53 protein-coding genes (2 of these 53 cut by a window edge) are annotated in these 55,761 nt (G+C 72.9%); 29 read left to right on the top strand and 24 right to left on the bottom strand.

All coding sequences use genetic code 11. The features are described 5' to 3' along the window. Together ACZ56V_RS17320 and ACZ56V_RS17315 are read right to left on the bottom strand one after the other, a co-directional pair. Positions 1-478: the 5' portion of a M56 family metallopeptidase gene (locus ACZ56V_RS17320; RefSeq protein ID WP_468943128.1), read on the bottom strand. Its footprint begins 458 nt before the window's first position; only the first 478 of its 936 coding nucleotides appear in the window; it begins with the start codon at positions 476-478; its stop codon lies beyond the left edge, outside the window. A 112-nt stretch (positions 479-590) separates the two neighbouring features. Beyond that, the gene (locus ACZ56V_RS17315) at positions 591-1,142 is read right to left on the bottom strand and encodes a DUF5134 domain-containing protein (RefSeq protein WP_398911891.1); all 552 of its coding nucleotides are present in this window, start codon (positions 1,140-1,142) and stop codon (positions 591-593) included. Positions 1,143-1,399: 257 nt separating this feature from the next. Here ACZ56V_RS17315 and ACZ56V_RS17310 point away from each other — a divergent pair, with 257 nt between their 5' ends. Both ACZ56V_RS17310 and ACZ56V_RS17305 read left to right on the top strand, forming a co-directional pair. Continuing rightward, complete coding sequence (locus ACZ56V_RS17310) at positions 1,400-3,088, top strand: FUSC family protein (protein WP_468943125.1); 1,689 nt, start codon at positions 1,400-1,402, stop codon at positions 3,086-3,088. Next, the gene (locus ACZ56V_RS17305) at positions 3,085-3,648 is read left to right on the top strand and encodes a MarR family winged helix-turn-helix transcriptional regulator (protein ID WP_398911889.1); all 564 of its coding nucleotides are present in this window, start codon (positions 3,085-3,087) and stop codon (positions 3,646-3,648) included. Before ACZ56V_RS17310 ends, ACZ56V_RS17305 begins: the two co-directional genes overlap by 4 nt. 57 nt (positions 3,649-3,705) lie before the next feature. Here ACZ56V_RS17305 and ACZ56V_RS17300 read toward each other — a convergent pair whose 3' ends face one another. Both ACZ56V_RS17300 and ACZ56V_RS17295 read right to left on the bottom strand, forming a co-directional pair. Continuing rightward, on the bottom strand, positions 3,706-4,470 hold the full coding sequence (locus ACZ56V_RS17300; RefSeq protein WP_467381304.1) for a VOC family protein: 765 nt from the start codon (positions 4,468-4,470) through the stop codon (positions 3,706-3,708). A gap of 121 nt (positions 4,471-4,591) precedes the next feature. After that, positions 4,592-4,984 carry a VOC family protein gene (locus ACZ56V_RS17295; protein ID WP_356371776.1) on the bottom strand — a complete coding sequence of 131 codons (393 nt, stop codon included), beginning with the start codon at positions 4,982-4,984 and terminating at the stop codon, positions 4,592-4,594. Between the two features lie 82 nt (positions 4,985-5,066). Between ACZ56V_RS17295 and ACZ56V_RS17290 the strand changes: the two genes are divergently transcribed. Then, positions 5,067-5,606, top strand: coding sequence for a GNAT family N-acetyltransferase (locus tag ACZ56V_RS17290; RefSeq protein ID WP_398911886.1), 540 nt, complete (start codon positions 5,067-5,069; stop codon positions 5,604-5,606). 52 nt (positions 5,607-5,658) lie between these two features. On the opposite strand, the gene ACZ56V_RS17285 is transcribed toward ACZ56V_RS17290, so the two are convergent. Beyond that, positions 5,659-6,342, bottom strand: coding sequence for a glycerophosphodiester phosphodiesterase (locus ACZ56V_RS17285; RefSeq protein WP_030182086.1), 684 nt, complete (start codon positions 6,340-6,342; stop codon positions 5,659-5,661). A gap of 227 nt (positions 6,343-6,569) precedes the next feature. On the opposite strand from ACZ56V_RS17285, the gene ACZ56V_RS17280 reads away from it, so the two are divergent. The 4 genes from ACZ56V_RS17280 to ACZ56V_RS17265 all read left to right on the top strand — a co-directional run bounded on the left by ACZ56V_RS17280 (position 6,570) and on the right by ACZ56V_RS17265 (position 10,515). Continuing rightward, positions 6,570-7,973: a DUF6421 family protein gene (locus ACZ56V_RS17280; RefSeq protein WP_104634737.1), complete on the top strand. Its 1,404-nt coding sequence runs from the start codon at positions 6,570-6,572 to the stop codon at positions 7,971-7,973. Between the two features lie 68 nt (positions 7,974-8,041). Next, entirely contained in the window at positions 8,042-8,788 is a 747-nt protein-coding gene (locus ACZ56V_RS17275; protein WP_398911885.1) for an SDR family NAD(P)-dependent oxidoreductase, read from the top strand. Further along, on the top strand, positions 8,785-9,855 hold the full coding sequence (locus tag ACZ56V_RS17270; protein ID WP_030182096.1) for a threonine aldolase family protein: 1,071 nt from the start codon (positions 8,785-8,787) through the stop codon (positions 9,853-9,855). Before ACZ56V_RS17275 ends, ACZ56V_RS17270 begins: the two co-directional genes overlap by 4 nt. 87 nt (positions 9,856-9,942) lie before the next feature. Further along, positions 9,943-10,515 carry a transglutaminase domain-containing protein gene (locus ACZ56V_RS17265; protein WP_467381298.1) on the top strand — a complete coding sequence of 191 codons (573 nt, stop codon included), beginning with the start codon at positions 9,943-9,945 and terminating at the stop codon, positions 10,513-10,515. 10 nt (positions 10,516-10,525) lie between these two features. Here the strand turns inward: ACZ56V_RS17265 and ACZ56V_RS17260 are convergent, their stop codons facing one another. Continuing rightward, on the bottom strand, positions 10,526-11,254 hold the full coding sequence (locus tag ACZ56V_RS17260; RefSeq protein ID WP_356371770.1) for a lysophospholipid acyltransferase family protein: 729 nt from the start codon (positions 11,252-11,254) through the stop codon (positions 10,526-10,528). 296 nt (positions 11,255-11,550) lie between these two features. Between ACZ56V_RS17260 and ACZ56V_RS17255 the strand changes: the two genes are divergently transcribed. From ACZ56V_RS17255 to ACZ56V_RS17235, 5 genes are all read left to right on the top strand, one after another. Beyond that, a complete protein-coding gene (locus ACZ56V_RS17255) occupies positions 11,551-11,895 on the top strand; it encodes a TlpA family protein disulfide reductase (protein ID WP_468943116.1) in 345 nt (114 codons plus the stop codon). Positions 11,896-12,041: 146 nt separating this feature from the next. Continuing rightward, a complete protein-coding gene (locus ACZ56V_RS17250) occupies positions 12,042-12,551 on the top strand; it encodes a flavin reductase family protein (protein ID WP_398911882.1) in 510 nt (169 codons plus the stop codon). Between the two features lie 220 nt (positions 12,552-12,771). Beyond that, complete coding sequence (locus ACZ56V_RS17245; protein ID WP_356371767.1) at positions 12,772-13,560, top strand: electron transfer flavoprotein subunit beta/FixA family protein; 789 nt, start codon at positions 12,772-12,774, stop codon at positions 13,558-13,560. A 54-nt stretch (positions 13,561-13,614) separates the two neighbouring features. Further along, on the top strand, positions 13,615-14,577 hold the full coding sequence (locus ACZ56V_RS17240; RefSeq protein WP_468943113.1) for an electron transfer flavoprotein subunit alpha/FixB family protein: 963 nt from the start codon (positions 13,615-13,617) through the stop codon (positions 14,575-14,577). Positions 14,578-14,745: 168 nt separating this feature from the next. After that, complete coding sequence (locus ACZ56V_RS17235) at positions 14,746-16,044, top strand: DUF6986 family protein (RefSeq protein WP_468943110.1); 1,299 nt, start codon at positions 14,746-14,748, stop codon at positions 16,042-16,044. Here the strand turns inward: ACZ56V_RS17235 and ACZ56V_RS17230 are convergent. Then, positions 16,025-16,888, bottom strand: a complete 864-nt coding sequence (locus ACZ56V_RS17230) for a hypothetical protein (RefSeq protein WP_467381292.1) — start codon at positions 16,886-16,888, stop codon at positions 16,025-16,027. The genes ACZ56V_RS17235 and ACZ56V_RS17230 overlap by 20 nt on opposite strands. Positions 16,889-17,009: 121 nt before the next feature. Next, a complete protein-coding gene (locus ACZ56V_RS17225) occupies positions 17,010-18,086 on the bottom strand; it encodes a LacI family DNA-binding transcriptional regulator (protein WP_398911878.1) in 1,077 nt (358 codons plus the stop codon). A gap of 214 nt (positions 18,087-18,300) precedes the next feature. On the opposite strand from ACZ56V_RS17225, the gene ACZ56V_RS17220 reads away from it, so the two are divergent. The 3 genes from ACZ56V_RS17220 (at position 18,301) to ACZ56V_RS17210 (ending at position 20,794) form a co-directional block, all read left to right on the top strand. Then, positions 18,301-19,254, top strand: coding sequence for an ROK family protein (locus ACZ56V_RS17220; protein WP_356371762.1), 954 nt, complete (start codon positions 18,301-18,303; stop codon positions 19,252-19,254). A gap of 138 nt (positions 19,255-19,392) precedes the next feature. Beyond that, on the top strand, positions 19,393-19,587 hold the full coding sequence (locus ACZ56V_RS17215; RefSeq protein WP_398911877.1) for a hypothetical protein: 195 nt from the start codon (positions 19,393-19,395) through the stop codon (positions 19,585-19,587). A 163-nt stretch (positions 19,588-19,750) separates the two neighbouring features. Further along, positions 19,751-20,794: an NUDIX hydrolase gene (locus tag ACZ56V_RS17210; RefSeq protein WP_398911876.1), complete on the top strand. Its 1,044-nt coding sequence runs from the start codon at positions 19,751-19,753 to the stop codon at positions 20,792-20,794. A 2-nt stretch (positions 20,795-20,796) separates the two neighbouring features. Here ACZ56V_RS17210 and ACZ56V_RS17205 read toward each other — a convergent pair whose 3' ends face one another. After that, on the bottom strand, positions 20,797-21,501 hold the full coding sequence (locus ACZ56V_RS17205) for an MBL fold metallo-hydrolase (protein ID WP_467381285.1): 705 nt from the start codon (positions 21,499-21,501) through the stop codon (positions 20,797-20,799). A 75-nt stretch (positions 21,502-21,576) separates the two neighbouring features. Next, positions 21,577-22,932, bottom strand: coding sequence for a M20/M25/M40 family metallo-hydrolase (locus tag ACZ56V_RS17200; protein ID WP_467381283.1), 1,356 nt, complete (start codon positions 22,930-22,932; stop codon positions 21,577-21,579). A 144-nt stretch (positions 22,933-23,076) separates the two neighbouring features. Here ACZ56V_RS17200 and ACZ56V_RS17195 point away from each other — a divergent pair, with 144 nt between their 5' ends. The 3 genes from ACZ56V_RS17195 (at position 23,077) to ACZ56V_RS17185 (ending at position 26,352) form a co-directional block, all read left to right on the top strand. Next, a complete protein-coding gene (locus ACZ56V_RS17195) occupies positions 23,077-24,336 on the top strand; it encodes a geranylgeranyl reductase family protein (RefSeq protein ID WP_467381281.1) in 1,260 nt (419 codons plus the stop codon). Positions 24,337-24,425: 89 nt separating this feature from the next. Then, positions 24,426-25,655, top strand: coding sequence for a sensor histidine kinase (locus tag ACZ56V_RS17190; RefSeq protein WP_468943104.1), 1,230 nt, complete (start codon positions 24,426-24,428; stop codon positions 25,653-25,655). Between the two features lie 31 nt (positions 25,656-25,686). Further along, on the top strand, positions 25,687-26,352 hold the full coding sequence (locus ACZ56V_RS17185) for a response regulator transcription factor (protein WP_356372603.1): 666 nt from the start codon (positions 25,687-25,689) through the stop codon (positions 26,350-26,352). On the opposite strand, the gene ACZ56V_RS17180 is transcribed toward ACZ56V_RS17185, so the two are convergent. Further along, complete coding sequence (locus ACZ56V_RS17180; RefSeq protein WP_398911871.1) at positions 26,313-26,597, bottom strand: DUF6332 family protein; 285 nt, start codon at positions 26,595-26,597, stop codon at positions 26,313-26,315. The genes ACZ56V_RS17185 and ACZ56V_RS17180 overlap by 40 nt on opposite strands. A gap of 76 nt (positions 26,598-26,673) precedes the next feature. On the opposite strand from ACZ56V_RS17180, the gene ACZ56V_RS17175 reads away from it, so the two are divergent. Then, on the top strand, positions 26,674-27,105 hold the full coding sequence (locus tag ACZ56V_RS17175) for a MarR family winged helix-turn-helix transcriptional regulator (protein ID WP_468943100.1): 432 nt from the start codon (positions 26,674-26,676) through the stop codon (positions 27,103-27,105). Here the strand turns inward: ACZ56V_RS17175 and ACZ56V_RS17170 are convergent. The 3 genes from ACZ56V_RS17170 to ACZ56V_RS17160 form a co-directional block, all read right to left on the bottom strand. Next, complete coding sequence (locus tag ACZ56V_RS17170; protein WP_468943097.1) at positions 27,092-27,832, bottom strand: maleylpyruvate isomerase family mycothiol-dependent enzyme; 741 nt, start codon at positions 27,830-27,832, stop codon at positions 27,092-27,094. The two genes, ACZ56V_RS17175 and ACZ56V_RS17170, sit on opposite strands and share 14 nt — an antisense overlap. Before the next feature lie 75 nt (positions 27,833-27,907). Continuing rightward, complete coding sequence (locus ACZ56V_RS17165; protein ID WP_398911868.1) at positions 27,908-29,080, bottom strand: MFS transporter; 1,173 nt, start codon at positions 29,078-29,080, stop codon at positions 27,908-27,910. Positions 29,081-29,211: 131 nt separating this feature from the next. Beyond that, positions 29,212-30,234: a LacI family DNA-binding transcriptional regulator gene (locus ACZ56V_RS17160; protein WP_398911867.1), complete on the bottom strand. Its 1,023-nt coding sequence runs from the start codon at positions 30,232-30,234 to the stop codon at positions 29,212-29,214. 277 nt (positions 30,235-30,511) lie between these two features. Between ACZ56V_RS17160 and ACZ56V_RS17155 the strand changes: the two genes are divergently transcribed. The 6 genes from ACZ56V_RS17155 to ACZ56V_RS17130 all read left to right on the top strand — a co-directional run bounded on the left by ACZ56V_RS17155 (position 30,512) and on the right by ACZ56V_RS17130 (position 38,860). After that, a complete protein-coding gene (locus tag ACZ56V_RS17155) occupies positions 30,512-31,873 on the top strand; it encodes an ABC transporter substrate-binding protein (protein WP_467381275.1) in 1,362 nt (453 codons plus the stop codon). Then, complete coding sequence (locus ACZ56V_RS17150) at positions 31,870-32,802, top strand: carbohydrate ABC transporter permease (protein ID WP_467381273.1); 933 nt, start codon at positions 31,870-31,872, stop codon at positions 32,800-32,802. Before ACZ56V_RS17155 ends, ACZ56V_RS17150 begins: the two co-directional genes overlap by 4 nt. A gap of 2 nt (positions 32,803-32,804) precedes the next feature. Then, a complete protein-coding gene (locus tag ACZ56V_RS17145; RefSeq protein WP_468943092.1) occupies positions 32,805-33,686 on the top strand; it encodes a carbohydrate ABC transporter permease in 882 nt (293 codons plus the stop codon). 60 nt (positions 33,687-33,746) lie between these two features. Further along, the gene (locus ACZ56V_RS17140) at positions 33,747-35,828 is read left to right on the top strand and encodes a glycoside hydrolase family 2 protein (RefSeq protein WP_468943089.1); all 2,082 of its coding nucleotides are present in this window, start codon (positions 33,747-33,749) and stop codon (positions 35,826-35,828) included. A gap of 64 nt (positions 35,829-35,892) precedes the next feature. Beyond that, positions 35,893-37,560, top strand: coding sequence for a ricin-type beta-trefoil lectin domain protein (locus tag ACZ56V_RS17135; protein ID WP_468943086.1), 1,668 nt, complete (start codon positions 35,893-35,895; stop codon positions 37,558-37,560). Between the two features lie 55 nt (positions 37,561-37,615). Continuing rightward, entirely contained in the window at positions 37,616-38,860 is a 1,245-nt protein-coding gene (locus ACZ56V_RS17130) for an ROK family protein (RefSeq protein WP_398911861.1), read from the top strand. A gap of 46 nt (positions 38,861-38,906) precedes the next feature. Here ACZ56V_RS17130 and ACZ56V_RS17125 read toward each other — a convergent pair whose 3' ends face one another. Genes ACZ56V_RS17125 through ACZ56V_RS17110 form a run of 4 tightly spaced genes read right to left on the bottom strand, consistent with a single transcriptional unit; the run spans position 38,907 to position 43,424 of the window. Continuing rightward, a complete protein-coding gene (locus ACZ56V_RS17125) occupies positions 38,907-40,286 on the bottom strand; it encodes a GH1 family beta-glucosidase (protein ID WP_467381264.1) in 1,380 nt (459 codons plus the stop codon). Positions 40,287-40,327: 41 nt separating this feature from the next. Further along, positions 40,328-41,155 carry a carbohydrate ABC transporter permease gene (locus tag ACZ56V_RS17120; RefSeq protein ID WP_356364343.1) on the bottom strand — a complete coding sequence of 276 codons (828 nt, stop codon included), beginning with the start codon at positions 41,153-41,155 and terminating at the stop codon, positions 40,328-40,330. A gap of 5 nt (positions 41,156-41,160) precedes the next feature. Then, positions 41,161-42,114 carry a carbohydrate ABC transporter permease gene (locus tag ACZ56V_RS17115; protein WP_468943497.1) on the bottom strand — a complete coding sequence of 318 codons (954 nt, stop codon included), beginning with the start codon at positions 42,112-42,114 and terminating at the stop codon, positions 41,161-41,163. A 23-nt stretch (positions 42,115-42,137) separates the two neighbouring features. Next, complete coding sequence (locus tag ACZ56V_RS17110; protein ID WP_468943081.1) at positions 42,138-43,424, bottom strand: ABC transporter substrate-binding protein; 1,287 nt, start codon at positions 43,422-43,424, stop codon at positions 42,138-42,140. A 283-nt stretch (positions 43,425-43,707) separates the two neighbouring features. Here ACZ56V_RS17110 and yicI point away from each other — a divergent pair, with 283 nt between their 5' ends. Continuing rightward, entirely contained in the window at positions 43,708-45,978 is a 2,271-nt protein-coding gene (yicI, locus tag ACZ56V_RS17105) for an alpha-xylosidase (RefSeq protein WP_468943078.1), read from the top strand. Between the two features lie 88 nt (positions 45,979-46,066). Here yicI and ACZ56V_RS17100 read toward each other — a convergent pair whose 3' ends face one another. The 3 genes from ACZ56V_RS17100 to ACZ56V_RS17090 form a co-directional block, all read right to left on the bottom strand. Next, a complete protein-coding gene (locus tag ACZ56V_RS17100) occupies positions 46,067-47,269 on the bottom strand; it encodes a cysteine desulfurase-like protein (protein WP_467381257.1) in 1,203 nt (400 codons plus the stop codon). Between the two features lie 409 nt (positions 47,270-47,678). Next, positions 47,679-48,752 (bottom strand): ABC transporter permease, encoded by a 1,074-nt coding sequence (locus ACZ56V_RS17095; RefSeq protein WP_398911856.1) that lies wholly within the window; start codon positions 48,750-48,752, stop codon positions 47,679-47,681. Between the two features lie 11 nt (positions 48,753-48,763). After that, entirely contained in the window at positions 48,764-49,366 is a 603-nt protein-coding gene (locus ACZ56V_RS17090; RefSeq protein WP_030182166.1) for a Dps family protein, read from the bottom strand. Between the two features lie 209 nt (positions 49,367-49,575). Here ACZ56V_RS17090 and ACZ56V_RS17085 point away from each other — a divergent pair, with 209 nt between their 5' ends. Both ACZ56V_RS17085 and ACZ56V_RS17080 read left to right on the top strand, forming a co-directional pair. Next, entirely contained in the window at positions 49,576-50,691 is a 1,116-nt protein-coding gene (locus ACZ56V_RS17085) for a Gfo/Idh/MocA family protein (protein ID WP_398911855.1), read from the top strand. Positions 50,692-50,821: 130 nt separating this feature from the next. Further along, on the top strand, positions 50,822-51,274 hold the full coding sequence (locus ACZ56V_RS17080; protein ID WP_398911854.1) for a phospholipase: 453 nt from the start codon (positions 50,822-50,824) through the stop codon (positions 51,272-51,274). On the opposite strand, the gene ACZ56V_RS17075 is transcribed toward ACZ56V_RS17080, so the two are convergent. Both ACZ56V_RS17075 and ACZ56V_RS17070 read right to left on the bottom strand, forming a co-directional pair. Next, the gene (locus ACZ56V_RS17075; protein WP_468943073.1) at positions 51,247-51,915 is read right to left on the bottom strand and encodes a phosphatase PAP2 family protein; all 669 of its coding nucleotides are present in this window, start codon (positions 51,913-51,915) and stop codon (positions 51,247-51,249) included. The two genes, ACZ56V_RS17080 and ACZ56V_RS17075, sit on opposite strands and share 28 nt — an antisense overlap. A 204-nt stretch (positions 51,916-52,119) precedes the next feature. Beyond that, a complete protein-coding gene (locus ACZ56V_RS17070) occupies positions 52,120-54,381 on the bottom strand; it encodes a heavy metal translocating P-type ATPase (protein WP_468943070.1) in 2,262 nt (753 codons plus the stop codon). Positions 54,382-54,576: 195 nt separating this feature from the next. Here ACZ56V_RS17070 and ACZ56V_RS17065 point away from each other — a divergent pair, with 195 nt between their 5' ends. Then, positions 54,577-55,563 (top strand): hypothetical protein, encoded by a 987-nt coding sequence (locus tag ACZ56V_RS17065; protein WP_398911851.1) that lies wholly within the window; start codon positions 54,577-54,579, stop codon positions 55,561-55,563. 22 nt (positions 55,564-55,585) lie between these two features. Here ACZ56V_RS17065 and ACZ56V_RS17060 read toward each other — a convergent pair whose 3' ends face one another. Continuing rightward, on the bottom strand, positions 55,586-55,761 hold the 3' portion of the coding sequence (locus ACZ56V_RS17060; protein ID WP_104633691.1) for a DeoR/GlpR family DNA-binding transcription regulator. Its footprint extends 604 nt past the window's final position; the window shows 176 of its 780 coding nt (coding positions 605-780); its start codon lies beyond the right edge, outside the window; its stop codon occupies positions 55,586-55,588.

The following is a 55,761-nucleotide window of genomic DNA, read 5'->3' as shown; positions in this document are numbered from 1 at the left end:
GAGTGCCGGGCAGCCACCAGGCGTCCGGCCGCTCGCCCTCCAGCACGACGAGCCGCCCCGGGCCGGGCTCCTCGCCGGGCAGCAGCGGAGCGCGCTGCCGCAGCTCCGCCCGGCGCAGCCGGCGCCGGGAGCGGGCCCGTGCGACCTCCCGGGCCAGCATCACGGCGCTCCACAGTCCGCCGCAGGCCAGCGTGACGGCGGTGGTGTCCGCCCAGAGGCCGGAGGTGCCCAGGGCGTAGGCCTCGACCACCGGGCCGGGAGCGGTCGCGAAGACCGGGCCGCCCACCGCGTGCCAGGCCGCCGCCGCGCTCAACGTCATCGACAGCGCGCAGCACACGATCACCGCCGCCACCACGCACTGCCAGACCCACAGGGCGACCACCGGTTCGCGATCCGGCCAGTCGGCCCGGGCGAGCAGCCTGGGGGCGAGCACGGCGGCCAGCGCGCCGAGCAGCAGCAGTGCCGCGGGGAGAATCATGGCGGAAGCCTATGAGTGCCGCGCCGCCGGCAGTACGGTCCCGGGCGCAAAGTGACGCAGCCAACGACGGCGCACGGCGCACCCCGGGCAGGCCGGGTCCCGACCGCCGGTGTCACAGGGGCAGCAGCATGGCCACCATCCCGATCGCCATGGACAGCCGGCAGGCCAGCGCCAGCTCCGGCCGGTCGCCCCACCCGGCCGTCGCCGTACGGCCGTCGGCCACCGCCACGACGGGTATCAAGCGTACGCCGGTCAGCAGCACGTATCCCGTGAAGTAGAGCAGCAGCACCCCCGTCAGCACCGGTGTGCCGGACGTGCCGTGCCCGTGCGCGTGGGCGGGGGAGGCGGCCATCACCACGGCCATGTAGACCATGGCCGCGGCTCCCACGAGATGGTGCAGGTGGTGGCGCCCCGACCGCGCCGCCCACAACGCCCGCAGGCCGGCGGCGCCGAACACCACCGCGTAGGCGGGCCAGACCCAGGCCGGCGGGGTGAACACCGCGGCGGGCACGGCCATGGCGGCCATGCCGAAGCCCATGAGGGCCTCGCCGCCCGCGGCGCGCCGCTGCTCCTCGACGCTGCTGCGCATCCGCAGCAGGCAGTAGACGCCGGTCGCCGCGCACAGCGCGACCAGCAGCCATCCGGGCGACGCCGGTCCGTGCACACGCACCTCCCCGTTAGGCGGTCCACGGTCTGTCAAGGACTGCCCGGGCCACGCGGCGCGCACGCGAGCGCAAGGGTGTACGCGGGGGCACCCGGGGAGCGCGCGCCCTCGCCGCGGCGGAACGTCGCTGGTCGGTGACGGGGGCGGCTTCACATCCGCGCTCACATCCGCGCTCACCTGCGCGCCCACGTCCACCTGCACGTCCGCGTTCACGCCTCATTTGATTTACGGGTAAATTACTTGTTAATCTCCGTCCCATGAGCAGTGCGACCCCCACCTCCGGCACCTCACCGGTCCGACGTCTGTCCCTGGCAGGCGTGCTGCGCCTGCGCCGGCCCTCCGAGATCTGGTTCAAGCCCGCCCTCAGTTCGGTCGCCGCCGTCGCCCCTCCCAACCTGCTCCTGCTGGCGCTCGGCCGGCTCGACCTGGCGATGTACACGATGGCCGGGTCCCTGTGCGCGCTCTACGCCCACAACCGCCCCTACGCCGCCCGCGCCCGCACCCTGGCGTGGGTGGTGCTCGGCATGATCGGCGGCCTTGCCGTCGCCCTGCTCACCGCCTCGCTCACCCGGAACGCCGTCGTCCTCGTCACCGTCGGCGCGCTGCTGGCCGCCGTGCAGAAGACCCTGTGCGACGCCACCCGCGTCGGCCCGCCGGGCAACGTGGTCCTGACCTTCATCAGCTCCGCCGCCCTGTTCGTCCCGCAGACCCTCGGCCAGGTCCCCGGCCACCTGGCGCTGGCCGCCGCCGCCGGCGTCTGGGCCTGGCTCGTCGGCATGGCACCCGCCCCGGTCCGCCCGCACGGCCCGGAGCGCCGGGCCACCGCCCAGGCCCTGAACGCCGCCGCCGCGTACGCCGCATCCCACGCCACGGGCGAGGACCACGCCCCCGCCCGCGCCGCCGGGTACGCCGCCGTACAGGCCGCCTGGCAGACGCTGATGGCCCTGCCGTCCACGGGCACCCGCGCCACCACCCGGCACGCCCTGGAACGCCTCGTCGTCCGGGCGGAGGTCGCGCTGGCCGCCCCCGCCGACACCGACCCGGAGCGGCTGCGTACCTGGGCCCACGCCCTGCGCGGCGGCGGCCGCATCCCCCGCACCGGCGACGCCCCGGGGGACCGGGACGAACTCCTCGGCGTGGACGCCGAACTCGCCGCCCGCCCCGCGCCCCTGTGGCAGCGGCTGGGCCCGCTGGCCCCGATCGCCGCGCGCACCGCCCTCGGCTGCGCGCTGGCCGGGTACGCCTCCCTCGCCCTCGGCATCGGCCGCCCCTACTGGGCCCTGGTCACCGCCGCCGCGCTCTACCAGGCGAACCTGACCCTGACCTGGAGCCGGGCCGTGCAGCGCGTCGTCGGCAACCTCGCGGGGGTGCTGGTGTTCGCCGCCATAGCCCCGCTCGCGCACCTCGGGCAGGCGCTGCTCGTCCTGTGCTGCCTCGCCCTCAACTTCGGCGCCGAGGCCCTCATCACCCGCAACTACTGGCTCGGCAGCGTCTGCGTCACCCCGATGGCCCTGCTCGTCACCGAGTTCGCCGGCTACCAGGCCCCCGGCGACCTGATGACCGAGCGGGCCGTGGACACCCTCGTCGGGGCCCTGGTCGGCTTCCTCGCCGCCGTCGTCGTCACCAACCGGCGCGCCGGGAACCGCGTCGAACAGGCGGTGGCCGCGGCCGACCGCGCCCGGGAGCGCGCCGCGCGCCTCCTCGCCGAACCCGCCCCCGCCCCCGGCGCCCTGGAGGCCGCCCGCCGGGGCCTGGCCGCCGCGCTGACCGACCTGCGGGCCACCGCCGACGGGGCGGCCGGTGAATGGTGGGGACGCGCACTGCCCCAGGAGAGGGTCGTGCTCGCCGAGCGGTCCGGACACCGTACGCTCGCCGAGGCGGTGCGACGCCAGGCAGCGCGTCCTGACCGGGACGCGGGCACCAGAACGGAGGACGTACGGCCATGACCGCAACCGACGGGGGAGCGAACGGCGGGGGAGCCGGTGACGGCGGGACGGGGCCCGGCGGCGACACCGTGGCCGCGGTCGTACGTCAGTGGCGCGCCGTCCGCCCGGACCTCGACACCGGGCCGATGGAGATCATCGGGCGCATCAACCGCTGCGCCGCCCTCCTCCAGCAGGCCGAGGACGCCCCGCTGCGCCGGGCGGGCCTCAGCCGCGCCGAGTTCGACCTGCTCGGCGCGCTGCGTCGCACCGGGCACGAGCTGACCCCCGGGGAGCTGGCCCGGGAGACCTTCTCCTCCGGCGCCGCCGTCACCAAGCGCCTCAAGCAGCTCACCGAGCGCGGCCTCGTCGAGCGGCGCGGTGACACCCGCGACCGCCGGGTCGCCCACGTCCGCCTCACGGACGCCGGACGCGACCTCGTCGACGGCATCCTTCCCGAACAGCTCGCCTACGAGTCGGCCGTCCTGTCCGGCGTGGACGGCCCCCGCCAGGACGAGCTGGCGGCGCTCCTCGGCGGGCTGCTGGGCCAGCTGGAGGGCCGTCTGGACGCGCTGCGGGCCTGAGCGCCCCCGCTCATGTGCCCGCCGAAGGGGGGCGGCCTCGCGTCGCGCCGGGCGTGTTCAGCGCTCGTCGCCCGCCCGGTACACGCCGAACATCGCGCCCTGCGGGTCCCGCAGCACCGCGATGCGCGGCCCGTCGGGCACGGAGGTCGGCTCCATGAGCACGGTGCCGCCGCCGTCGGTCGTGTCGACCGCGACGGTGTTCACGTCCGCCACCGCGAAGTACGGCAGCCAGTGCGCCGGTACCTCGTGCGGGAACTTGTCGTCCATCGTCACCATGCCGCCGAAGTCCGCCCCGTCGATCCCCCACTGCGGATAGCGGTCGGAGGGCCCGACGCTCCAGCCGAACACCGTCGTGTAGAAGTCGGCCGCCCGGTCGGGCTCCCGGGTCAGCAGCTCCACCCACCCCAACGAGCCGGGCGCGTTGAACAGCCCGGCACCGGGGAACGAGCGCCCCTGCCACACCTGGAACACCGCCCCGGTCGGATCGGCGGCCACCGCGAACCGGCCCGCGTCGAAGACGTCGGCGGGCCCCTGGAGCACCGCCCCGCCGGCCGCCGTCACCTGCCGCACGGCCGCGTCCGCGTCGCGCACGGCGAACGACACGTTCCACGCGACCGGCTGCCCCTGCTGGTACAGCGGCGTCAGGGCGGCGACCGCCGCCTCGTCGATCCGGGCGATCGTGTAGCCGCCCGCCCGCTGCCGCGGGTCCGGCTCCGGGTACCAGCCGAACAACTTGGTGTAGAACCGCTTGGCCGCTTCCAGGTCGGTGGTTCCCAGCTCCGCCCAGCAGGGCCCGCCGGTCACCGGTTCGTGGAGCTTCATCGTGCTGGCGTCCTTCCGCCGGGGCCGCAGACCGTCCGTCCCCCTCCAGCACGCTAAGGCCGGGCCGTGGCCGCGGCCATCCGGCACGTACGCGCCCCGGCCGCGGGACCTCCCCGGCGGCTCAGATCCCCGGCCGGTAGCGCAGCGGATGCTCCGCGGGCACCTCCACCAGCACGATCCGGGTGCCGTCCGGGTCCGCGATCCACATCTCCACCAGCCCCCACGGCTCCTGGACCGGCGGTCGTACGATCTCGACGCCCTTGGCGCGCAGTTCCTCGTGGGCCGCCGCCGCGTCCTCGACCTGGAGCCACAGGACGAGCCCTGGGGCGAGGGGAACCTCGGAGCGTCCGGAGACCTCCAGGAAGCCGCCGCCGAGGAAGTAGACGGTGCCCCGCTCCGGACCGGTGCCGAACTCCCGGTGGACGGCGAGGCCGAGCTGCTCGCCGTAGAAGGCGCGCGAGCGGTCGGGGTCGGTGGGGCGGAGCAGGGTCCGGCTGCTGAGTACGTGCACCATGCCTCCCGACCCTAGGGGACCGGCGACGGCGTTACGCTCATCGGTGCCCGCGCCGTGCCCGAGACCGAACCGGAGACGCCCCATGGACACCGCCGCCAGCCCGCTGACCTACCGCGACGCCACCGACGCCGACGTGGACGCGCTCGTGGCGCTCATCGAGTCCGCGTACCGGGGCGACGCGAGCCGGGCCGGGTGGACCACCGAGGCGGACATCCTCCAGGGTCGGCGCACCGACCCGCAGGGCGTGCTGGAGGTCGTCAAGGCGCCGGACAGCCGCCTGCTGACGGTGGAGCGGGACGGCCGGATCGTGGCCTGCTGCCAGCTGGAGCACCGGGGGACGCACGCCTACTTCGGGATGTTCGCCGTCAGCCCGGCGCTCCAGGGCGGGGGCCTGGGCAAGACGATCATCGCGGAGGCGGAACGGCGGGCCCGCGCGACGTGGGGCGTCACGGAGATGCACATGACGGTGATCTCCGTGCGCGAGGATCTCATCGCCTGGTACGAGCGCCGCGGCTACCGCCGTACGGGAGAGATGACTCCCTTCCCGTATGGCGACGAGCGCTTCGGCGTCCCGCAGCGCGACGACCTCCAGTTCGAGCTGCTGGTCAAGCCGCTGGTGTGAGGCGGGACCGCCGGATCCGGCCGCTGAGGCCGCTCCGGGCCGCTCAAGCCGCTCAGGCGGTGAAGCGGCCGGTGCGTTTGATCTCCGGGTAGTCGGTCGTCGCGCCGTCGAGGCCCAGGGCGCGCACCAGCCGCAGGTGGTCCTGGGTGTTCACGGTCCAGCAGAACACCCGCAGCCCCGCCTTGCGGGCCTTTCGCACGATCTCCAGCGTCACCCTGTTGATGTCCAGACACAGGGTCCGGGCGCCCGCCTCCACGGCGCGGTCCACGACCTCGGGGCCGTAGTACTGCGCGACCAGGGCGGTCCGCACCCCCGGCACCAGCCGGGCGATCTCGACGATGGCCTCGTCGTGGAACGAGATCACCTCCACCCGGTCCACCAGGTCCCGGCGGAGCATCACCTCGGCGAGGCCCCGGGCGGCCGCCGCGTCCTTGATCTCGGCCTGCAGCGGCACCGAGACGGCGTCCAGCACCTCCTCGAAGACCGGGATCCGCTCCCCGCGGCCGGCGTCCAGGGCGCGCAGTTCTTCGAGGGTCTTGTCGGCGATCGCGCCGGTGCCGTCGGTGGTGCGGTCCACGTCGGCGTCGTGCATGACGACGAGCGCGCCGTCCTTGCTCAGGTGCAGGTCCAGTTCGACGACGTCGAGGCCGGCCTGCTCGGCGGCGACGAAGGAGCGCAGGGTGTTCTCGGGTTCGACACCCATCGCTCCGCGGTGACCGATGGTGAGGAAGTTCAAGGCTCGACTCGCTTCCGTCGACGTCGGCGTGGGCAGGGCGGCAGCCTAACGGCCCTGCCGGACCGTTTCCCCCCTGCCGCGCCGGGTATACGAACCCGGCGCTCGACAGGAAAAAATGCGGCGAAGCCGGGGGTGGGGCAGGATAATTTACGGAGCCTCCCCTTGATTGGAGAAACGTCGTATGTCTACGGTGTCTTGACGCAAGCTTCTCCCGTGGAGGATGGGACATGACGGAAATTCTTGTGCAGGTGGGTGTGGAGGAGAACGTTCCTCCGGCGAGCAGGGTGGTGGAGCACCCGGCCTGGCCCGTGCTCAAGGATGCCGTGGAGCGGATCCGGCCATGGCAGTCGAAGGACGGGTCGATCGACTTCGACGCCGAGGGCGCTCCCGAGCGGGCCGCCGCCGAGGACGCCGTACGCCGCGTCACGGCGGCCGTGCGCGAACTGTCCCCGCTGCTGCCGCACGACCGCGCCTATCACGAGGCCCTGGTGGCCGACCTCGGCCGCTGGGCCGACGGCGGCTTCGAGGTGCCCGACTTCCTCGACTCCCTGCTGGCCTTCCAGCCGGCCGCGAACCGCGCGGACGGCCTCCAGCACCTGGTCGTCTTCCCGATGTACACGCAGAACGGCAACCCGGACCGCAATCTCGAAGCGGTCGTGCTGCGCATGGTCTGGCCCGACTGGCTGGCCGAACTGGAGCGCACCCGCTACGACAACCCGCTGTTCTGCGGCATCACCTTCGAGGACTTCACGGCCGGCTACGACACCAACTCGGCCGTTCTCTTCCCGGAGACCATCGCCGTGCGCGAGGCCCCCGAGCGCTTCTCCTGGGGCGGCATCTTCTGCGACCGCGAGGCCGCCCGCTTCCGCCGCGTCACCGACGCCGCCGTGGACCTGCTGGGCCTGGAGCTGCCCGAGGACGTCGCCGCGATGGTCCACGACCAGAAGCGCTGCGAAGAGGCGTTCGTCCTGTGGGACATGGTCCACGACCGCACCCACAGCCACGGCGACCTGCCGTTCGACCCGTTCATGATCAAGCAGCGCCAGCCCTTCTGGATGTACGGCCTGGAGGAGCTGCGCTGCGACCTCACCGCCTTCAAGGAGGCCGTGAAGCTGGAGGCGGACGGCGTCCCGCAGGCCCGCGACGTGCAGTACGCGGTGCTCTTCGACCGCATGTTCCGCTTCCCGGTCACCGGCGAGCGGGTGCGCAACTACGACGGTCTCGGCGGCCAGCTCCTCTTCGCCTACCTGCACAAGCACGACGTCGTCCGCTGGACCGACAACAAGCTCTTCATCGACTGGCAGCGCGCCCCGCAGGTCACCAACCAGCTCTGCGCCGAGATCGAGAAGCTCTACCGCGACGGCATCGACCGCCCGAAGATCGTCCACTGGTTCGCCGGCTACGAGCTGGTCTCCACCTACCTCGCCCCGCACCCGGGCTCGAAGTGGGCCAAGGGCCCCGACGCCCTGGACCTGTCCCTGCCGCCGCGCAAACTCGTCGACGACGTGCTTCCGGACGAGTTTCCGCTGAGCATGTTCTACGAGGCCCTGTCCAAGAAGCTCAAGAAGGTGATCGCCTCCACCCGGGGCATCACCGGAGCCGCGGACGGCGCCGAGCGGGCCGCCGCGTGAGCGACGGCGGCGGCACGCACGAACAGGCACGGCAGGCACAGGCTCAGCAGGCTCGGGAGGCGAGGACCATGGGGAACGGGGCGCTCGACGGCGCGGTGATCGCGGTGGCCGGGGCGGGCGGACCCGCCGGACGGGCCGCGCTGCTGCGGCTCGCCGAGGCGGGTGCGACCGTCGTCGGCGCGGACAACGACCCGGAGCGGCTGGCCGAGGCGGTGGACGCGGCGCGCTACGCGCACGGCGGCGCCACCGTCACCGGCGAGACCGTCGACCTGCTGGACCTGGACTCCACCCGGGCCTGGGCCGACCGCATCGAGAAGGAGTTCGGCCACGTCGACGGCGTCGTCCACCTCGTGGGCGGCTGGCGCGGCAGCAAGACCTTCACCAAGACCGAACTCGGCGACTGGGACCTGCTGGAGAAGCTGCTGGTCCGCACCGTGCAGCACACCTCCCTCGCCTTCCACGAGGCGCTCCAGCGCAGCGACCGCGGCCGCTACGTCCTGATCAGCGCCGCCGGCGCGTCCAGTCCCACCGCGGGCAACGCCGCCTACTCGGCCGCCAAGGCCGCAGCCGAGGCGTGGACGCTGGCCATGGCGGACTACTTCCGCAAGGCGGGGGGCGAGCAGGGACCGACGTCGGCGGCTGCGATCCTGGTGGTCAAGGCGTTGGTGCACGACGCGATGCGCGCCGAGCGCCCCAACGCGAAGTTCGCGGGCTTCACGGACGTGCGTGACCTCGCCGAGGCGGTCGCCGGCGTCTGGGACAAGCCCGCCGCGGAAGTGAACGGAAACCGTCTGTGGCTGACCGAGAAGCCGTGAACCCCCCGAAGACCGACGCGCGTCGCCATCACGACCCCGAGGTCCGCGGTTTCGCCAGTGACAACTACGCCGGGGCCCACCCGGAGGTGCTCGCCGCCCTGGCGCTGGCCAACGGCGGACACCAGGTCGCGTACGGCGAGGACGACTACACCGACAACCTCCAGCGCGTGATCCGCAGCCACTTCGGTTCCGGTGCCGAGGCGTTCCCGGTCTTCAACGGCACCGGCGCCAACGTCGTCGCGCTCCAGGCGGTCACCGACCGCTGGGGCGCGGTGATCTGCGCCGAGAGCGCGCACATCAACGTCGACGAGGGCGGCGCCCCCGAGCGCATGGGCGGCCTCAAGCTGCTCACCGTCCCCACCCCGGACGGCAAGCTCACGCCCGAGCTGATCGACCGGCAGGCGTACGGCTGGGACGACGAGCACCGCGCGATGCCGCAGGTCGTCTCGATCACCCAGAGCACCGAGCTGGGCACCCTCTACACGCCCGACGAGATCCGCGCCGTCTGCGAGCACGCCCACGCGCACGGCATGAAGGTGCACCTGGACGGCTCCCGGATAGCCAACGCCGCCGCCTCCCTGGACGTCCCCATGCGGACGTTCACCAACGCGGTCGGCGTCGACCTCCTCTCGCTCGGCGGCACCAAGAACGGCGCCCTGTTCGGCGAGGCGGTCGTGGTGCTGAACCGGGACGCGGTGCGCCACATGAAGCACCTGCGCAAGCTGTCCATGCAGCTCGCCTCCAAGATGCGCTTCGTGTCCGTGCAGCTGGAGGCGCTGCTGGCCAAGGACCTGTGGCTGCGCAACGCCCGGCACTCCAACGAGATGGCACAGCGCCTGGCCGAGGGCGTGCGCGCCGTGCACGGGGTCGAGATCCTCTACCCGGTGCAGGCCAACGCGGTCTTCGCCCGGCTGCCGCACGACGTGAGCGAGCGCCTGCAGAAGCGGTTCCGCTTCTACTTCTGGGACGAGGCCGCCGGCGACGTGCGCTGGATGTGCGCCTTCGACACCACGGAGGACGACGTCGACGCGTTCGTCGCCGCCCTCAAGGAGGAGACGGCACGCTGACGCGGGGCTCTCCCGAGTATGCATAGGTATGCGGTCACCTGAAAAGTCATTGACTGGCGGGTGATCGCGCTCCTATGCTCTGCGGGCATGGAGCTGATCCAGCAAACCCCTGACCTGTCCGCCTACCTGGCTGCCGACGAGGCCATCGACCACGGACACCCCCGCGTACGGGAGGTGGCCGGCCGATTGGCGAAGGAGGCGGAGGACTCGTATGCCTATGCGCGGCTGGCCTTCGAGTTCGTGCGCGACACCATCCCGCACTCACAGGACTCCGGGGACCCGCGCGTCACCTGGCGGGCCTCCGACGTCCTGGATCGGCGCACCGGCATCTGCTATGCCAAGGCCCACGCGCTGGCCGCGCTGCTGCGGGCCGAGGACATCCCCACCGCGCTGTGCTACCAGCGGTTCGACGTGGTGCACGGACTGGTCGCCGTACGCCTGGACGGCGCCTGGCACCGGCAGGACCCGCGCGGGAACAAGCCCGGCGTGAACGCGCAGTTCTCCCTGGGCAGGGAGCGACTGGCCTTCACGCCGGACCACGCGGCGGGCGAGGAGGACTACCCCGAGCTGTACGCGGCGCCGCACCCGGCGGTGCTGGACGTCCTCAAGGCGGCCACCGACCGCCCGCACCTGTGGCAGACCCTCCCGGCCGCGCTCTGAGACGCCCGGCTCAGTGCGCCTGGGCCGTGCGCAGCTGCTCGGGCGTCGGGGCGGTGCCGCCCAGGTGGGCCGGCATCCACCAGGTGTCGTCGGCCCCCTTGGGACGCACCGGGTAGGCGCGCTGCGCGGCCTCCAGCAGCTCCTGCACCCGCTCGCGCAGCCGCCGGGTGATGGCACCCGCGTACTGCTCGCGGGAGGCCTCCATCGCCTCGCCGACCCGGATGGTGATCGGGGTGTGGCTGCGCTTGAAGTTGCGCGGGTGGCCCTTGGTCCACAGGCGCTGGGTGCCCCACAGGGCCATGGGGACCAGGGGGACGCCGGCCTCCTGCGCGAGCCGCGCGGCACCCGACTTGAAGCTCTTCAGGGTGAACGACTCGGAGATCGTCGCCTCGGGGAAGACGCCGACGATCTCACCCGACTTCAGCGAGTCCAGGGCGTGCGCGTAGGCCGCCTCGCCCTGCTTGCGGTCGACCGGGATGTGCTTCATTCCGCGCATCAGCGGACCCGAGATCCGGTGCCGGAAGACCGACTCCTTCGCCATGAAGCGCACCAGCCGCTTCTGCGGCAGCGCGGCCAGGCCGTCGAAGATGAAGTCCAGGTAGCTGATGTGGTTGCTCACCAGCACGGCGCCGCCCGAGCGCGGGATGTTCTCCGATCCCTGGCAGTCGATCTTGAGGTCCCACGCCTTGAACAGGGTGCGGGCGAGACCGATCACCGGGCGGTAGACGAGTTCTGCCATGGGCGGGTCGAACCCTTCCTTGTCAGCCTGGGAAGGGGGCTCCCAGTCGAAAGTTACGCACCCGTAGGTTTACGGGCTTGCCGCAGATCGTGCCCCAAGAACGGCCGGTGTACCAGCCTTGGTGCCCGTGCGCGGCGAGATCCTCATCACTTGCCCGGCCTCCCGTGGCCGAAATGCGACGGTGAGCGGGAATCTCCGGCGCCCCGCGAGTGCTGCACCTTCGGAGTGACGAACCGGTGGCGTGCGGGTACGCGCGCCCATGAGTGCCGCGGTGGCGGCGGAACGGGGGCACGCCGGTGTGCGGCCAGGACGACGACGGGCGGGCGGCGGCCGCCCCACGGCTGGACGCCGCCGACCTCGGTGCGCAACTTGGCGCCCGCGCGACGCTCGTACAGTTCTCCAGCGCCTTCTGCGCGCCCTGCCGGGCCACCCGGCGGGTACTGGGCGAGGTGGCGGGTCTGGTGCCCGGCGTCGCCCATGTCGAGATCGACGCCGAGGGCCACCTGGAACTCGTCCGCGCGCTCGACGTGCTCAAGACCCCCACGGTGCTGGTCCTGGACGCCGACGGCCGCGTCGTACGGCGTGCCGTCGGGCAGCCGCGCAGGGCGGACGTGATCGCCGCGCTGGGCGAGGCGGTGTGACAAGCGCCACGCCACCGGTGAGGTCCTCTCCACAGCCTCCGCATCCCGGGACGTAATTGACTGTGTGTGCCATCCGTCGTCAGCCTGCCCCGGTGCCCCGCTCGCCGTTTCCGGGACCGAGGCGCAACGCAGAAGGGCCATCCCGTATGACGGCCACACCCGACCTCGCCGCGGCGCGGCCCGCCACCGACGACCTGCTGCGGTCCGTCTTCCGGCGGCACGCGGCGGGCGTCGCGGTGATCACCGCGCGGGGGCCGCACGGTCCGGCCGGTTTCACGGCCACGTCCCTCACCTCCGTCTCCGCCCGCCCGCCGCTGCTCTCCTTCGGCATCGGCACCGGCTCCTCGAGCTGGCCGGCGGTGTCCGAGGCGGAGTACGTCGGCGTCCACGTGCTCGGCGAGCACCAGGAGGAGCTGGCGGCCACCTTCGCGCGCAGCGGCGCCGACCGCTTCGCGGCACCCACCAGTTGGCGGGAGGGCCCGCACGGGGTGCCCGTGCTGGACGGCGTGCTCGCCTGGCTCGCGTGCCGTGTGGTGGGCCGGGTGCCCGCGGGGGACCATCGGATCGTGCTGGCGGAAGTCCTCCTCGGCGACCCCGCCGGAGCCGGTGAGCCACTGCTCTACCACCAGGGGCGTTACCGCGGTCTGCGCGACTGACGGGTCGGCGCGACGCCTTCTGCGAAGGCGTCGGGTTCCGGTTACGCTGCGTTGCGAAGGTCACAGTTCAAAGCGCTTGCTTAGCGGGAAAGAACTGGATGTACTGACGAGTAATATTCCGGGCGGAGCGCAGGTCGCCCCGACCGGGATCGGCCGCTTGGGGCGCCTATGCTGCCTGCAAGAGGCAGCACTGAAATGTCGACGCAGTAGGAGAGCCGGCGTGAGCTTGAGGATCGTTGTCACTGTGAAGTACGTGCCCGACGCCACCGGCGACCGGCACTTCGCCGATGACCTGACCGTCGACCGGGACGACGTGGACGGTCTGCTCTCCGAACTGGACGAGTACGCGGTCGAGCAGGCGCTGCAGATCTCGGAGAACTCGGACGACGACGTCGAGGTCACCGTCCTGACGGTGGGCCCCGAGGACGCCAAGGACGCGCTGCGCAAGGCGCTGTCCATGGGTGCGGACAAGGCGATCCACGTCGAGGACGACGACCTGCACGGCACCGACGCCATCGGCACCTCCCTGGTGCTGGCCAAGGCGGTCGAGAAGGCCGGTTACGACCTGGTCGTCTCCGGTATGGCCTCCACCGACGGCACCATGGGCGTCGTCCCCGCGCTGCTCGCCGAGCGCCTGGGCGTGCCGCAGGTGACGCTGCTGTCCGAGGTCTCGGTCGAGGGCGGGGTCGTGAAGGGCCGCCGTGACGGCGACTCGGCCACGGAGCAGCTGGAGGCGTCGCTGCCGGCGGTCGTGTCGGTCACCGACCAGTCGGGTGAGGCGCGTTACCCGTCCTTCAAGGGCATCATGGCGGCCAAGAAGAAGCCGGTGGAGTCCTGGGACCTGTCCGACCTCGAGATCGACGAGGACGAGGTCGGTCTGGAGAACGCCTACACGGTCGTCGAGTCGGCCGCCGAGCGCCCGGCGCGCACCGCGGGCACGATCGTCAAGGACGAGGGCGAGGGCGGCAAGCAGCTCGCCGAGTTCCTCGCGGGCCAGAAGTTCATCTGAGCCCCGATTCGCCGACCGTCCCTCATCTTTCGCAAGCAGGAGAGAAGAAGTCCCATGGCTGAAGTTCTCGTCTACGTCGATCACGTGGACGGTGCCGTCCGCAAGCCGACCCTGGAGCTGCTGACGCTGGCCCGCCGCGTCGGCGAGCCGGTCGCCGTCGCGCTGGGCAACGGAGCCGGTGACACCGTCGCCGCCCTCGCCGAGCACGGCGCGGTGAAGGTCCTCACCCACGAGGCCGCCGAGTACGCCGACTACCTGGTCGTCCCGAAGGTCGACGCCCTCCAGTCCGCGCACGAGGCCGTGTCCCCGGCCGCCGTGCTGGTCCCGTCCTCCGCCGAGGGCAAGGAGATCGCCGCCCGCCTGGCGCTGCGCCTGGGCTCGGGTGTCATCACCGACGCCGTCGACCTGGAGGCCGGCGACGAGGGTCCGGTGGCCACCCAGTCGGTGTTCGCCGCCGCCTTCACCACCAAGTCCCGCGTCTCCAAGGGCACCCCGGTCATCACGGTCAAGCCGAACTCGGCCGCCGTGGAGGCCGCCCCGGCCGCCGGTGCGGTCGAGGCCCTCTCGGTCACCTTCTCCGCCGCCGCGACCGGCACGAAGGTCACCTCCCGCACGCCGCGCGAGTCGAGCGGCCGCCCGGAGCTGACCGAGGCCGCGATCGTGGTCTCCGGTGGCCGCGGGGTCAACGGCGCGGAGAACTTCGCGATCATCGAGGCGCTCGCCGACTCCCTCGGCGCGGCCGTCGGTGCCTCGCGCGCCGCGGTGGACGCGGGCTGGTACCCGCACACCAACCAGGTCGGCCAGACCGGCAAGTCCGTCTCGCCGCAGCTGTACATCGCCTCCGGCATCTCGGGCGCGATCCAGCACCGGGCCGGCATGCAGACCTCGAAGACGATCGTGGCGATCAACAAGGACGCCGAGGCCCCGATCTTCGAGCTGGTCGACTACGGCGTCGTCGGCGACCTCTTCGACGTCGTCCCGCAGCTCACCGAGGAAGTCAAGACCCGCAAGGGCTGAGGCTCCTCGTCGCACCGCACACCGAGGCCCCCGGTGACGTCCACGGACGTCGCGGGGGCCTCGCTGTGCGCACAGGATGGTGTTGACCGGCGAGAGACCGGCAGATAACTTCACTCTACGGATAACTGATTCCGGTCAGCGGAAAAATGAACATCAGGAGGGTGTCGGATGGGTCAGCAGGAGAAGGTGGCAACGAGCCTCGCGGGCGCCGTCGGCGAGGAGATCAGTGCCTCCCTCGCACCGGTCGACGCGGAGCTGGAGCGCCGCTACCCCGGAGACCCGGGCACCCGCCAGCCCGTCCACACCGTCTACGTCCCCGGTGACGTCTTCGCCGCCGACACCGTCCGCTCCTGGGGCGACAGGGCCCTCGCCGCGCTCGACGAACACGCCCCGGACGCCGCCTCCTTCGCCGCCGTCCTCGGTCTCTCCGACGACCTCGCCGAGCCCGTCTACGGCCGCGTACGCGCCAAACTGGAGCGGGAGCCCATCGAGGACCTGCGCGTCGACTTCGAGGACGGCTACGGCAACCGCCCGGACGCCGAGGAGGACGAGGCGGCCGCCCGCGCCGCCCGCCTGATCGCCGAGGCGTACCAGCAGGGCACGGCCGCCCCCTACATGGGCATCCGCATGAAGTGCATGGAGGCTCCGGTGCGCGCCCGGGGCATCCGCACCCTCGACGTCTTCCTCAGCGGCCTGATGGAGGCCGGCGGCCTGCCCGGGGGGCTGGTCCTCACCCTGCCCAAGGTGACCTACCCCGAGCAGGTCACCGCCATGGTGCGGCTCCTGGAGGCCTTCGAGAAGGCGCGGGGCCTCACACCCGGCCGGATCGGCTTCGAGATCCAGATCGAGACCAGCCAGTCCATCCTCGCCGCCGACGGCACCGCCACCGTCGCCCGCATGATCCAGGCCGCCGAGGGCCGCGCCACCGGCCTGCACTACGGCACCTTCGACTACAGCGCCTGCCTCGGCGTCTCCGCCGCCCACCAGGCCAGCGACCACCCGGCCGCCGACCACGCCAAGGCGGTCATGCAGGTCGCCGCCGCCGGCACCGGCGTACGCGTCTCGGACGGCTCGACCAACGTCCTGCCGGTCGGCCCCACCGCGCAGGTGCACGACGCCTGGCGGCTGCACTACGGCCTCACCCGCCGCGCCCTGGCCCGCGCCTACTACCAGGGCTGGGACATGCACCCCGGCCACATCCCCACCCGGTACGCGGCCGTCTTCGCCTTCTACCGCGAGGGCTTTGAGCAGGCCGCCGCCCGCCTGGCCCGCTACGCCAACCGCACCGGCGGCGACGTCATGGACGAGCCCGCCACCGCCAAGGCGCTCAGCGGCTACCTGCTGCGCGGCCTGGACTGCGGCGCCCTCGACATCGGCGAGGTCGCCCGGCTGACCGGCCTGACCCGCGCGGACCTGGAGGGCTTCTCCGGCCCGCGGCGCGGCGACCTCACCGCATCGGCGCAGTAGGCCCCGCCGACGGCGTCCGGCTCCCCGCGAAGGGATCGTCCGGGCCGGAGCCCAGGTACCGCTCCAGGCCGGACGCCGTCACCCGCTCCTCCTCGGCGAACAACCGCGTCCCCCGGTCGCACAGCCGCCGGTCGGCCCGCGCCCGCGCGCAGAACTCCTCGGGCGTCACCCCGAACAGCTCACGCAGCCGCGCCGACCCGTGCAGCAGGTCGGTGATCAGGGGGCGTTGCGCCCCGGGGTGGCGCCGCGGCGCACCGGTGCCGTCGTGCAGGACGCCGTGGCGGTTGACGTACGCGTAGGCGCCGCGCAGCACCGATCCGTCCCCCGGCTCGACACGCACGTCGGGCGCGGGCAGCCAGACCCGGTCGAAGTTGCCGCCCGCCATCGGCACGCCCTCGCTGGCGTCGATCACCGCGAGCTGCTCGGCGTCGAGCCACAGCACGAACAGCTCCCGTACGACGCCGGGGGCGCCCACCGGCGAGGCGGACATGTAGCCCATGCGGCTCACGTGGGCGGAGACGCCGATGTCCAGCCCGGTGACCCGCGACCTGACCATCGGGACCGGCGAGGCGATCCCGAACTCGGCCATCTTGTGCCGCAGCTGGGCGGGGCTCGCGTTGGACCCGATCGCCAGCACCGGAACCCGGCCGTCGCCCTCCGCGTACACCGCCCGGTCCAGCGGCAGCAGCCGGTCCCCGTCCAGCAGCCCGGACTCCCGGGGCCACACGCCCGGGTACAGCAGCGGCTCCTCGCGCGGCACCCCGGCCAGCCCGAGCGCGTCCAGCGTGCGGTCCTGGCCGGGCGGCCGCGCGGACTCCCCGCCCTCGGTCGGTGGTTGCGACACGGTGCCCTTCCTCCCGGTGACGCGGACGGGCGGGACGGTGGGTCCGGCCACCCGCGCGGTTGGCGGGCCGGCTCGGACGCCGGACCGGCGCCGGGCGCGTGCGGCCGTCCGTCGCGGTGGATCAGTCCGACGGCGGCAGCTCGCCCGAGCCCCGGGTGACCAGCCTGGTCGGCAGTTCGATGCGGTCGGGGGCGAGGAGGGTGCCGTCCAGCTGCCGGAAGAGCCGCTCGGCGGCGGTGCGGCCGAGGGCGGCCGCGTCCTGCGCGACCACGGTGACGCCCGGCTTGAGCAGGTCGGCCAGTTCTATGTCGTCGAAGCCGACCAGGGCGACGCCACGGGTGTGCTCGGCCAGGACCCGGATCACGGTGACCGTCACCCGGTTGTTGCCGGTGAAGATCGCGGTGACCGGATGCGGGTCGGCGAGCATCTCCTCGGCCGCCCGGCGCACCCGCACGGGGTCGGTGACGCCCAGGGACATCCACGAGTCCTTGACGGGTATGCCGGCGTCCTCCATGGCGGTCCGGTAACCGCGCAGCCGCTCGGCGGCCGTGTGGATGCGGGGCATGTCGCCGATGAACCCGATCCTGCGGTGCCCGTGCGCGATGAGGTGGGCCACGCCGTCGCGGGCACCGCCGAAGTTGTCCGAGACCACCACGTCCGCGTCGATCCGGCCCGCCGGACGGTCCACGAACACCGTGGCGACGCCCGCCTTCAGCTCGGGCTCCAGATACCGGTGGTCGTCCCCGGCGGGGATCACCACCAGACCGTCCACGCGCCGCGCGCACAGTGCGAGGACCAGCTCCTGCTCGCGGTCCGGGTCCTCCGCGCTGGACCCGTTGATCAGCAGGGCACCGTGCGCGCGGGCCACCTCCTCCACGGCACGGCTGAGCGGCCCGTAGAACGGGTCGGCCAGATCCTCCAGGACCAGGCCGATGCTCGCGGTGCGGCCCTTGCGGAGCACCCGCGCGCTGTCGTTGCGGCGGAAGCCCAGCGCGTCGATGGCCTCCTGGACGCGGCGCTCGGTCTCGGGGGTGACGCCGGGCTCCCCGTTGACCACCCGGGAGACGGTCTTGAGGCCGACCCCGGCCCGGGCGGCGACGTCCTTCATGGTCGGGCGGTTGCCGTAACGGTTCCCGGGGAGGCGGTCTGCGCGGCGGGTCGTGTCGGGCACGATGCGGTGTCCTGTCCTGTCGTCCACGGGATTGCGTCGGCTCCTGCTGTCCGGGGGATGTGTCGGTCATGGGCTTGTATGAGGATGTGGCGTCGAGCATAGAGCCTGGACAACGTTGTCAGATGCGGGAGACACTGTCCATCGCACTCTCCGGTCCTCGTCCCCACCGCGGGACCGGTCGTTGGGCGCTCTTGGGTACGACATTTTTTCGCTTTCGGTCCGACGGGGAGATCCGACTCTGATGCACACCGACCTCGTGGCAGCGCTGGACATCGGCGGCACCAAGATCGCCGGCGCACTGGTGGACGGCCATGGCCGCATCCAGGCGCGCGCACAGCGTGCGACACCCGCCCGGGAGGACGGTGACACCGTGATGGGGGCCGTCGAGGCCGTGCTCGCGGAACTGACCGCGTCGCCCCTGTGGGTGCGGGCCAGGGCCGTCGGCATCGGCAGCGCGGGCCCGGTGGACGCCTCGGCCGGCACCGTCAGCCCGGTGAACGTGCCCGGCTGGCGCGACTACCCGCTGGTCCGGCGGGTCCGCGACGCCGCCGGCGGTCTGCCCGTGGAACTCATCGGGGACGGGGTGGCCATCACGGCCGCCGAACACTGGCAGGGCGCCGCCCGCGGCCACGACAACGCGCTGTGCATGGTGGTCTCGACCGGTGTCGGCGGCGGTCTGGTGCTGGGCGGCCGACTGCACCCCGGACCGACCGGCAACGCCGGCCACATCGGCCACATCAGCGTCGACCTGGACGGCGACCCCTGCCCCTGCGGTGCGCGCGGCTGCGTGGAGCGCATAGCGAGCGGCCCCAACATCGCCCGCCGCGCCCTCGACGCCGGCTGGCTGCCCGGCCCGGACGGCGACACCTCCGCCGCCGCGGTCGCCGCCGCCGCCCGCCTCGGCGACCCCGTCGCCGTCGCCTCCTTCGAACGGGCCGCCCAGGCGCTGGCCGCCGGTATCGCCGCCACCGCGACCCTCGTCGAGATCGACATCGCCGTGGTCGGCGGGGGAGTGGGCAAGGCGGGCGACGTCCTCTTCGCCCCCCTGCGCAAGGCCCTCACCGACTACGCGACGCTGTCCTTCGTGCAGCGCCTCGCGGTCGTCCCCGCCCAGATGGGCACGGACGCCGGGCTGGTCGGCGCGGCCGCGGCGGCGCTCTCGCGGACGACGCCGGCGACCGCCGCGCACGTCTAGGGGGCATTCGGGCCCCGCGACCCCGGCAAGGTCCAGACGGCACCCCTCGCCCCCCGGGGAGCCGGTGCGCCTCGGTGTTCCGCGAGGCTTCCCCCGGCCGGCCCGTGACTCCCGTGCGGCGGCGTAGTTGAACGGGGCATGAAGAAGCGCAGCATGCTCGCCCTCGCGTCCCTCGCCACCGGCTTCGTCGTCGCGGCCGTCACCCCGTCCCACGCCGCCCCGAGCGACCTCCCGCTCGGTCTCGGAGCGGGCGACACCCTCAGTACCCTGGAGGACACCGTCGCCACCGAGAGCCTGACCCTCGACGACGACGCCCTGGGGCAGCTGGGCTGACACCCCGGCCGGGCCGACGCGCCCGGCCCCCTGCACGGCGCCGGTGCCCCGGGAGGGCGTCGGCGCCGCTGTCATATGCCCTTTCCCGCGACCCCGGCTGGGCTGGTTTCCGTGGCAGGGTGAAGCGGGCAAGCCACAGGGGGCCAACAGAAGAGGGGGACCTGTGACCGTCGTCTGGATCAACGGCGCGTTCGGTGCGGGGAAGACCACCACCGCACGGGAACTGATCGAACTGATCCCGAACAGCACGCTCTTCGACCCCGAGGTCATCGGCGGGGCGCTCGCGCACCTGCTGCCGCCCAAACGCCTGGCCGAGGTGGGCGACTTCCAGGACCTGCCGATCTGGCGCCGGCTGGTGATCGACACGGCGGCCGCGCTGCTCGCCGACCTCGGCGGGACGCTCGTCGTCCCGATGACCCTGCTGCGCCAGGAGTACCGCGACGAGATCTTCGGCGGTCTCGCCGCCCGCCGGATCGAGGTCCGGCACATCCTGCTCGCCCCGGCCGAAACGATCCTGCGGGAGCGAATAGCGAGCCGAGAGACCCCGGAGGACCTGCCGGACGGCGAGACGCGGGTGCGGCAGTGGTCCTACGACCACATCGAGCCCTACCGCGCCGCCCTCGCCTCCTGGCTCACCGCCGACGCCCACCCCGTCGACACCGGCGCACTCACCCCGTACGAGGCCGCCGTCCGGGTCGCCGAGGCCGTTGGCACGGGCGCCGCGCCGGCCTGCGAGATCGTGCAGACACCGGAACCCACCGGCGAGACCGTGGCCGCCGGTGTCCTGCTCTTCGACGAGCGGGACCGGGTCCTGCTCGTCGACCCCACCTACAAGCCCGGCTGGGAGTTCCCCGGCGGTGTCGTCGAACCCGGCGAGGCACCGGCCCGCGCCGGGATGCGCGAGGTCACCGAGGAGACCGGGCTCAGCCTCGACGACGTACCGTCCCTGCTGGTCGTCGACTGGGAGCCGCCGGCACCTCCCGCCCACGGCGGTCTGCGGCTGCTCTTCGACGGTGGCAGGCTCGACAGGGCGGACGCCGGCCGCGTGCTGCTGCCGGGAGCCGAGCTGCGCGACTGGCGCTTCGCCACCGAGGACGAGGCCGCCGCCCTGCTGCCCCCGGTCCGCTACGAGCGGCTGCGCTGGGCGCTGCGGGCCCGGGAGCGCGGCGCCGCCCACTACCTGGAGGCGGGCACGCCGGTCGGCTGACGTCAGACCGCCGCCCCGTACGTCCGCGCCGAAGCCCTCAGCACCTCCCCGGCCCGCGCCGCCACCGGATCCCCGTGGCCGAAACAGGCCAGCTCCGTGTCGAGGGCCGCCAGCCGCCCGAAGGAGTCGACGGCCCGGTCCCGGTCGAGGTTGAACACGCCGAGCAGCACACCGCCGTCGACCGGCGAGGCGGCGACCGCGTCCCCCGTGAACAGCACGCCGTGGGCCGGGAGGTGCAGCGCGATGCTCCCGTCCGTGTGGCCCGGCGCGTGCACGACCCGGGCCCCGCCGCCGAAGTCCAGGACGTCACCGTCCACCACCTCGGTCACGCGGGCCGGGCGCGCGAAGTCACCTCGCGGCAGCCGGCGCACGGCGTTCTCGTGCAGCGGACGCTCCCAGTCCTCGAGAACGGGCGGCGGACCGGGCACCTCGCCCCGCACGACGGGTGCCTCCAGGGGGTGCGCCACCACCTCGGCCCCGGTGAGCGCGGCGACCTCCTGCGCCCCGCCCGCGTGGTCCTCGTGGAAGTGGGTGAGCACGACACGCCGTACGCGGCCGACGGCCCGCGCGGCCCCGGCGACGCGCGCACCGTACCCGGCCGGTCCGGCGTCGATCAGCGTCACCTCGTCCCCGTCACGCCAGAGATACGCCTGACCGACCGGGAAACGCAGCAGACTCAGGCACGGGAGCAGTTCGACGACGTCCATACGACGACCGTAGGCAGGGCCCCGCCCGCCGGCGAGGCCCCTCTGCCGACGGCAGAACCCGGAACGGGACCGGGCTCAGCCCGCCGCGTAGTTGCGCAGGAAGTGCGCCTCCGCCACCGACAGCCGCTCCAGCTCCTCCGGGGACACGCTCTCGTTCACGGCGTGGATCTGGGCCTCCGGCTCGCTCAGGCCGATCAGCAGGATCTCCGCCTCCGGGTAGAGGGCGGCCAGGGTGTTGCACAGCGGGATCGAGCCGCCCTGACCGGCGTACTGCATCTCCTCACCCGGGTACGCCACCGCCATCGCGTCCGCCATGGCCTGGTACGCCGGGCTCGTGGTGTCGGCGCGGAACGGCTGGCCCTGGCCGACCTGCTCGACGGCGACCCGCGCGCCCCACGGCGTACGCGCCTCCAGGTGGGCCCGGAGTAGCTTGGTGGCCTCGGCGGCGTCCACGCCCGGCGGCACCCGCAGGCTCACCAGCGCCCGCGCGCCCGCCTGCACCGACGGGGTGGCGCCGACGACCGGCGGGCAGTCGATGCCGAGCACCGTGACGGCCGGCCGCGCCCAGATCCGGTCGGCGACCGAACCGGACCCGATCAGCTCCACGCCGTCCAGCACCCGCGCGTCCCGGCGGAACTGCTCCTCGTCGTAGGCCAGGCCCTCCCACGTGCCGTCCGCCGCCAGACCGTCGACGGTCGTCGAGCCGTCCTCGGCCCGCAGCGAGTCCAGTACCCGGATCAGCGCGCCGAGCGCGTCGGGCGCCGCACCGCCGAACTGGCCGGAGTGCAGGTTGCCTTCGAGCGTGTCGACCGTCACGCGCAGCATCGTCATGCCGCGCAGCGTGGAGGTGACCGTCGGCAGACCGACCCGGAAGTTGCCCGCGTCCCCGATGACGATGGTGTCCGCGGCCAGCAGCTCGGGGTGCGCCTCGGCGTACCGCTCCAGACCGCCCGTGCCCTGTTCCTCGGAACCCTCGGCGATCACCTTGACGTGCACCGGCACGCCCCCGTTCGCCTTCAGCGCGCGCAGCGCCAGCAGGTGCATGAGCACGCCGCCCTTGCAGTCCGCGGCGCCCCGCCCGTACCAGCGGCCGTCGCGCTCGGTCAGCTCGAACGGCGGAGTGGCCCAGCCGGCCTCGTCCAGCGGCGGCTGCACGTCGTAGTGGGCGTAGAGCAGCACCGTCTTCGCACCCTCGGGCCCCGGCAGGTGGCCGTACACCGACTGGGTACCGTCCGGCGTGTCCAGCAGCTCCACGTCCTGGAAGCCCTCGGCGCGCAGGGCCGCCGCTATCCAGTTGGCGGCACCCACGCTCTCGCCGCGCGGGAACTGGTCGAAGTCGGCCACCGATTGGAAGGCCACCAGCGCGGCGAGTTCCTCCTTCGCGCGGGGCATCAGCGAAGCGACGGTCTCGGCGACCGGATTCGACGACATGGGCACGCTCCTTGTGGGTGCGACGTTGTACCAAGGAGTACTTGGAATGACGGGCCGATCCTCCCACAGTGGCCTGCGGCGATGCCCGCCGTAGGATGCGGGGGTCAGGTGCGGCATGCGGTTTGATCGGAGCAGTAGACCATCGTGAGCAGCGAGAACTCTTCGGCGGACGACGCGCGTCAGGTCTGGGACGTGGTCGTGGTGGGCGCGGGACCGGCGGGGGCCTCGGCCGCCTACGCGGCGGCGGTCGCGGGGCGGCGCGTCCTGGTGCTGGAGAAGGCGGAGCTGCCCCGCTACAAGACATGTGGCGGCGGCATCATCGGTCCCTCGCGCGACTCCCTTCCACCCGGCTTCGAGCTGCCCTTCCAGGACCGTGTGCACGCGGTGACCTTCTCGAACAACGGGCGCTTCACCCGGACCCGGCGCTCCCGGCAGATGCTGTTCGGGCTGATCAACCGGCCCGAGTTCGACCTGCAGCTCGTCGAGCACGCCCAGAAGGCGGGCGCCGAGCTGCGCACCGGGGCGACCGTGACCCGGGTGGAGCAGCACGGCTCGGCGGTGCCGGACCGGCGCACGGTCGCCGTCGTCCTCCAGGGCGGCGAGACGGTGCTGGCCCGGGCCGTGGTCGGCGCGGACGGCAGCGCCAGCCGGATAGGCGCGCACGTCGGGGTGAAGCTCGACCAGGTCGACCTCGGCCTGGAGGCGGAGATCCCGGTGCCCGAGACGGTCGCCGAGGACTGGAAGGGCCGGGTGCTCATCGACTGGGGCCCGATCCCCGGCAGCTACGGCTGGGTCTTCCCCAAGGGCGACACGCTGACGGTCGGAGTCATCTCGGCGCGCGGCGAGGGCGCGGCGACCAAGCGGTACCTGGAGGACTTCGTCGCCCGGCTGGGGCTGGCCGGATTCGAACCCAGCATCTCCTCCGGCCATCTGACGCGCTGCCGCGCGGACGACTCGCCGCTGTCGCGCGGCCGGGTCCTGGTCTGCGGGGACGCGGCCGGGCTCCTGGAGCCGTGGACCCGCGAGGGCATCTCCTTCGCCCTGCGCTCGGGCCGGCTCGCGGGGGAGTGGGCGGTGCGCGTCTCCGAGGCGCACGACGCGGTGGACGCGCGCAAGCAGGCCCTGAACTACGCGTTCGCCATCAAGGCCGGTCTGGGCGTGGAGATGAGCGTCGGCAAGCGGATGCTGACGGTGTTCGAGCGCCGGCCGGGCCTCTTCCACGCGGCCCTGACCGGCTTCCGCCCGGCCTGGAAGGCGTTCAAGGACATCACGCAGGGCTCGACCTCGCTGGGCGAGCTGGTCCGCAGCCATCCGCTGGCGCAGCGGGCGCTGGGGGCGATGGACCGGCGGCCCGCGCCGTCCGAGCCGTCCGCGCCGTCCACGGGGGAGGAGACCGGCGCCTGAGCGCCGGCGGGCGTACTTCGCCGGGAGTACGTGTGATCACCACGCTCGGGTGACGCCGTCCGCGGGGCCCGGCGTCTAGCGTGGCGGACATGGACGGACAGCGCGAGCGCGAGGGCCGGGCGCCGCAGTGGTGGCGGCACGGCCCCCCGTGGTGGAACCTGCGGGGCGAGGAGGAGCAGCGCCCGCGGTGGCCCTGGCGCTCCACCGTGCTCGTCACGGCGTTCGTGCTGTTCGGCTCGAACTTCGCCGCCCACACCCAGGAGGGCGAGCGGGCCGGCCTGGACCCCTTCGCCCACACACTGCTGTTCGTGACGGGGGCCGCCCTGCTGTGGCGGCAGCGCCACCCGGTGCCGGTCGTGTTCGGCACGGCGGTCACCACCCTGGTCTACCTGGGCGCCGGATACCCGTACGGCCCGGTGTTCGTGGCCGTCGCCGTGGCCTGCTTCAGTGCCGTCGTCGCCGGGCACCGCAGGGCCGCGTGGGCGGCGATGGGCACCCTGTGGGCCGGGCACGCCCTGGTGGCGCACTGGCTCTACCGGTGGCTGCCGCCGTCCGGGGACTCGGCCGCGTCCTGGGGGCAGGAGCTCGTGATCGCCACCTGGGTCGTGGCCGTCGCGGCCCTGTCGGAGCTGGCCAGGGCCCGCCGCGAGCAGTGGGCGCGGGAGCGGGCCGAGCGGGCCCAGGCGGCGCGGCGGCGCGCGGACGAGGAGCGGCTGCGGATCGCCCGCGAACTGCACGACGTCCTCGCGCACAGCATCTCCGTCATCAACGTGCAGGCCGGCGTCGGACTGGCCCTCCTGGACACCGACCCGGAACAGGCCCGCGCCGCGCTCGGCACCATCAAGGACCAGAGCAAGGAGGCGCTCGGCGAGGTGCGGCAGGTGCTCGACACCCTGCGCACCCCCGGGGACGCGCCGCGCGCTCCCGCCCCCGGCCTCGACCGGCTCGCCGAACTGGTCGAGCAGGCGGCGAGCGCGGGCCTCATCGTCGAGGTGGAGGGGAAGCCGCCGCGCCTGTCGCCCGGCACCGACCTGGCCGCGTTCCGCATCGTGCAGGAGGCGCTCACCAACGTCGTACGGCACTCGGGTTCCCGGCACGCGCGCGTCCGCCTCGACCGGGACGGGGACACGCTGCTGCTGCGCGTCGACGACGACGGCCCCGCGACGGGCGCCGACGCGGGCGGCAGCGGCAACGGGCTGGCCGGGATGCGGGAGCGCGCGGCGGCACTGGGTGGCACCATCGAGGCGGGCCCGCGTCCGGACGGCGGCTTCCGGGTGCTGGCGACCCTGCCGATCGACGTGAAGAAGGCGGCCACGTGACCCGTACGGCGCAGTCGAAGGAGGACGACCGGTGATCCGTGTGCTGCTCGCCGACGACCAGTCACTGGTCCGGGCCGGTTTCCGGGCACTGCTGGACGCGCAGTCGGACATCGAGGTGGTCGCCGAGGCCGCCGACGGCGAGGAGGCGGTGCGCTCGATCCGCGAACTGCGCCCCGACGTCGTCCTCATGGACATCCGCATGCCCCTGCTCGACGGCCTCGCCGCCACCCGCCGCGTCACCGGCGACCCGGGGCTGCACGACGTGAAGGTGGTCATGCTCACCACCTTCGAACTCGACGAGTACGTCTTCGAGGCGATCCGCTCCGGGGCCTCCGGCTTCCTGGTCAAGGACACCGAACCCGAGGAACTCCTGCGCGCCGTGCGGGCGGTGGTGGACGGTGACGCGCTGCTGTCGCCGGGGGTGACGCGCCGGCTGATCGCCGAGTTCGCGGCCCGTTCCAAGGAGCCCGCGGCGGCCGGTGAGATGGCCCGGCTGACCGAGCGGGAGCGCGAGGTGATGGCCCTGGTCGGCATCGGACTGTCCAACGAGGAGATCGCCCGCCGGCTGGTCGTCAGCCCGCTGACCGCCAAGACCCACGTCAGCCGCACCATGGTGAAGCTGGGCGCCCGCGACCGGGCGCAGCTGGTCGTGCTGGCCTACGAGTCGGGCCTGGTACGGCCGGGCTGGCTCGGCTGACCCCCGCGCGGGAACCGGACCAGGACGCTCACCACCCGGACGAAGAACACCACCACGGCCGACACCGCACCCGCCCCGACGAGCGCGGTGCGCACCCCGCCCGTCAGACCGAAGAGATACGCGGGCCCCGCCACCGCCCCGAACAGCACGGCCGCCGCGAACGCCGCACTGCACAGCGCGTAACCGATCTCGACCGTGACGGCGTCGCGCTCGGCCTGGGTACGCCGTCCCCCATGGGTGTCCATGGCGCCAAGTCTCCCAGGACGAGCGGGGATCGGGCAGCGCGGTGACCGCCGCGACGGGCTCCGCCACGGTGCGCGGATGGCGGCGAAGAAGGCCGAACAGGCGCTCGTGAGCCGGTGGCGCTCGATCCTGGTCCGTCACGCCCGCGTCCAGTGCGAACTCGACCGTGCGCTGCACGGACACGGGCTGTGCGGCAGCGACTTCGAGGTTCTCGACGTCCTGGCCGGGTCACCGGACGAGGACGGTCGCGGCTCCCGCGGATACCGCGTCCAGCAGATCTCCGAACGGGTCCACCTCAGCCGGAGCGCCCTGCCGCGGGTGGTCGCCCGGCTGGAGAGGGAGGGCCTCGTCGACCGTGCCATGTGCCCCGAGGACCGGCGCGGCGTGCGGATCGCGCTCACCCCGGAGGGGCGCGCCCCGGCACGGAGAGGCGCTCCCGGTGCAGCGGGCGGTGCTGCACCGGCTGCTGTCCGGCTGATCCACTGCGCCGTCCGGCTCACGTCCAGGTGACGCCCGACCGCTCGCGCCACAACGCGGCGAGCGCGCCGTCGCCGGTCACCTCCGGGAACGGCCGGCGGTTCCACAGCGCGGGGTAGAGCAGTGCGGCCGGGCCGGACAGCTCGCAGTCGGCGTCCCCGGCGTCCTCCCGCACGGTCGCCGGCGGCTGCGCGGACAGCCGTACGGTCCACACGGCGTCCGGCGCGTCCGTCGCCCGCACCCGCAGCGTGCGGGGCTCCTCGGTGCGTACGGCGCTCTTCGGACGGGCGTGGAAGGCGCGCAGCAGCTCGTCGATGCCGTCCACCGCGAAGTCCACGCCGACACCGGTGGGTTCACCGCCGCGGGCCGATTCGGCGTCGACCCGGTGCACGGTCGTCTCGTGGGCCTGCCGACGGGCCCAGAAGGCCAGCGGTGACGGCGCGGGCAGGAAGTGCCAGCACCGCACGTCGGGTGCGGCGCCCGCGAGGGTGTCGACGAGCCGACGGTGCCCCTCCCGGAACCACGCCAGGAGCGGGGCACCGTCGAGGTCGGGCGGGTCGGCGGCGGGCCGGGGTCCGGGGTGCCCCTCGGCGACGAACGCCGTCGCCCAGCGGTGCACCGCCCCCGTGTGCCGCAGCAGGTCCCGCACCCGCCAGCCGGGGCAGGTCGGCACCTCGGCGTCACTGCCCGCCGCCTCGGCGGCCGCGGCCAGCAACGCACCTTCACGGTCCAGGATCTCGACGTACGCGGCGGTCTTCATGGCAGGGAGTGTGCCGCATGGAGCGGACTTGAAGGCAGGCCTTCCCGGCACGTTCCCGAGGGGCGGCGGCACGGCTCAGCCGGTAACCGCCGCGCGTCGCGTCGCGACCGCGACCAGTACGGCCACCGCCGCGAGGGCGGCCACGCTGGTGAGGGCGGCGGACAGGGACAGCCAGTCGGCCAGGAAACCGATCGCGGGCGGACCGAGCAGCATGCCGCCGTAGCCCAGGGTGGAGGCGGTCGCCACACCGCTGGGGCCGCCGAGCGCGCCGGCCCGCTCGACGGCGACCGGGAAGATGTTGGCGAGCCCGAGGCCGGTGATCGCGAAGCCGAACAGCGCCGCCCCCACGGAGGGGGCGAGCGAGCCGAGCAGCATCCCGGCCACCGCGGTGGTGCCGCCGGCCACCACCGTGGCCGTCCGGCCCAGGCGTTCCAGCAGTGTCGTCCCGGTCAGCCGGCCGACGGTCATGGCGAGCGCGAAGCACGAGTAGCCCGCCGCCGCCAGGCCCGGAGAGGCGTCGAGGTCCTGCTCCAGGTGCAGGGCGCCCCAGTCGGCCATCGCGCCCTCGCCGTACGCCGTGCACAGGGCGATCAGCCCGAAGGTGAGGACCAGGCGGCGGGTACGGCGGTCCCGGCGGTGCGGGGTGCCGTCCTGCTCGGGCCTGCGCTCCGGCGGCGCGGCGGGCTCGCAGCGCAGCAGGGCACGGCCCGCGAACAGGGTGACCAGCAGGCCGGTCACGGTGAGGGCGAGCAGGTGCCGCGTCGGCGACAGCGATCCGGCGACCAGCCCGCCGAGCCCCGCGCCGACCATGCCGCCGAGGCTGAACGCCGCGTGGAAGCTGGGCATGATCGGGCGCCCCAGTACGGCCACCAGATCGACCGCGGCGCTGTTGAAGGCGACGTTGATCCCGCCGTACGCGCTGCCGAAGAGCAGCAGTACGGCGCCGAGGGCGAGCGCCGAGTGGGTGAGCGGGGGCAGGGCGACGCTGAGGCAGAGCAGGACCGCGCAGGCGACGGTGACGGGGTGGCTGCCGTAGCGGCGGACGAGCCGTCCGGTGAGGGTCATGGTGACGACGGCGCCCGCCGAGACACCGAGCAGGGCGAGCCCCAGGGCGCTGGCGGAGGCGCCGGTCTGCTCCTTGATGGCGGGGATCCGGACCACCCAGCCGGCGAAGACGAAGCCGTCGAGGGCGAAGAAGGCGGTCAGGGCGGCTCGAAGACGGGTGAGGTCGTCGCGGTTGCCCGGCACGGCGCTGTGCGATCGGGCTTTGTTTATTTGCGGCACAAAGTCAGGCTAGGTGCAGGGCGGGGGCGCGGCAAGGGTGCCCGGGGGCGTCCGGGTGCCGGAAGGACCAGGACGCGGGGGGTGCCGGGCGGCCGTCAGCCGACCGGTGCCCCCACCGTGCTCTGCCGCACCAGCAGCCGGTGCGGCGCCTTGGCCTCCGTCGGCGCGGGCGCCGAACCGTCGATCACGCCGAGCAGGGTGCTCACCGCCGTGCGCGCGATCGCGGCCTTGTCCGGGGCGACGGTGGTCAGCGACGGCGAGCTGTACCGGCCCTCCTGGATGCCGTCGACCCCCACGACGGCGATGTCGTCGGGCACCCGTACTCCCGCCCGGGTCAGGGTGTGCATGGCGCCGATGGCCAGCAGGTCGTTGTAGCAGAAGACCGCGTCGGGCGGCTCGGGCAGGGCGAGCAGGCGTTCCATGGCCTCGGCGCCGAGGTGGCGGTGGAAACGCGGGGTGGGGACGATCAGTTCCTCGTCGACGGTGAGACCGGCCCGTTCCAGTGCCTGGCGGTATCCCGTCGTACGCAACTGCGCGGTCTCGCCGGTGCTGTAGGGCTGGTCACCGATGGCCGCGATGCGCCGGCGGCCGAGGCCGAGCAGATGCTCCGTCGCCTCCCGGGCCGCGACGATGTTGTCGATCGCCACGTGGTGGAAGCTGCCGTTGAAGATGTGCTCGCCGAGCAGCACGACCGGCACCCTGTTGGTGCGCCGGCGCAGCTCGTCCGCGGAGATGGACAGCGGGCTCAGCAGCAGGCCGTCGAACATCGTGGCGCGGGACTCGCGGCCCAGCAGCTCCCGCTCGCGGTCGCCGTCGCCGTCGGTCTGGTCGAGCATGACGACGTACCCGTGGGTGCGGGCCGCGGTGATCACCTCGCGGGCCAGTTCGGCGAAGTAGGGCACGTCCAGTTCGGGGACGACCAGGGCGATCATGCCGCTGCGGCCCCGGCGGAGATTGCGGGCCACCAGGTTCGGCCGGTAGTCGAGTTCGTCGAGCGCGGCCTGCACCCGGACCCGCAACTCGTCGGAGACGGGCACCGAACCGTTGACCACGTTGGACACGGTGCGGATCGAGACTCCGGCGCGTCGGGCGACGTCGCGGAGTGTGGAGCCGGCCATCCAGTTCCCCCTCACGGCCCCCGCGGGGCTTCGGTCGGCAGCATCTCGCGTTCGCGCCGGTGCGGACCGGCGCTGACGCAGGTTGATGTTACTCAGCTATTGCATCGTTGCAAAAGGCGCAGCATCATCTCTGCATCGTTGCAAAGCACGGGCGACGGCATGGGCCACGTCCGTGCCGCCGCGCCGCCGACGACGCCTGCGCGCGTCCACGTCCACTCCTGCCCAGCCACCCCGTCCCACGCACCCCAGCCCGCATTCCGACCGAGGAGCCGTGCTCATGTCCAGATCATCCGTCCCCCGGCGCAGCGTTCTGCGCGGCGCGCTCGGCGCCGGCGCGCTCGCCGCGGCCGCCGGTCCCCTCGCGGCGTGCGCCCCCGGATCCTCCGGGTCCGAGCCGCGCAAGCTCACCGGGACGCCGAGTGCGTCGGCCAAGGGCGAGATCACCATCTGGAACCGCTCCGGCGACCTGTTCAAGGTCTTCGACGCGGCCATCGACGCCTTCCGCAAGGCCTATCCGGGCATCAAGGTCAACCACCAGGCCGTCGACATCGACGCCAAGCTCGCCAACACCCTGATCAGCGGCACCGACCTGCCGGACGGCAGCTTCTGGGACGACGCCAAGATCGGCGGCCAGGCGGAGCACCTGTACGACCTCACCGACCTGATAGCGCCCTACCGCGACAAGACCTCGGCGTACAAGCTGTCGGTCAACACCGTCGACGGCCGGATCTACGGCGTGCCCTGGGACCTCGACCCCGGGCTGCTCTGGTACCGCGAGGACCTGCTGGAGGACGCCGGAGTCGACCCGGCCGGGCTGAAGACCTACGACGACCTGCTGGCGGCGGCCCGGTCGCTGCGGGAGAAGAACCCGAAGGCCCGCCCCCTCCACATGGAGAAGGACCCCTTCCTCGGCCAGCTCTGGCTGGAGATGCTCGCCGGCCAGCAGGGCACCAGCCTCGCCGACGCCGAAGGCCGGGTGCGGCTGGACTCCAAGGAGTACCGCAACATCCTCAACTGGGTCCGGGACGCCGTCGACGACGACCTGGTCACCCACGCCGAATACCTCAAGCAGGCCGACCTCGCCGCCCTGGAGAACGGGCAGCAGGCCCTGGTCCCGTGGGCGGTGTGGTGGTCCTTCGCACCCCAGCAGCTGCTCAAGAAGGGCAAGGGCAAGTGGCGGGCCGCACCCCTGCCGGCCTGGACCCCGGGCGGAGCGCGCAGCGGCGCCATGGGCGGCAGCAGCTTCATCATCCCGGCGAAGGCGAAGAACCCCGAACTCGCCTGGCTGCTTTACGAGTTCCTGTGCTTCAAGGAGCCCGGCTACAGCGCCGTCTACGGCCCCGGCGAGGTCTACCCGGACGGTCTGACCACCTCGGTGCCGAGCTACGGACCCGCCCGCCGCCCCGACAAGCCGCTGTTCGAACCGGTGGCCGCGCTCGGCGGACAGGACCTGTGGAAGGTCGCCGTGGACGCCGCCGACACCATCCCGTCCGCCGCGCCGATCCCGGCCTGGTGGGCCAAGTCCGTCGACTACCTCGGCAACAACCTCCAGCGCCTCATCGAGGGGAAGATGGCACCCGACGACGTCATCGACGACTCCACCAAGAAGATCCAGCGCAACCTGGTGGACCGCGCATGACACCCGGCACCCTCACCCCGTCGCGCGAGGCACAGGCCCCGGACGCGCGGCGCCCCGCCCGCCGCTCCCGGCGCAAGCCCTTCCTCGCGCCCTACCTCTTCGTCGCGCCGTTCTACCTGGTCTTCGCGGCCTTCGGCGTCTACCCCCTCGTCTTCGCCCTCCAGTTGAGCTTCACCGACTGGAAGGGCGCCGGCGAGGCGAACTTCATCGGCCTGGAGAACTACACCTACCTGCTCACCAGCGAGGAGTTCTGGTCCTCGCTGGGCAACAGCGCGGTGATGTGGCTGCTGATCGTGCCCCTCCAGATCGTCGGCGGCCTGGCCGCGGCGGTGCTGCTGGCCAACGCGCGGCTGCGGCTGCGCGGCATGTTCCGGGTCGCCTTCATCGCACCCTTCGTCACCCCGCTGGTGGCGATGGCCCAGGTGTGGATCGTCGCCTTCGACACCGACTACGGGCTGGTCAACCACCTGTTCAACCTCGTCGGCCTGCCCGACGTGGACTGGCTCCAGTCGACCGCCTGGGCCAAACCCACACTCGCGCTGCTGTTCCTGTGGAAGACCACCGGGTTCGCGATCATCATCCTGCTCGCCGGGCTCCAGGCCGTGCCCGCCGACGTGTACGAGGCCGCCGCCCTCGACGGCGCCTCCCGCAAGCGGCAGTTCTGGTCGCTGACCCTGCCACTGGTCCGGCGCAGCATCGCCTTCCTCGTCGTGGTGCAGACCCTCGCGGTGTTCCAGATGTTCGCCGAGCCGTTCGTCGTCACCCAGGGCGGCCCGTACGGCTCGACCACCACCGGCGGACTCTACCTCTACAACCACATCCTGGCGTCCGACCTCGGGACCGGCGCCGCGAACTCCTTCCTGCTCGTGCTGCTGGTGTTCGCCCTGTCCCTGCTGTCCGTGCGCCTGCTCCGCTCCCGAGACGAGTGACCATGACCAGCCTGACCAAGAAGACGAGCAGGAGTCTGTCCCAGCCCCGGCCGGGGCCGCTCCAGTACCTCGTGCTCGGCCTCCTCGCCCTCGTGTTCGTCTATCCCATCTGGTGGGCCGTCAGTTCCTCGCTGAAGCCGCCGGCCGACATCGTCCGCGACCCGCTGTCCCTCTCGCTCGGCTCGGCCACGCTCGACAACTACCGGGCCATGTTCGACGACGTGCCGATCGGGACCGGTTTCGTCAACACCGTGCTCGTCGTGGCCGTCAAGGGCGCGATGACCATGTTCTTCTGCCCGCTGGCCGGCTACGCCTTCGCCAAGTACCGCTTCCCCGGCAAGAACCTGCTCTTCGGCGTGCTGATGCTCACCCTGATGCTGCCGACCCTCGTGCTGGTCATCCCGCTGCTCCTGGAGATGAGCGAACTGGGCTGGGTCAACACGTACCAGGCGCTGATCCTGCCCGGCAGCATCGACGCCTTCAGCATCTTCTGGATGCGGCAGACCATCGCCGCCGTGCCCGACGAACTCCTCGACGCCGGGCGCGTGGACGGGGCGAGCGAGTTCGGCATCTTCGCCCGGATCGTGGTGCCGGTCATCCGGCCGGGCATCGCCGCGCTCGGCGTCCTGACCGCCATGAACATCTACAACGACTTCGTCTGGCCGGTCGTCGCCGTCAACGACGAGAGCCACCAGACGCTCCAGGTCGTGCTCTCCACCCTCGCGCAGAACGTCACCGGCAACCGGGTCGGCGCCGACTTCGCCACCGTCTGGGGCGAACTGCTCGCCGCCGGAAGCATCGCGATGCTGCCCGTGCTCGCCCTGTTCGTCCTGCTGCAACGCCACTTCATCAACGGGATCCTCGCGGGCAGCGTCAAGGGCTGACCTCCCCCCCGTACACCGCCGACCGCCCCACAGCCGCACCGAATCGGAGCACACACGCCCATGACCATCCCCCGTCCGGAATACCCCCGCCCGCACTTCGACCGGTCCCACTCCTGGCTCAGCCTCAACGGCACCTGGGACTTCCGCGCCGATGCCGCCGAGCGGTACTCCGCCGACGCGTCCGCGGGCTACGACCGCGCCATCACCGTGCCCTTCGCCTGGGAGACGCCCGCCTCGGGCATCGCCGAGCACTGGCTGCAGACCGCCTGGTACCGGCGCACGTTCACCGTGCCCGCCGACTGGGCCGGACAGCGCGTCGTGCTGCACTTCGGCGCCGTGCACCACGCCGCCACGGTCTGGGTGAACGGCACCGAGGTCGCCCACCACGAGGGCGGCTACACCCCCTTCGCCGCCGACGTCACCGACGCGCTCGGCGACGGCGATCACCTGCTCACGGTGCGGGTCCACGCCCCGGCGGACAAGCGGGACATCGCCCACGGCAAGCAGCGCAGCATGCCCCGCGACGACTACGACGGCGTCTGCTTCACCCCCTCCTCCGGCATCTGGCAGAGCGTCTGGCTCGAGGCCCGTCCCGCCACCCACCTCGCCGCGCTCCGGCTGCGCCCGAACGACGACCTGACCGGCATCACCGTCGAAGCCGTCGTGCACGGCCCCGCGGCGGACCGCGCCGAACTGCGGCTGCGGGTGCGCGAGGAGGACACCGCCGTCACGGCGACCATGGACGCCGACGGACGGTTGCGCACCGAACTCCCGCTCGCCGCACCGAGGTTGTGGTCCCCCGAGGACCCGCACCTCTACCACGTCGATGCCGAACTGACCTCCGCCGACGGCACCGACCGGGTCGCCGCGTACACCGGACTGCGCACCATCACCGCCGACGGCGAAGCCCTGTACCTCAACGGGCGGCGGCTGTTCGTGCGCGGCGTGCTCGACCAGGGCTACTGGCCCGAGACCGGCATCACCGCCCCCGACGACACCGCCCTGCGCCGCGACCTCGAACTCGCCGCCGAGGCCGGCTACAACCTCGTCCGCAAACACCTCAAGCTGGAAGACCCCCGCTTCGCCCACCACGCCGACACCCTCGGCATGCTCCTGTGGGCCGAGCCCGCCTCGCCCGGCCGCTTCTCGCCCGCCTCCGTCGCCGCCTTCACCGAGCAGATCGAACCGATGGTCCAACGCGACGGCAACAGCCCCGCCATCGTCATCTGGGGCCTGTACAACGAGGAATGGGGCCTGGACTGGGACATCCCCGGCGACCCGGCCAAGCAGCGCGCCACCGCCGACGCCTACGACCGACTCAAGGCCCTCGACGCCACCCGCCCGGTCGTCGACAACTCCGGCTGGACCCACGTCAGGACCGACCTGCTCGACTGGCACTACTACGACGAGAGCGCCGCCTCCTGGGCCACCACCGTCGCCGACCTGCTCTCCGGCGAACGCGACGACTTCCCCGTCAAGCTCGGACCCGACTTCGTCGTCCACAAGAAGCTCGCCGTCCCCGGCCAGCCGCTGCGCGGCCTGCCCAACCTCAACAGCGAGTACGGCGGCGGCTTCACCGGCCTGGACCGCGCCTGGCACCTGCGCTGGCAGACCCAGGAGCTGCGCCGTCACGACCGGCTCGCCGGGTACGTGTACACGGAGCTGTACGACATCGAGCACGAGAGCGCCGGACTGCTGGACTTCGGGCGCGGCGCGAAGGACCTCGCGGGCGTCGACCCGGCCCACGCCAACGCGCCGACGACCCTGGTCCTGGACGTGACGCCGGTGGCACCGGGCCGCGACCTGCTCACCACCGGCCCCGACTTCACGGTCGACGTGCACGTCTCCCACCACGGCGCCGACCCGGTCGCGGGCACCCTGCACACCACCTGGACCCCGGTGTACGCCAGGACGCCCGACGCGCCGGGCGACGCCGTCCCCGGCTGCCGCGCGGAGGCCAAGCCGCACGTCCTCGGCGCCCCCGTCACCGTGCCCGCCGCGCTGCCCGAGGGCTGGACCAGCGGCCGGCTGCACCTGGCGCTGGTCGTGGACGGCACCGTCGCCGCCCGGACCGCGCTGGACGTGGACACGCGGACCGACCCGTACATCGGCGACGACCCACTGGCCCGCCCCACCGCCTGACCGCCGGCCCACCCCGCCCACCGATCCGCACCACCCGACATCCCCACCACCAAGGAGTCGACCCGTGCGCAACCCATCACTCACCCACAGAAGATCACCGGCCCTGCTCGGCGTCCTCGCGCTGCTCACGGCCCTGCTGTCCCTGTGGTCGCAGCCCGCGTCGGCGGCGCCCGCCGGGCAGGTCCTGGCGTCACCCGACCTCGCGGCCCACCCGCAGGGCGACAACAGCTACCCCCGCGCCGTCCGCCTCGACCACGACGGCTCGGCCGGCCAGACCATGCTGGCCACCTACGCCAAGCGCGAACAGGGCGCCACCAACACGCTGCCCGTCCACCGCAGCACCGACGGCGGCCGCACCTGGAGCGCCGCCCCGATCTCCACCCTCACCGCGCACACCCCGGGCTGGGACATCGAGGCACCCGTCCTCTACGAGGTGCCGCGCACCGCGAACGGCCTGAACCAGGGCGACCTCCTCGCCGCCGGCACCGCCTGGCAGGCCGGTGACTACACCACGCAGCGCGTCGAGGTCTTCAAGAGCACCGACCACGGCGGAAGCTGGCAGTACCTCTCCGACTGCACCCGCACCAGCGGCCTGCCCGACACCATCGGGCACGGCATCTGGGAGCCCTGGTTCCTGCTGGCCCCCGACAACACGCTGGCCTGCTTCATCTCCGACGAGCGGCCCGCGAACAGCCCCACCAACAACCAGGTCATCGGCCACTACACCTCCACCGACGGCGGCCGCACCTGGAGCGGCACGCTCACCCAGGACGTCGCCTTCCCCGCCGACAACCTCGCCCGCCCCGGCATGTCGATCGTCGTCCCGCTGCCCGACGGGCGGTTCATGATGGCGTACGAGATGTGCCGGGACGCCACCGACGCCGACCACGCCTGCGAGGTGTACACCAAGACCAGCCCCGACGGCCTGAACTGGGCGCCCGCCGACAACCCCGGCACCCTGGTGCGCACCGCCGACGGCAGGGAGCTGCTGCACACCCCCTACCTCGCCTGGACACCGGGCGGCGGCCCCGACGGCACCCTGCTGATGTCCGGCCAGCGCGTGGTGAGCGGACCCACCGGGAACAAGACCGTCCTGTCGGAGTCCGGCACCGTGGTCTTCGCCAACACCCGCCTCGGCGCGGGGGAGTGGACCGAGATCGAGGCCCCGGTCCTGACCGGCCCCACCGGCGGCTACAACCCCGGCGAGCCCTCCTGCCCGGGCTACAGCTCACCGATCGTGCCGCGCGCCGACGGCACCTCCTTCCTCTACCTGACCGCCACCTGGCTCGGCACCGGCAACCAGTGCCAGGTCCGCTTCGGCACCGGTGGCCTCGGCGGACCGGTCGGCCAGGTCACCACGCCGTGGGTCGCGGGCAAGTGCCTGGACGTGGACACCAACACCAGCCGCAACGGCAACGCCGCCCAGCTGTGGGACTGCTCCACCGCCACCGGACAGCGCTGGTCGGTGGCCCCGGACGGCACGGTGCGCGCGTTCGGCAAGTGCCTGGACATCGACGGCAACGGCACGGCCAACTTCACCAAGGTCCAGGTGTGGGACTGCGCCCCGGGCGTCGGCGGCCAGCAGTGGCGCCACCGGAGCGACGGCTCGCTGTTCAACCCCCAGTCCGGCCGCTGCCTGGACATCTCGTCCGGCGGCACCGCCAACGGCACCAAGCTGCAGATCTACGACTGCAACGGCCTCGGCACCCAGAAGTGGAACCTGCCGGCCTAGCCGCCGCAGCACCCGGGGCCGTCGGCCCCGGGTGTCGCATACGCTCGACGGCACCATGATGAACAACCTCACCCCCTTGGAGCCGAAGGCCGACAAGGCCACGGTCAGACGGCACAACCTCAGCCTGGTCCTGAGGGCCGTGCACGACGCGGGGGAGGCGACCAGGGCCGGCGTCGCCACGCATGTCGGACTGACCCGCGCGGCGGTGTCGTCCCTGGTCGAGCAGTTGCTGGAGTACGGCTTCGTCGCCGAGTGGGGCAAGACCAGCAGCGGTCAGGCGGGACGGCCCGGCACCGTCCTGAAGGTGTCCCGCTCGGGTCCGGCGGGCCTCGGCGTCGAGATCAACATCGACTACATCGCGGTGTGCGTCGTCGACCTCGCCGGCACCGACCGGGTGCGGCTCGTGGAACACGTCGACAACCGCGGCGTCCAGCCCTCCGAGGTCCTGGCGCGCGCGGCCCGGCTGGCGGCGCGCGCCATCGGCTCGGCGGCGGAGCAGGACCTCGTACCGGCCGGCGCCCATGTCGCCCTGCCGGGGCTGGTGACCGGCGGCACCGTGCGCCAGGCACCCAACCTGGGCTGGCGGCGGGTCGCCGTCGAGGGACTGTTCGCGCAGGCGCTCCTCGCCCTGCGCCCCGCCCACCGGCCCCTGCCGGTCAGCTCCGACAACGAGGCCAACGCCGCCGCCCTCGCCGAGCTGTGGTTCGGCGCCGGCACCGAGGGCGTGCGCAGCTTCCTGTACCTGACCGGCGAGATCGGCATCGGCGGCGCCCTCGTGCTGGGCGGCGAGCTGCTGCGCGGCGCGCACGGCTTCGCCGGGGAGATCGGGCACATGGTCGTCGACCCGGAGGGCCCGCTGTGCCGGTGCGGCGCCCACGGCTGCCTGGAGCAGTACGCCGGACAGGCCGCGCTGCTCAGCGCCGCGGGCGTCGAGGCGGACGCGGGTGGTGCGCAGGGCGTCGCCGAACTCGGACGCCGTGCCCGGCGGGGCGACCCGTCCGCGCTGTCGGCGATCGAACGCGCCGGGCGGCAACTGGGCGTCGTGGTCTCGGGCGCGGTGAACCTCTTCGACCCCGAGGCGGTGATGCTCGGCGGTGTCTACCGCGAGCTGATGGAGTGGCTCGCCCCGGCCGTCGACCGCGAACTCGCCCTGCGCGTGGTGTCCGGGCTGTGGAGCGAGGACGGCAAACGGCTGCGGGCCGCGTCCTCGCTCGGCGACGCGGCCCGGGGCGCGGCCGGCGTGATCGTCCGCGAGGTGCTGGCCGACCCGGCGGCGTACGCGGAGAGGGACGCGGGCTGACGCGGAGGGCGGCCGTCCCGCGGCCCTACGCGTCAGCCCGCCCCGGTCACCCGCGGTTCGCGGCGATCATCTCCCGGTACCAGCGGTAGCTGTCCTTCGGCGTGCGCTCCTGGGTGTCGTAGTCGACCCGCACGATGCCGAAGCGCTTGTCGTAGCCGTACGCCCACTCGAAGTTGTCCAGCAGCGACCACACGTAGTAGCCGCGCACGTCCACGCCCGCGTCGATCGCCGCCCGCAGCGCGGTCAGGTGGTCGCGCAGGTAGGCGACCCGGTCGGTGTCGTGCACCGTGCCGTCGGCGGCGGGCGCGTCGTCCTCCGCCGAGCCGTTCTCCGTGATGTGCACCGGCGGGAGCGCGTCGCCGTACCGCTGCTTCAGGGCGACGAGCAGGTCGGTGAAGCTGTCCGGCACGACCGGCCAGTCCATCGCCGTGTGCCGCACCCCGGGGTGCCGTACCTCCTCGTAGCGGTTGTCCGTCGCCACGCGCCGCCCCGGGTCGCTCTCGCGGTGGGGGGCGTCGGCGACCACGATCGGCCGGTAGTAGTTGACGCCGAGGAAGTCCAGGGGCTGGGAGATCAGCTCCAGGTCGCCGTCGCGCCGGAAGTCCGCCCCGGTGATCAGCTCGCCCCAGGTCTCCTCCTCGGTGGCCGGGTAGCGGCCCGCGAGGATCGGCTCGGTCCACACCAGGTTGTGCTGGGTGTCCGCGCGCACCACCGCCGCCAGGTCGGCCGGGGAGTCGGTGGCGGGCAGGTTGCGGTCCAGGTTGAGCGTGATGCCGACCTCGCGCACCCCGGCCGCGCGCAGCGCCTTCACGGCCAGTCCGTGGCCGACCAGCAGGTGGTGGGCGGCGGCGAGCGCGCCCCGGCCCTCCTTGGCGCCGGGCGCGTGCCGGCCGATGGAGTAGCCGAGGAAGGAGCTGCACCACGGCTCGTTGAGGGTGATCCAGCGCGGCACCCGGTCGCCGAGGTGCTCCGCGACGACCGCCGTGTACTCGGCGAACCGCTCCGCCGTCTCCCGCACCCGCCAGCCGCCCCGGTCTTCCAGCGCCTGCGGCAGGTCCCAGTGGTAGAGGGTGGCGGCCGGTTCGATGCCCGCCGCCAGCAGTTCGTCCACCAGGCGGGAGTAGAAGTCGAGGCCCTTGGCGTTCACCGCGCCCGAACCGTCCGGCACGATGCGCGGCCAGGCGATCGAGAAGCGGTACGAGTCCACACCGAGATCGCGCAGCAGGGCCACGTCCTCGGGGTAGCGGTGGTAGTGGTCGCAGGCCACGTCCCCGGTGTCGCCGTTCACCACCAGACCGGGGGTGTGGCTGTAGGTGTCCCAGATCGACGGACCGCGGCCGTCCTCCTGAGCCGCGCCCTCGATCTGGTACGAGGCGGTCGCGGCGCCGAGGACGAAACCGGGCGGGAAACTGGGGTACTCACTCATGCTGTGCTGCTCATCTCCCTGCGTACGGGGTGGTGCGAGGTTCACTTGACGGAGCCGCCGGAGATCCCGGCGGCGATGTACTTCTGGGCGAGGACGAGGAGGACCGCCGCCGGCACCGCCGACAGCACGGAGGCCGCCATCACCGAACCCCAGTCGCCGACGTGCGCGCCGATGTACTGGTAGATGCCCAGGGTGATGGGCTTGACGTCGTCGGTCGTGTTCAGGGTGAGCGCGAACATGAAGTCGCTCCACGAGAACAGGAACGCGAACAGACCCGAGGTGATCAGGGAGTTGCGGCTCATCGGCAGCACGACCCGTACGAACGTCCGCACCGGCCCCGCGCCGTCGATCTGCGCCGCCTCGATCACCTCGCCCGGGATCGACACCATGAAGGAGCGCATCAGCACGATGGAGAACGGGATGCCCAGCGAGGCGTCCGCCAGCATCAGGCCGAAGTAGGAGTTGACCAGGCCCAGGTCGACGTAGGAGTTGTAGAGCGCGTTGGCGATGACGATGCCCGGCACCATCTGGGTGATCAGCGTGCCGAACACGATGGTGCGCGAGCCGCGCAGCCCGAACCGCGCGAGGCCGTACGCGGCGGGCGCCGAGACGGCCAGGCAGATGGCGACCGCGCCGAGCGAGACCGCCAGCGAGGTCAGCAGGTGCCCGCCCTGGTCGCTGATCGCCTTGGAGAAGCCGGACAGGTCCAGGCTGCCCGGCACCGGGTCGACCTGGAGCAGCCCCGAGTCGGGCTGGAGCGCGGTGTTGAGCATCCAGTACAGCGGAAAGAGCATCACGCACAGGATGAGCACGCCGGCGACGGTGGAGCCCCAGCGGCGCCGGGAGGCGGTGGGCGTGTGGGAGGCCATGGACGTCACTTCCCCTCGGTGCGGTTGGCCCGCAGGTAGAACACCGCGAACACGGCGGAGATCAGGATGAGTACGTTGCCGACCACGGCGCCCGCGCCGAAGTCCAGCTGGACGAAGGAGTTCTGGTAGGTCAGGGTGCCGAGCGTCTGGGTGGCGTCGGCCGGTCCGCCGTCGGTCAGGGCGAGGATCAGGTCGAGGATCTTCACCGTCGACATGAAGCCCAGCACGAGGACGACCGTGACGACGGGCTTGAGCATCGGCAGGGTCACCGAGCGGAAGGTCCGCCAGGCCGAGGCGCCGTCCAGCGCGGCCGCCTCGTGCAGTTCCTTCGGGATCTCCTGGAGACCGCCGTACAGGATGACCATGTTGAACGGGATGCCGATCCAGATGTTGACCAGGATGACCGACACCAGGGCCATCTCGGGGCTGGTCAGCCAGGGGGTGTGACCGCCGATCCCGAGGGTGTCCAGGAACGAGTTGAGCACGCCCGTGTCCTGGTCGAGGATGCGCCGCCAGACGATGCCGGACACCACCATGGGCACCAGCCAGGGCAGCAGGATCAGCGAGCGAAGCACCCCGTTCAACGGGAAGCGGCGGCTGAAGAAGACCGCGAGCGCCAGGCCGATGCAGAACTGGCCGAGCAGCGAGCCCGCCGTGAAGACGAGCGTGTGCCACAGGGCCTTGCCGAACAGGGCGTCCTGGAACACGTTGGACCAGTTGTCGGCGCCGTTGAAGGGCGCCTCACCGGTGAAGAAGGTCTTCGGCGTGTAGTCCTGGAAGCTCATCACGATGTTGCGCACGAGCGGGTAGCCGAAGAACAGCAGCATGAAGACGACGGCGGGGGCGACGAACCCCCACTGGGTGAGCCTGCGGCGGCGCGCGATCCGGCCGGGGTCGGGCGCGGTGGCGGACCCGGACGCCTCGGCGGGGGTCCGCGCGGTGACGGTGGACGTGGGCATGGGCGTGGTCATGGGGGCGTACCTCAGTTCCCGCTCGTGGCCCGCTGCTGGGCGCGCTTCAGGGCGGTCTCACTGGACTGGCCGGTCAGGGCCGACTGGAAGGCGCTCTGCAGCGCGAGCGACACACTCGACCAACCGGCGCCGAGCTTCGCCGTCCGGGACCGGGCGACGGCCACCTGGTCGGCGAGGGAGTCCAGCTCGGGCACCTTCTCGCGCCAGACGGCGGCGGCCTTGGCGTTGGCCGGGACCATCCAGCTGTTGAGCGCGTAGGTCAGCTGCTCCTTCTCGCTCGCCAGACACGCGACGATCTTTCCGGCCGTCTTCTCCCGGGCCTCGTCACCGGTGTTGGGCACGGTGAGGACGGCACCGCCGAGCGGACCCACCGAGTCGTCGCCGGCCTCGGGCACCGGGATCGGCGCGATGCCCCAGTGCAGCGACTTGTCGCTGTTGAGGGTCTCCACCTGCCACGGACCGTTGATCATCATCGCCGCGTTCCCGGCCATGAACTGGTCGTTGACGTCCGCCTGGGTCCAGTTGACCGTCGACTTCGACAGCGAACGGTCCTTCAGCAGGCTCTTCCAGTAGTCCAGGGCCTCGACGACCTTCGGTCCGTCCAGGTCGGTCTCGTCGCCGCCGTTGGACCACATGAACGGCGTGAACTGGAAGACGCCGTCCTCCGCGCCGCCCGCGCTGAGCGCCAGCCCGTACTGCTTGCCCCGCGTGAGCTTCTTCGCCGTCCGGCGCAGCTCGGCCCAGGTGGTGGGCACCTTCACGCCCGCCTCGGCGAGGACGTCCTTGTTGTAGAAGAGGGCGAGGGTGTTCACGGAGCGGGCCGCGCCGTAGTACGTGCCCTTGTACGAGCCGAAGTCGACGATGCCGTCGGGGATGTCGTCGGTGCTCAGCCCGAGGGTCCTGAGGTCGACCAGGCCGCCCGCGTCGGCGAAGGTCGGCATCTCGGAGGCGTCGAACTGCACGATGTCGGGCAGCGACTTGGACGAGGCCATGCGCAGCGCCTTCGTCATCACCTGCGCCGCCGGGACGCTCTGCTGCTCGATGGTGACGCCCAGCTCCTTGCCGCAGCGGGCCATCGCCTCCGCGTCCCAGCGGTGGTACGACTCGTCGGTCGAGGAGTTCATCACGGTGTAGGTGTCGGCGTCGCGCTGCTGTCCGCAGCCGGCCAGTGCCGCCCCGGCGACCAGCACGGACACGGCCGTGAAGGGGGCGAGGACTCGGCGTGAGCGTCCTCGCCCGCGGCGCGTGGCAGCCGGGGGGTGTGCTGTCAAGGCGAGCGAAGTGAAGCGCTTCGACATGGTGCGGCCCTTGCTGTCGTACCGTCCGGCTTCCTCGCCGGACTGTTTTGTTTGATGTGATGACTAATACGTCACCAACCCGCTTCCGCGCTAGAGGAAAGTGGCTCCCCTCTCTCCGCTGCGCCGGGTGAGGAGGTTGTTCTCATGCGTAATAGTGCCAGCTCAGCGCGTTGAAGCCGAAGCAAACGCCTCGGCGTCGGGATTTGTTTTGTGTACGATCAAAACGCTGTGAGACGGCCCCCGTGCTCCCACCCGACAGCTCCCGCCCCACCCAAGGAAGATCATGAAGTTCACCGACGGCTTCTGGCTCATCCGCGAGGGCGTGCATCTCTCGTACGCCACCGAGGTACGCGATGTACGCCCCGAATCGAAGCGCTTCACCGCTCATGCCGCCGTGAAGAAGGTGACGCGGAGGGGGGACACGCTCAACGCGCCGCTGCTCACGGTCGAGTGCTTCTCTCCCGCCGAGGGCGTCATCGGCGTCCGCGTCACCCACCACGCCGGCAAGCGCCGGCCGGGCCCCGACTTCACCCTCTCCGGGGCGGCGGACGGCGCCGGCGAGGTACGCCAGGACGGCACCGTCACCGAGCTGACCAGCGGTCCGCTCACCCTCCGCCTGGACCGTGAGGGTCCCTGGGGCCTCACCTTCCATGGCCCGGACGGGCGTGAGCTGACCCGCGCCGACGCCAAGGGCACCGCCTTCGCCACCACCGGCGACGGCGCCCACCACATGCTCAGCCGCCTCGCCCTCGGTGTCGGCGAGCAGATCTACGGCCTCGGTGAGCGCTTCACCCCGTTCGTCAAGAACGGCCAGGTCGTCGACATGTGGCAGGCCGACGGCGGCACCAGCAGCGAGCAGGCCTACAAGAACATCCCGTTCTACCTCTCCTCGCGCGGCTACGGCGTCTTCGTCAACCACCCCGGCGCGGTCTCCTTCGAGGTCGGCTCCGAGTCCGTCGGCCAGGTCCAGTTCAGCGTCGAGGACCAGACGCTGGAGTACTACGTCGTCGCCGGACCCACCCCCAAGGACGTCCTCACCCGCTACACCGCCCTCACCGGCCGCCCCGCCCTGCCGCCCGCCTGGTCCTTCGGCCTGTGGCTCACCACGTCCTTCACCACGTCGTACGACGAGGGGACGGTGACGTCCTTCGTGGACGGCATGGCCGAGCGCGGCATCCCGCTCTCCGTCTTCCACTTCGACTGCTTCTGGATGCGCGAGTACCAGTGGTGCGACTTCGAATGGGACCCGGACGTCTTCCCGGACCCGGACGGCATGCTCGCCCGGCTCAAGGCCAAGGGGCTGCGGGTCAGCGCCTGGATCAACCCCTACATCGCCCAGAAGTCCCCGCTCTTCGACGAGGCCGCCGCCCTCGGGCACCTGGTGCGCAGGCCGGACGGCGACATCTGGCAGTGGGACCTGTGGCAGGCCGGCATGGGCCTGGTCGACTTCACCAGCCCCGCCGCCCGCGACTGGTACGCCGGGAAGCTCAAGCCGCTGCTCGACCAGGGCGTGGACTGCTTCAAGACCGACTTCGGCGAGCGCATCCCCACCGACGTGGTCTGGCACGACGGCTCCGACCCGGAGCGCATGCACAACTACTACACGCACCTGTTCAACCGCACCGTCTTCGAACTCCTGGAGAAGGAGCGCGGCCAGGGCGAGGCCGTCCTCTTCGCCCGCTCGGCGACCGCGGGCGGCCAGCAGTACCCCGTCCACTGGGGCGGCGACTGCTGGTCGTCCTTCGAGGCGATGGCCGAGTCGCTCCGGGGCGGCCTGTCCCTGTCCCTGAGCGGCTTCGGCTTCTGGAGCCACGACATCGGCGGCTTCGAGGGCACGCCCGACCCGGCGGTCTTCAAGCGCTGGCTGGCCTTCGGCCTGCTCTCCTCGCACAGCAGGCTGCACGGCTCCTCGTCGTACCGGGTGCCGTGGGAGTTCGGCGAGGAAGCCGTCGACGTGGCCCGGAGCTTCACCCTCCTCAAGCACCGCCTGATGCCCTACCTGTACGGCGTCGCCGCCGAGGCGCACCGCACCGGCGTGCCGATGATGCGGCCGATGGTCCTGGAGTTCCCGTACGACCCGGCGTGCCGCCCGCTGGACCGCCAGTACGCGCTCGGCTCCGACGTCCTGGTCGCCCCGGTCTTCACCGAGGACGGCGAGGTCGAGGTCTACCTCCCCGAGGGCACCTGGACCCACCTCCTGACCGGTGAGCGCGTCACCGGCCCGGCCTGGCGCACCGAACGGCACGGCTACGACAGCCTGCCCCTGTACGTCCGTGAGGGTGCCGTCCTGCCGCTGGCCTCGGACGACCGGCGGCCCGACGGCGACTGGCTGGACGCGCCGACCCTGCTGGTCCACCCGTCCGCCGACGCGGACTACGCGGCCGAGGTCACCGTGCCGGACCTGCTGGGCGCACCCGCCGCGACGTTCCGGGTGCGGCGCGACGGGGACGCCCTGCGGGTCACCGCGAGCGGCACCGACCGACCCTTCACCGTGCGGGTCGCGGGCGGCGCGAGCGCGGAGGGCGCCGGAGAGGTCACCGTGCCCCTGGCCTGACCCTGGGGCGGCGGGTGGACACGGCGAAGCGGCACGCGCGGTGGGGGGCGTGCCGCTTCGCTCCGCGGGGCGTTGCGCGGGGTGTGCCTCAGCGCTCCAGGGCGTCGAGTGCCGTCAGCAGCCGGTCCACGTCCTCCGCGCTGCTGTACGGCGCGAGACCGACGCGTACGCCGCCCTCGTCGCCGAGGCCCAGGTGGCGCGCGGCCTCCACGGCGTAGAAGGAACCGGCCGGCGCGTCGACCGCCCGCTCGGCGAGCTGCCGGTAGACGTCGGCCGGACGCAGGCCCGCCACGGTGAACAGCAGCGTCGGAGTGCGCCGCGCGGCCCGTGAGTACACGGTGATCCCGCCGAGGTCCGCGAGCCCTCGTTCGATCCGCTCGCGCAGCGCGTCCTCGTGCGCCTCCAGTGCCGCGAAGGAGGCGACCAGCCGGTCCCGGCGAGCGCCCCCTGCCTCCGGGTCGAGCCCCGCCAGGAAGTCCACCGCCGCGCTCGCCCCGGCCAGCAGCTCGTAGGGCAGGGTGCCCAGTTCGAACCGCTCGGGCACGGTGTCGGCGGACGGCAGCAGCTTGTCCGGGCGCAGCGACTCCAGCAGCTCGGCCCGGCCGGTCAGCACGCCCAGATGCGGGCCGAGGAACTTGTACGGCGAGCACACCAGGGTGTCCGCGCCCGTCGCGGCCAGGTCCACCACGGCGTGCGAGGCGTAGTGCACCGCGTCGACGTGGAAGTGCGCCCCGTCGGCGTGGACGAGGGACGCCAGCGCCGGCAGGTCCGGCATGGTCCCGATCAGGTTCGACGCGGCGGTGAGCGCGACCAGCCTGGTGCGCGGGCCCAGCACCGCCGCGACGTGCTCGGGCCGCAGCTCGCCCGTGGCCGGGTCGAAGTCCGCCCACCGCACGCGTGCCCCGGCCGCCTGTGCCGCCTGCACCCACGGCCGGATGTTCGAGTCGTGGTCGAGCCGGGTGACCACCACCTCGTCGCCCGGCCCCCAGCCCTTGGCCAGGGTCCGGGACAGGTCGTAGGTCAGCTGGGTGGCGCTGCGTCCGAAGACGACCGTCCCCGGGGTGGTGCCGAGGAGGTCGGCGAGGGCGGACCGGGCCCCGTCGACGATCCGGTCCGCGTTGCGCTCGCCCTCGGTGTTGCGCCCCCGGTTGGCGAGCGGGGCGGTCAGCGCCCCCGCGATCGCGTCGATCACCGGCTGCGGGGTCTGCGTACCGCCCGGCGCGTCGAACCGCGCGGTACCGGACTTCAGGGCGGGTACGTGCGCGCGGATCGCGGCGACGTCGAGGGCCATGGTGCAACTCCAGGGTCGTGGGTCCGGACGGGGAGGACGTCGGGCGATGCGGTCCTTCGGCCGCGGCGGCAGACAGGCGGCACGGCCGGGCCGCACCCCGAGCCGCTTCTGCGACTCCGGCCACATGATCGCAGTCCCCGTCGGGTCGACGACAGGGGTCGAAGGGGCCCTCCGCGGCAAGGCGTCCGGGGAGGCCGGCGGCCATGCCCGGCAGCCCGGTGCGGCCGGGCACGAGCACATCCGCCTCCCCGCGCCGCCACCGGGGCCCGATCCTGCTCGGTGGGCGCGTCGACCATCCGGTCGCGGGGGCCGGTCGCCGGTGTCCAGGGCGAGGACGGGACGGCGACGCCCCGGATCGGGCCGGCCCGTCCCGTCGGCGCGCGGCGCCGGACCAGGCCCCGGCGGACGGTCAGGACGCGGCGGCCGCCGGTTCGGCCTCCGGCGGCTCCTTGTCCCGTCCGCCGGGATGCCGGTGCCGCCAGACCCAGAAGACCGCGCAGGACAGCAGCGCCCACCCGCCCAGCACCAGGAACGGGAACGCGTGCTGGTGACCCTGGAAGTACACCGCGGTGTGCTGGGCGTTGACCGAGGCACCGGGCGGCAGCCACCGGCCGATCACCCCGAGCGGCGACGGCAGCAGCGGCCAGGACACCGCGCCGCCCGAGGAGGGGTTGCCGATGATCACCATCAGGCCCCAGGTCGGCAGCATCGCCCACCGGCCGAACAGGGTGTTGAACATGGTGAAGACCATGCCGGACACGAACATCGTGAGCGCCAGGATCAGCCAGGACTCGGCGAACGGCAGGTCCACCGCGCCCAGCAGCCAGTCCACCGCCGCCGCGATGACGAACCCGCCGAGCAGCGCGTAGGCCACCGTGAACAGGATGCGCTCCAGCGGGGTGAGCGCCCGCGCGTGCACGCTCAGCTGGATCGCCCCGACGAAGCCGATGATCACGGCGGCCAGCGAGATGTAGAAGATCGCCAGCCCGCGCGGGTCACCCTGCTGAAGGGGGTTGACGTCCCGGACGGTGACCTGGACGCCGACCTTCTTCCCGACGGCCGGTGCCGTCTGCTCCAGCAGTTCGGCGACCGACGCGCCGGACGCGCCGGACACGTCGAGGACGGCGTCCCGTCCGTCGTCGCGCAGCTCGAAGACCGCGAAGACCTCCTGCTGTTCGATCGCCTCACGGGCCGCGGCGCGGGTCTCGTAGGGATGCACCCGCACCGAGGTGTCGAGCGCCTTCTCCAGGCCGTACAGGAAGGCCTGCCCGCCCGCCTTCTCGTAGGAGCCGACCACGGCCGTGGGGATCAGGCGCGGCGTCGGGTTCGCCATCGAGTAGGTGTACGAGCCCGCGAAGAGACCCGCCGCGGCCGCGAGGATCAGCACCAGCACGGTGGCGGGCCAGAACGGCGATTGCCGGAACGCGGACCACCGCCCGCCCACCGGCGGGCTGCCGTCGGCGTCCTGCGACGTGTGCGCCATGTCCGGCGGGGTCAGGCGTGGACCAGCGGCGTGTCCACGAGGTGTTCCGCCACGAACCACGCCTGGAGTTCGTTGGTCCGCACGACCTCGGAGACCAGCAGGTCGTTGGTGCCGTCGTCCCCGTACTCCTGGGTGCGGGCCGCCGCGTCGTGGCACTCGGTCAGGATCAGCTCGTGCGCCTCCAGCAGCCGCGAGAGCATCGACGGCACCTCCTCCACCCCGTCCGGCGGGCGCGGCACGGTGGTGATCTCGGCGACGTGCCGGGGGTCGCCGACCGCGACGCCGCCGAGCGTCTGGACGCGTTCGGCGACGGTGTCGATCAGCTCCAGTTGTTCGCCCGCGTGCTTGTCCAGCAGCAGGTGCAGTTGGTAGAACGTCGCCCCGCGCATCAGCCAGTGGTACTTCTTGTACAGATCGTGGAGGATCCGCGTGTCCGCCAGGACCTTGTTGAGCCGCTGGCAGGAGTAGAGCCGGGTCTCCATGGTCAGCGCCACGGGGAACTGCTTGACGGTGCCGAACTCCTGAATGGTCCGGCCCTTCTGGTGCAGCCAGGGCTGGCTGCCGTCCGACCGGTGCTCCGCGGTCGACGAGGGCTTCGGCTTCGGGGAACTCACGCCTGGACTCCTTCCGGAGAGGACTGAAGGGTGGGCCGGCGCGCTACGGCCGGCCCCGGTCCCCCCGCGACAGTCGACCAGCCGCACGCCCGGCCCGCAAACGGTGGGGGTTGTCCGGGCCCTCGCTCCCCGCTTAGGGTCGGCCCTGTTTGAAAGCGCTTTCTAACCGGCGTGCGCCTGCCGCGGCGTCGCCGTCCGAGGAGGACCGCATGACTCCACGTCCCGCCCGCCGCCGGGTCGCCGTGGTCGGTACGGGTGCCATCGTCACCGGCGGTCACCTGCCCGCCCTCGCCGCCCACGCCGACCGAGCCGAACTGGTCGCCGCCGTCGACGTGGACCCCGCGCGGCTCGACGCCTTCCGCGCGCAGGCGCCCGGCGAGGTCGCCGGGTACACGTCGACGGGCGCCATGCTGGACGCCGTACGGCCCGACCTGGTGCTGATCGGCACGCCGCCGTCGCTGCACCGGGAGCAGACGGTGGCCGCGCTCGAGGCGGGGGCCTGGGTGCTGTGCGAGAAGCCGCTGTGCCTCTCCCTCGCCGAGTACGACGACATCGCGGCGGCCGAGAAGGCGTCCGGGGCGTACGCGTCCGTGATCTTCCAGCACCGGTACGGCTCCGGTGCCGCGCACGCCCGCGAGCTGATCGCGAGCGGTGAACTGGGCGCCCCACTGGTGGCGCACTGCCAGACGACCTGGCACCGCGACGCCGCCTACTATGCGGTGCCGTGGCGCGGACGCTGGTCCACCGAGGGCGGCGGCCCGACCATGGGCCACGGCATCCACCAGTACGACCTGCTGCTGCATCTGCTCGGGCCCTGGGCGGAGATACGGGCCATGGCCTCCCGCCTGGTGCACGAGACCGAGAGCGAGGACGTCTCCACGGCCCTGGTGCGCTTCGAGAGCGGGGCCCTCGCCACCGTCGTCAACAGCGTGCTCTCCCCGGACGAGGTGAGCCGGATCCGCGTCGACTGTGCCGACGCGACCGTCGAGTTGACGCACCTGTACGGGCACCGCAACGACGACTGGACCTACACCCCGGCCCGGCACGTCGCGCCCGCACGCGCCGCCGCCTGGCGCACCCCTGCCGCCGACGTCCCCAGCTCGCACACGGCGCAGCTCGGCGCCGTACTGGACGCCTGGGACGCCGGTGTCCGCCCGCCCGGCAGCGGTCCGCAGGCCCGCGCCACGCTGGAGTTCGCCGCTGCCCTGTACAAGGCGGCGTTCACCGGACGTCCGGTGCGCGCGGGCGAGATCGCCGCCGGTGACCCCTTCCACGGCGCGATGCACGGCGGCCACCCCGGCTGGGCCCCGGGAGAGGCGGCGTAACGCGGCCTCAGAACCAGGGAGTGCACAGCGAGTTGGGCCGCGCGATGTGTGAACGGGTGGTGGACATGCGCATCATCTTGACATGAACCTGCGGCCCGAGGGCGGGCCGCGTCCTCATGGAGGTGTGGGAATGCACCGCAGACTCGCCACCGGACTCTCCGCCGCGGCCCTGGCCGTGACCACCGTCGCCGCCACCGCCGCGACCGCCGACGCCGCTCCGGCCGACAAGGCGCAGGTACTCGCGAGCTGGACGCAGACCAGCGCGTCCAGCCACAACGCCTGGACCGCCGCACGGGCCGACAAGTCCGCCTGGTCCGCCTACGGTTTCGACTGGACCACCGACTACTGCTCCTCCTCGCCCGACAACCCGTTCGGCTTCCCGTTCAGCACCTCCTGCGCACGGCACGACTTCGGCTACCGCAACTACAAGGACGCGGGCACCTTCAGCGCCAACAAGTCCCGTCTCGACAGCGCCTTCTACGAGGACCTCAAGCGCGTCTGCGCCGGTTACGGCGGCGCCACCAAGACCGCCTGCACCAGCACGGCCTGGACGTACTACCAGGCCGTGAAGGTGCTCGGCTGACGGCCCCGGCCGGGCACCGGAGCCGACGACGCCGCCGCCAGCGCGGCCGCCGCACTGGCGATGCCCAGGACGGCGCCCGCGGCGACGTCACCGGGATAGTGCACGCCGGTGTGGACCCGTGAGTAGCCGACGGCGCTCGCCAGCGCGCCGAGCGGCACGGCGGCCTCGGGCAGGACGACGCCGACGGCCGTGGCGAACGCGACCGCCGCGGCCGTGTGCCCCGACGGGAACGACGCCGACGCGGGCATCGGCACATACCGGTCCACCGTCACCCGCGCCGCCTCCCGGTCCGGACGCGCCCGGTGCACCAGACGCTTGCCCAGCAGGTTCGTCGCGGCCGACGCCACGGCGACCGCCCCCACGCCGACGAGGGCCGCCCGCCGCGCCCGCGTACCGCTCAGCGCGAGCGCGGCGGCGATGCCGAGCGAGATCTTCGAATGGTCCGCGGCGTGGGACAGCCGCCGCAGCGCCCGGTCGAGCGTGGGCGTGGACGTGGCGGCCACCGCCGCGTACAGCGCGCCGTCCACCGCACGCAGTTCCCGGAGCACGGCCGCGAGGGCACGCCCGGGCACTGACCCCGGACCGGGAGGCGGCCCGAGCGGGCCACGGGTGACGCCGTCGGCGTGGGTCGGCCGGTTCATGGGCTCCTGCTCCGCGTGCAGACGGGACCCGAACCATGCTGGTCGTCCGCGGCCCCGGCGGCGCGTGGACGGGGCCCGTCCGGGGGAACGCCGGGAGTGAGCAGAGCCCGGTCCGGGTGGTGCGGCCCCGCCCCCGACCGGGCCCGCGCACCGGCGAGCCGCAGGCCGGCCCTCGCGGAGTCGGCCGGCGGCCCGGTGCGGCGGTCAGTCCGCGGCCTTGAAGCCCCGCAGGCGCAGGCTGTTGCCGACCACGAAGACGGAGGAGAAGGCCATGGCCGCCCCGGCGATCATCGGGTTGAGGAGTCCGGCGGCGGCGAGCGGCAGGGCGGCGACGTTGTAGGCGAAGGCCCAGAACAGGTTGGACTTGATGGTGCCGAGCGTTCTGCGGGCCAGCCGGATGGCGTCGGCGGCGGCGCGCAGGTCCCCGCGGACGAGGGTGAGGTCGCCCGCCTCGATGGCGGCGTCGGTGCCGGTGCCCATCGCGAGCCCGAGGTCGGCCTGGGCCAGCGCGGCGGCGTCGTTGACCCCGTCGCCGACCATCGCCACCGAACGCCCCTCGCCCTGGAGGCGCTGGACGACGGCGACCTTGTCCTCGGGCATGACCTCGGCGATCACCTGCCCGGGAGCGATGCCGACCTCCGCGGCCACCGCCTCGGCGACGGCCCTGTTGTCGCCGGTGAGGAGGACCGGCGTCAGGCCCAGCGCCCGCAGCCGGGTGACGGCCTCGGCACTGGTGTCCTTGACCGCGTCGGCCACCTCCAGGACCGCCCTGGCCTCGCCGTCCCAGGCCACGACGACCGCGGTACGGCCGGCCCGCTCCGCCTCGGCCCTGGTCCGGGCCAGCTCGGCGGGCAGTTCCAGGGCCCACTCGGCGAGCAGCCGTTCGCGGCCCACCAGGACGGCGTGGCCCTCGACGACGCCCTGGACGCCGAGCCCGGGCACGTTGGCGAAGTTCTCGGGAGCGGGCAGGGTGCCGACCCGTTCGGCGGCGCCCGCGGCCACGGCCCGGGCGATCGGGTGCTCCGAGGCGTGTTCCAACGCCCCGGCCAGCCGCATGACCTCGGCCTCGTCGGTGCCCGGCGCGGTGTGCACGGCGAGCAGGGTCATGCGGCCGGTGGTGACGGTGCCGGTCTTGTCCAGGACGATGGTGTCGGCCTTGCGGGTGGACTCCAGGACCTCGGGGCCCTTGATGAGGATGCCGAGCTGGGCGCCGCGCCCGGTGCCGACCATCAGCGCGGTCGGGGTGGCCAGCCCGAGGGCGCAGGGGCAGGCGATGATCAGGACGGCGACGGCGGCGGTGAACGCGGCGGCCGGTCCGGAGCCGTTGCCGGTCCAGAAGCCGAGGGTGGCCAGCGCCAGCGCGATCACGACCGGGACGAAGACCCCCGAGATGCGGTCGGCGAGCCGCTGGGCGGCGGCCTTGCCGTTCTGCGCGTCCTCGACCAGCTTCGCCATCCGCGCCAGCTGCGTGTCGGCGCCGACCCGGGTCGCCTCGACCACCAGCCGGCCGCCCGCGTTCACGGTCGCGCCGGTGACCGAGTCACCCACGCCGACCTCGACCGGCACCGACTCACCGGTGAGCATCGACGCGTCGACGGCCGAAGCGCCCTCGAGGACCGTGCCGTCGGTCGCGATCTTCTCGCCCGGGCGGACCACGAAACGGTCGCCGGCCTTGAGGTCCCCGACCGGGATCTGCTCCTCACGGCCGCCCCGCAGGACCGTGACGTCCTTGGCGCCCAGCTCCAGCAGGGCCTTGAGCGCGGCGCCGGCCTTGCGCTTGGAGCGGGCCTCGAAGTAGCGCCCGGCGAGGATGAAGGCGGTCACCCCGGCCGCGGCCTCCAGGTAGATGTTCCCGGAGCCGTCACTGCGGGCAATGGTCAGCTCGAAGGGATGGGTCATGCCGGGCGTGCCCGCGGTGCCGAGGAACAGCGCCCACAGCGACCAGAGGAACGCCGCCGACGTGCCGACCGAGATCAGGGTGTCCATGGTGGCCGCGCCGTGCCGGGCGTTGGTGAACGCGGCCTTGTGGAAGGGCCAGGCCGCATACGTCACCACGGGCGCCGCCAGGGTCAGTGACAGCCACTGCCAGTACTCGAACTGCAGCGCCGGCACCATCGCCATCGCGATCACCGGGACCGCCAGCACCACCGCCGTCACCAGCCGCTCCCGCAGGGGGCGCAGCTCGTCGGCAGTCTCGGCGCCATCCGGCCCGGACGCGGCCTCGGTGCGCACCGGTTCGGGTTCGCGAGCCGTGTACCCGGTCGCCTCGACCGTGGCGATCAGCTCCGGGACGGACACGTCACCGGCATGGCTGACCTTCGCCTTCTCCGTCGCGTAGTTGACGGTCGCGGTGACCCCGGCGATCCGGTTGAGCTTCTTCTCGATCCTGGCGGCGCACGAGGCACAGGTCATGCCGCCGATGGCGAGTTCCACCTCGGCCGGTGCGCTGGTCGTACGGGTGGTCATGGCTGCTCCTGACGCGGGGTCGTCGGCGATGCATACGGGGCGGGGGTATCCGTCCCGGGCAATCCTGTATACCCCCAGGGGGTAAATGAAGCAAGTGTCGTCACGGCTTGACTAGGTACCCCCTAGGGGTATTGTGAAGTGCATGGAGAGGTCTCCGTGCGACCCGGAGACCCGCAATCCGAGGAGACGACCGTCATGCACACCGGACTGAGGATCACCGCCTTCGCCGCCGCCCTGGCCGCGACCTTCGGCACCGCCTACGGCGTCGGCACCGGAATGGACCCGATCGTCGCGGACGGCGCACCCGCGCCCCACGACGAGCACGACGAGCGGGGCGGCCCGGGTGAGCCGACCTCGCGGCCGGAGGAGGGGGGCGGCCACGGGGGACACGAGAGCACCCCGGCCGGCGGCCTGCAGATCTCCGAGGGCGGCTACACCCTCGACCTCGCCACCCCGCGCGTCACCGCCGGCCAACGCACCGAACTGCGCTTCACGGTCCGGGACGCGGACGGCAAGGCGGTCACCGCGTACCAGCGGGAGCACGACAAGGAACTCCACCTCATCCTGGCCTCACGCGACCTGGCCACCTACCGCCACCTGCACCCCGCCCGCGCAGCCGACGGCACCTGGAGCACGCCCGTCGACCTGCCCGCGGCAGGCGCCTACCGCGTCTTCGCCGACTTCACCCCGGCGGGCAAGAACGCGGAGAACCTCACCCTCGGCGCCGACCTGGCCGCCTCCGGCCGCTACGCACCGGCGCGGCCGCCGGCCCCGAACGGCACCGCCCGGACCGACGGCTACCAGGTCGAACTCGCCGGTTCCCTGCGCCCCGGCAGGGCGAGCGAGCTGAAGCTGAAGGTGTCCCGCGACGGCGAACCCGTGGGCGACCTCCAGCCCTACCTCGGCGCCTACGGCCACCTCGTCGCCCTGCGCTCCGGAGACCTCGCCTACCTCCACGTCCACCCGAACGGCGAACCCGGCGACGGCACCACCGAGCCCGGCCCGGAGATCTCCTTCACGGCCACCGCGCCCAGTGGCGGCACCTACCGCCTCTTCCTGGACTTCCGGCACCGGGGCGAGGTCCACACCGCGGCGTTCACCGTGCGCGCCGGGTCGGTGCCGGAGGCGACGGAGACCGCCCCGACCGCCACGCCGGACCACACCGACGGCCACGGGCACTGACCGGCACCCTCTTCAGGGCCCTTCAGGCCGTGACGACCCGGACCCCGGCCTCCTCGAACCCGCGCACCAGCTCCGGGTCGGCCGCGCCGTCCGTCACCAGCGTGTCCACCGACTCGGTCGCGCAGATCCGGGCGAACGCCCGCCGGCCCAGCTTGCTGGAGTCGGCGGCCACGACCACCCGCTCGGCACGCTCGCACA

The sequence above is a fragment of the Streptomyces sp. NPDC034099 genome, assembly GCF_055575415.1.
The sequence above is the reverse complement of the archived record's forward strand: the minus strand, read 5'-3'. Positions and strand labels throughout refer to the sequence as shown.

Bases quoted from the DNA above. Each gene is read 5' to 3' on its own strand.
- ACZ56V_RS17310 (WP_468943125.1), top strand. From the start codon at position 1,400: ATGAGCAGTGCGACCCCCACCTCCGGCACCTCACCGGTCCGACGTCTG.
- ACZ56V_RS17305 (WP_398911889.1), top strand. From the start codon at position 3,085: ATGACCGCAACCGACGGGGGAGCGAACGGCGGGGGAGCCGGTGACGGC.
- ACZ56V_RS17300 (WP_467381304.1), bottom strand. From the start codon at position 4,470: ATGAAGCTCCACGAACCGGTGACCGGCGGGCCCTGCTGGGCGGAGCTG.
- ACZ56V_RS17295 (WP_356371776.1), bottom strand. From the start codon at position 4,984: ATGGTGCACGTACTCAGCAGCCGGACCCTGCTCCGCCCCACCGACCCC.
- ACZ56V_RS17290 (WP_398911886.1), top strand. From the start codon at position 5,067: ATGGACACCGCCGCCAGCCCGCTGACCTACCGCGACGCCACCGACGCC.
- ACZ56V_RS17280 (WP_104634737.1), top strand. From the start codon at position 6,570: ATGACGGAAATTCTTGTGCAGGTGGGTGTGGAGGAGAACGTTCCTCCG.
- ACZ56V_RS17275 (WP_398911885.1), top strand. From the start codon at position 8,042: ATGGGGAACGGGGCGCTCGACGGCGCGGTGATCGCGGTGGCCGGGGCG.
- ACZ56V_RS17265 (WP_467381298.1), top strand. From the start codon at position 9,943: ATGGAGCTGATCCAGCAAACCCCTGACCTGTCCGCCTACCTGGCTGCC.
- ACZ56V_RS17260 (WP_356371770.1), bottom strand. From the start codon at position 11,254: ATGGCAGAACTCGTCTACCGCCCGGTGATCGGTCTCGCCCGCACCCTG.
- ACZ56V_RS17250 (WP_398911882.1), top strand. From the start codon at position 12,042: ATGACGGCCACACCCGACCTCGCCGCGGCGCGGCCCGCCACCGACGAC.
- ACZ56V_RS17240 (WP_468943113.1), top strand. From the start codon at position 13,615: ATGGCTGAAGTTCTCGTCTACGTCGATCACGTGGACGGTGCCGTCCGC.
- ACZ56V_RS17235 (WP_468943110.1), top strand. From the start codon at position 14,746: ATGGGTCAGCAGGAGAAGGTGGCAACGAGCCTCGCGGGCGCCGTCGGC.
- ACZ56V_RS17220 (WP_356371762.1), top strand. From the start codon at position 18,301: ATGCACACCGACCTCGTGGCAGCGCTGGACATCGGCGGCACCAAGATC.
- ACZ56V_RS17215 (WP_398911877.1), top strand. From the start codon at position 19,393: ATGAAGAAGCGCAGCATGCTCGCCCTCGCGTCCCTCGCCACCGGCTTC.
- ACZ56V_RS17205 (WP_467381285.1), bottom strand. From the start codon at position 21,501: ATGGACGTCGTCGAACTGCTCCCGTGCCTGAGTCTGCTGCGTTTCCCG.
- ACZ56V_RS17200 (WP_467381283.1), bottom strand. From the start codon at position 22,932: ATGTCGTCGAATCCGGTCGCCGAGACCGTCGCTTCGCTGATGCCCCGC.
- ACZ56V_RS17190 (WP_468943104.1), top strand. From the start codon at position 24,426: ATGGACGGACAGCGCGAGCGCGAGGGCCGGGCGCCGCAGTGGTGGCGG.
- ACZ56V_RS17180 (WP_398911871.1), bottom strand. From the start codon at position 26,597: ATGGACACCCATGGGGGACGGCGTACCCAGGCCGAGCGCGACGCCGTC.
- ACZ56V_RS17175 (WP_468943100.1), top strand. From the start codon at position 26,674: ATGGCGGCGAAGAAGGCCGAACAGGCGCTCGTGAGCCGGTGGCGCTCG.
- ACZ56V_RS17170 (WP_468943097.1), bottom strand. From the start codon at position 27,832: ATGAAGACCGCCGCGTACGTCGAGATCCTGGACCGTGAAGGTGCGTTG.
- ACZ56V_RS17160 (WP_398911867.1), bottom strand. From the start codon at position 30,234: ATGGCCGGCTCCACACTCCGCGACGTCGCCCGACGCGCCGGAGTCTCG.
- ACZ56V_RS17155 (WP_467381275.1), top strand. From the start codon at position 30,512: ATGTCCAGATCATCCGTCCCCCGGCGCAGCGTTCTGCGCGGCGCGCTC.
- ACZ56V_RS17150 (WP_467381273.1), top strand. From the start codon at position 31,870: ATGACACCCGGCACCCTCACCCCGTCGCGCGAGGCACAGGCCCCGGAC.
- ACZ56V_RS17145 (WP_468943092.1), top strand. From the start codon at position 32,805: ATGACCAGCCTGACCAAGAAGACGAGCAGGAGTCTGTCCCAGCCCCGG.
- ACZ56V_RS17140 (WP_468943089.1), top strand. From the start codon at position 33,747: ATGACCATCCCCCGTCCGGAATACCCCCGCCCGCACTTCGACCGGTCC.
- ACZ56V_RS17130 (WP_398911861.1), top strand. From the start codon at position 37,616: ATGATGAACAACCTCACCCCCTTGGAGCCGAAGGCCGACAAGGCCACG.
- ACZ56V_RS17125 (WP_467381264.1), bottom strand. From the start codon at position 40,286: ATGAGTGAGTACCCCAGTTTCCCGCCCGGTTTCGTCCTCGGCGCCGCG.
- ACZ56V_RS17120 (WP_356364343.1), bottom strand. From the start codon at position 41,155: ATGGCCTCCCACACGCCCACCGCCTCCCGGCGCCGCTGGGGCTCCACC.
- ACZ56V_RS17115 (WP_468943497.1), bottom strand. From the start codon at position 42,114: ATGCCCACGTCCACCGTCACCGCGCGGACCCCCGCCGAGGCGTCCGGG.
- ACZ56V_RS17110 (WP_468943081.1), bottom strand. From the start codon at position 43,424: ATGTCGAAGCGCTTCACTTCGCTCGCCTTGACAGCACACCCCCCGGCT.
- yicI (WP_468943078.1), top strand. From the start codon at position 43,708: ATGAAGTTCACCGACGGCTTCTGGCTCATCCGCGAGGGCGTGCATCTC.
- ACZ56V_RS17100 (WP_467381257.1), bottom strand. From the start codon at position 47,269: ATGGCCCTCGACGTCGCCGCGATCCGCGCGCACGTACCCGCCCTGAAG.
- ACZ56V_RS17095 (WP_398911856.1), bottom strand. From the start codon at position 48,752: ATGGCGCACACGTCGCAGGACGCCGACGGCAGCCCGCCGGTGGGCGGG.
- ACZ56V_RS17085 (WP_398911855.1), top strand. From the start codon at position 49,576: ATGACTCCACGTCCCGCCCGCCGCCGGGTCGCCGTGGTCGGTACGGGT.
- ACZ56V_RS17080 (WP_398911854.1), top strand. From the start codon at position 50,822: ATGCACCGCAGACTCGCCACCGGACTCTCCGCCGCGGCCCTGGCCGTG.
- ACZ56V_RS17075 (WP_468943073.1), bottom strand. From the start codon at position 51,915: ATGAACCGGCCGACCCACGCCGACGGCGTCACCCGTGGCCCGCTCGGG.
- ACZ56V_RS17070 (WP_468943070.1), bottom strand. From the start codon at position 54,381: ATGACCACCCGTACGACCAGCGCACCGGCCGAGGTGGAACTCGCCATC.
- ACZ56V_RS17065 (WP_398911851.1), top strand. From the start codon at position 54,577: ATGCACACCGGACTGAGGATCACCGCCTTCGCCGCCGCCCTGGCCGCG.